Raw genomic sequence first — 43,110 nt, 5'->3', positions numbered from 1 at the left:
GGCTCCACACCTACAATCACCACCGCGGCCACACCGCCCTCGGCGGACAACCACCCGCCAGCCGCGTTCCCAACCTCTCAGGTCAGTACAGCTAGATCAGGCAGAGCAGCAGGCCCGAGGCCGCGACGCTAGATCAAGCAGAGCAGCAGGCCCGAGGCCGCGCCCACGACCAGTAGCGGGGCGAGGACGGCAACGCCGATGCCGGTCAGCAGGGCGGCGCGGATTCGGCGCAGGCGGGTGCGGGGGGACACCAGGCGTTCGGCGCGGGCGAGGACGTCGGCGCCGCTGGCGGCCAGCGCGCCCGCCGGGGCGACGCCCGAAAGCGCGAGCAGGCCCGACAGCAGGGGCTCTCGGCCGTGGCGGCGCACGGCGATATCGTCGGCGGACATCTCCAGCAGCCGCGCGACCTCGCGGGCGCCCACGGGGAACAGACTCACCCGGGCGAAGGTGGCGGCGAGACCGCGAGTCACGGTGAGCAGCAACGGATGTCGCCGCATCAGGTGCGCGTGCTCGTGCGCCAGGACCGCGGCCAGCTCCCGCCGCCGCAGCGCCGCGACCGCACCGCTGGTCACCACCACCACATTCGGCGAACCCGCCACACAGTAGGCCGCGCGTTCCGCCGAGTCGAGCAGCACCACATCGGCGTAGGAATGCCGGTGCATGCGAGTTCCGGTGAGCCGCAAGGCATCCGCGTGCTCCCGCGCCCGCAGCCGCATCCGCACCTGCGACCGGGCGAGCCGCCCGAACAGGATCACCGCGAGGACGGCCGGCACCGCGGTCACGAGGAGCAGCGCGAGCTGGGCGGCGAGCCCCTCGTGTCCGGTGACGATGACCTCCGCCTCGTGCAGCCCCGAGAGCACGAGCCGATCGGCGTGCAGCCAGGTGTGCGCGGCGTCCGCCACCGCGATCAGCACCGCGGTGCCCCACGAGCCGAGCACACTCGTCATCACCGAGAGCCACGCGGCGACACCGAGATTCGGGTGCACCCCGTGCCGGGTGAGCCGGGGCAGCACGCGGGGCGCGAGGAACGCCATCGCGACCGCGTAGCCGAAGAGTCCGACCGCGACGGTCACGCGCCCTCCGCCAGCCGCCGCAGCGCCGCGCGCAACCGCTCGGACTCCTCCGGGCCGATCTGCTCGACGAAGTGCGCGAGCACCAGTTCCGCACGGCCGCCGTCGTCGAGGGCCTCACGCATCAGCCGGGCGCTGTGCTGTTCGCGGGTCAGGGTCGGCCAGTAGCGGAACGCCTTGCCCTCGCGGCGGCGCTCGAGCCAGCCCTTGCGGAACAGGTTGTCCATCGTCGACATGACCGTGGTGTAGGCGATCTCCCGCTCACCCGCCAGCTCGTCGAACAACTCCCGAACCGTGGTGGGCTCGCCGTCTCGATTCCAGAGCCGGTCCATGACCACGGCCTCGAGCTCCCCGAATCCGCGTGTGCGCACTGCACCTCCTCGTCGTGCGGCCGCGCCGGGTGACGGACGACCCACGGGCCATACTATCTACGTAGCCAATCCGTAGGTCCGCTTCGTCCGGCTCCCTCCGACACTTGCGCGACACGAACCAGTCATCTACTGTCTACGTACGTAGATAGTACTTCGGCGTCGCGCGAGCTTCCGGCGCGGCGCGCCGACCGTCACGAGGTGCCCGCGCGATCGCGTCGCGGCCGCCGGGATCTCCCTCATCGGTCCTGGCCGGCCGTTCGGCGATTGGGGACAACAACGCCGCGCGCTCGACCGCGTCGCCCGTGACACGCACCGCCCCCGGATCGAGCGCCGGCACGCTCGGTTCGGGGGCGGTCGCCGTCTCAGGCGACGAACTGGTGATCGGTCCGGATGCGGCCGTCGTCGGCGAGGGTCAGCACCTCCAGTCCCGACCCGGCCACGCCGCCGTCGCCCCGGGCGCGCATCAGCCATCCGAGGGTGACCGCCCCGCCCGGCTGCCGACGCGCCTCACCGTCGAGTTCGAACGCGAATTCGCCTGGGGCCACGAACCTTTCGTAGGCCCGACCCACCCGCGCGTCGAGGGCGACATGGCCGTGCGCCTCGAGCGGCGGCGGGGCGACGGCCAGTTCGGCCGCGCTCTCCCGCACGCCCTGCGGCGGGTTGACCAGGACGTGCCGGGCGTCGGGCGACCACAGTTCCCGGATCAGGGCCCGGCGGCGTTCGGCGTCGGGTTCGTTCCACTGGGCGACGTAGCGATCGGCCAGCTGCTTCAGTTCCACATCGGTGAGATCCACGCTCATACCGTCGAGCCTGGCGAGCCGCGCGCCGATCCGCGATTCCCTCGAGGGTATGGCACGACCGCGCGGCGGCGGTCAGGATGGCGATATGACGACGGCAGTGGCACAACCCGGACCCTTCGCCCGGGAGTTGCGGCGCTGGCGGGGGCTGCGGCGCTGGAGTCAGCTCGATCTGGCGATCCGCGCGGACACGACCCAGCGCTATCTCAGCTATCTCGAACAGGGCCGCTCCCAGCCCGGCCGCGCGATGGTGGTGCGGCTGGCCGAATCGCTGGGTCTGACGCTCCGCGAGCGCAACGCCCTGCTGACCGCCGCCGGATACGCGCCCGCGTTCGACGAATCCGGCTGGGCGGCACCCGAATTGGGCCCGATACGCGACGCACTGCGCAGCGTCCTGCACGGGCACATGCCGTATCCGGCCCTGATCGTGGATCGGCACAGCGTCCTGATCGAGGCGAATCCCGCCATGGACGTGTTCTTCGACGGCTGCGCGCCCGAGTTGCTCCGGCCGCCGGTGAACGTCCGCCGCCTGGCCCTGCACCCGGACGGCCTGGGTCCGCGCGTACTCAACCTCCCCGAATGGGGACGCCACGTGACCGAAGGACTCCGCACCCGCCTCCGCGTCAGCCCCGATCCCGACCTCGAGGACTTCGTCGCCGAACTGGAGAGCTACCTCCCGCCGACCGACCCCGGCCCCGGCTACCTCGGCTTCGCCGTCCCACTCCGATTACGCTGCGACACCGGCGAACTACGTCTCATCACCACCCTCACCTCATTCGCCACCGCCACCGACATCTCCCTGTCCGAACTCCAACTCGAGGCCTTCCTGCCCGCCGACGAGGCCACCGCCCAGATCCTGCGCGAACGCTTCGGCTGAGCACCGTGTCCGCCACGGGACGGCGAGCGCGCTGACCTCAGCTGCTCCCCTTGTCCGCCCGGCGACGAGCGCACCGGCTCCGGCCGATCACCACGTCATCCCGGTGACGACCAGCGCGCTCACGTCGGCCGATCACTACGTCCGCCCGGCCGCGACCAGCGCACTCACGTCGGCCGATCACCACGTTCGCCCGGCCGCGAGCAGTGCGTCGTGCACGAGATCCACGTGGGCCGATGCGGGGGCTCCGGCGCGGCGGGCGAGGAAGGCGGTGTTGATTGGTGGATCCTCCGGGTCGAGCAGGGGTACCAGCGTTCCCGAATTCAGGTGTGCGGCAATGAGATAGCGGGGTAGCACGCTGATTCCGCCGCCCGCGGCCACCAGCGCGGCGACCGCCCGCAGGTCCGCGACCACCACCGCGGGCTCGGCGTCGAGCCGGATTCCGAACACGTGCCGCCAGTATCGGCGCAGGATGGGCAGGTCCGCGGCGTAGGACACCAGCGGCAGGTCGGCGGAATCGGTTCCCGCGCCGCGGATTTCGGCCGGATCGAGCCCGGCGGCCACGCTGGGCGCGGCGACGAGCAGGAACTCCTCGTCCATGAGTGGTTCGGCCCGCACGGTCCGCCCGCGCGGGCGCACGGTCGAGATGACCAGGTCGTACTGTCCGGCGCGCAAACCGGTCAGCAGATCCTCGGCCAGTCCGGTGGTGACGGTGAGCCGCACGCCCCGCGCGACCGGACCGGCCAGGGCCGGAAGCGCCAGCGCCCCCAGCATTTCCGCGGGCCCGGCCAGATGCACCGGCGGGCGCGGCGCGGGCTCGTCCGCGGCGCCGCCGGCGATCGCCTCCAGCGCGTCCATCGGCCCGGCCAGCCGCACGGCCAGTTCGTCGGCCGCCGAGGTCGGCGTTACCCCGCGCGGCAACCGCTCGAAAAGCTGTCGGCCCAAACGCTTTTCGAGTTCCTGGAGCTGGGTGGTCACCGTCGGCTGGGACAGCCCGACCAGCCGGGCGGCCGCGGTCACCGACCCCGCCCGATACACGGCCAGGAACGTGCGCAACTGCGTCAAATCGAGACCGCCCCCGGCCCCTCCCCTGCCACTCACCCCTCCGAGTGTAGAACGCTACTTGTGCACGAATACTCGTGGACGTATATTCGTTGACGAGCAAGGAGGTGACATGGCGAAACAACGCAAGGTCGGCAATCTGTTGGCCCTGTCCATCCTGGCCACCCTGTTCGAGCGCCCCATGCATCGCTACGAGATCGCGGCCCGGCTGCGCGAGCGCGGCAAAGAGGGCCAGCTGGACATCAAATGGGGTTCGCTGTACACGGTCGTGCAGAACCTCGAGAAGCACGGCTACCTCGAGACCGTCGGCACCGAGCGCGCGGGCTCCCGCCCCGAACGGACCATCTACCGCGTCACCGACGCCGGTCGCGCCGAGACCGAGGATTGGATCCGCGAACTGCTGGCCACCGTCGAACCCGAGCACAGCCGGTTCGTCGCCGGCATGTCGCACTGGATGATGATCCCGCCCGACGAGGTGATCGACCTGCTCGGCGAGCGTCTCGCGCGGTTGACCGCCCTGATCACGGCCGAACAGGCCGCACTCGACGAGCTCGCGCCCACACTGCCGCGGCTGTTCCTCGTCGAGGAGGAGTATCGGCTCACCATGCGCCGCGCCGAGGCGGAGTGGGTGCGCGCGCTGCGCGACGAACTGGTCTCGGGCACCTTCCCGAACCTGGAGTGGTGGCGGCGCATGCACGCGGAGAACATGGACCCCGCCGAAGTCGTGGAAATGGTCGAGAGAGGGGAGATCGCCGACCCGAATTAACGGACGACACAACGCAACCGGGCCCGGCGAGGTGCGGCAACACCTGCGCCGAGCCCGATCGAAACACCGTCCCGAACCGCATTCGTCGCGAACGAACCCGGACCGAGTTTGGCAACTACAGGATAACCGGGCTCCCCGCACGCGAATCGGATCGGGCAATTCACCCACTCCGAAAGGGAGATTCCCATGTCCATCCGGACCGCTCTGGTCATCGGCGGCGGCATCGCCGGACCCGTGACCGCCACCGCCCTGCACAAGGCCGGTATCGACGCCCGCGTGTACGAGGCGTACCCGGGCCCCGCCTACAACATCGGCAGCTCGCTCGGCTTCCAGCCCAACGGGCTGGCCGCGCTCGACGTCATCGGCGCGGGCGACGTCGTCCGCGAAATCGCCATGCCCATCCGGCATTCGGTGATGGCGTTCGGCGACCGGCGGGTCGAACTGCCCGCCGACCCCGACGCCCCCCTGCAACTGGTCCAGCGCAGCGATCTGCACCGCGTCCTGCACGATTTCGCGGTCGCGGCGGGCGTGCCGTTCGAATACGACAAGCGCCTGGTCGGCGTCGACGAGGGCCGCGACGGCGTCACGGCCCGTTTCGCCGACGGGTCCACCGCGACCGCCGACGTGCTCGTCGGGGCCGACGGGGTGAAGTCGTTCGTGCGCACGCTCATCGATCCGCACGCCCCCGACGCCGACTACACCGGCCTGCTCGGATTCGGCGCGATCATCGACAGCCCCGTCGCCGCCGACCCCGAGACCATGTACTTCACCTTCGGCAAGAACGCCTACTACCTGTACTCGCTCATGCCCGACGGGCGGATCGGCTGGGGCGGCAATCTGCCGAGCAAGCGGTACATGACCCTGCGGGAGGCCCGCGCGGTCCCGGCCGAGCAATGGCTGGCGACGCTGCTCGAGGTCTACGGCGACGACACCCCCGGCGGCGACCTCGTGCGCGCCATCCGTCCCGAGGACCTCGAGGTCATCGGCGGCCTGCACATCATGCCGCCCGTACCGAACTGGTACCGCGACCGTATGGTGCTGGTCGGCGACGCCGTGCACGCCCCCTCCAACAGCACCGGCCAGGGCGCGTCGCTGGCCATCGAGAGCGGCATCCAACTGGCCCGCTGCCTGCGCGACTTCGCCGACCCCGCAACGGCTTTCGCGGCCTACGAACGGCTCCGTCGCCCGCGCGTGGAGACGATCGCCGCCCGCGGCGCCAAGATCAACCACGCCAAGGCCCCGGGCCCCGTGATGCGCCGCATCATGCCCATGCTGATGCCCGTGGTGTTCCGCGCCGCCAAGGTGGGCGAAACCATGCGCCGCGAGACCGCGTACACCATCGACTGGGACGCCCGCGTGTGAGACCCGACGGCCCGGGCGCGCAAAGCGCCCGGGCCTGAGGCCGAATGCCCCTGGCGGACAGCGCGGGAGCGACGGAACGCCCGACTCCGGGGCCAGCCGCCCCGCCCGCAGTGCCTCGGTCGGACGGCTGGTGCGGGGCCGCCGGTCGCGCCGCTGGGGCGGGAACTTGTGAGGGCCGCAGGTCGAGCGGCGGGGCGGGAACGTGGTGGGGGCCGCAGGCCGGGCGGCCGGGGCGAGAACGTCGTGAGGGGCCGCAGACCGGGCGGCTGGGGCGGAGGGACGCGGGGTTCAGACCACGCGGGCGGGGAGGGCGTCGGGGCGGTCGGCCTCGTCGAGCAGTTTGGCGGCGATATTGGCTACGGCCTGGTCGAGGAGGGCTCGGTCGGCGGGGTCGGCGCAGTCCCAGTCGTCGAGGTAGCCGCACAGCCAGCGTCGCCATGCCTCCTGGAGGCGTTCGAGTTCGGCTAGGCCCGTTGGGGTGAGTTGCATTGTGTCGCCGTGGAATTCGACGTAGCCGTCCGCGGTGACCCGGTCGAACACCGGCTCCAGGACCTCCGGCGGCAGCCGGTGCGCACGGGCGATCGCAGCGAGCGTCGCGCTGCCGCGCACCCGGTTCAGCATTCGGACCTGGCCGATGGCCCAGGCCCGGTCGGGGGTCAGCGGGCTGTCGGCGGCGGCCAGGATGCGCGGGTCGGGCACCTCGTCGGTGCGCAGCCTACGCATCATGGCGGCCAGCGAATGTTCCAGGCGCACAACACGATCGGAGGAGTCCGGCATCGCGAAGCCGGAGCCCACGTCGGAGGCGTCGGCGCGCACGGTGTCGCGCAGCGGCACCTGTTTCAGGAACCAGGCCACCACGAATCCGAGCAGCGCCACCGGCACCGCCCAGCGGAACATGTAGGCGATGGTGTCGGCGTAGGCGTCGATGATCGGGACGGCCCGCTCGTACGGAAGCCGGTGCAGCAGTTGGGGACTCCCGGCCGCGGCGGGATCGACACTCGGATCGTTCGCCAACGCCTCGCGCAGATTCGGGGTGAGCCGATTGCTGTACAACGTGCCGAACACCGACGCCCCGAACGTGCTGCCCAGCGTCCGGAAGAACGTGACCCCCGAGGTCGCGGTGCCCAGATCGGCGTAGGGCACGGTGTTCTGCACGACGATCGTGAGCACCTGCATCGCCAGGCCGAGGCCCAGCCCCAGCACCAGCATGTAGGCCGATTCGGTCCAGAACCCGGTGGTGCGGTCCATGGTCGACATCAGGTACAGACCCAGCGCGGTCACCGCGATCCCGGCGATCGGGAAGACCTTGTACTTCCCGGTGCGCCCGACGATCTGCCCGGAGATGATCGAGGTGATGAACAGCCCCACCACCATAGGCAACGTGCGGAACCCGGAGGCCGTGGCCGACAGGCCGTTGACGTATTGCAGATAGGCCGGAAGGTAGGTCAGGGCGCCCATCATGGCGAAGCCGACGATGAAGCTCAGGATCGAGCACACGGTGAAGGCGTTGCTGCGGAACAGATGCATCGGCAGCATCGGCTCCTTCGCCCGGAACTCCACGAACACGAAGCACGCCAACAGGATTGCCGCCGCGGCGAACAGCCCGAGGATGGTGGCCGACCCCCAGGGGTACTCCTGCCCGCCCCACTCCAGCCCCAGCACCAGGCAGCTCACCCCGACGGCCACCAGCGCGATGCCCGCGTAGTCGATGACCGGCCGCACCGCGCTGCGGATGCTCGGAATCGCCCGCGCCGCAACGACGATCATGAGGATCGCCAGCGGCACGTTCACATAGAAGCACCAGCGCCAGCTGGCGTGATCGGTGAACAGCCCGCCCAGCGTGGGACCGATGACGGTGGTCACGCCGAAGACCGCGCCCAGCGCGCCCTGATACTTGCCGCGTTCGCGCAGCGGGATCACATCGGCGATGAGGGCCATCGCCGTCACCATGAGCCCACCCGCGCCCAGCCCCTGGACGGCCCGCGCGACGACGAGCAGGGTCATGCCGTTGGCCAGTCCGGCGATCATCGAACCGATGATGAAGATCAGGCCGCTGATCTGGAAGACCCGTTTGCGGCCGAACAGGTCGCCGAACTTGCCCGCCAGCGCGGTCGCGACGGCCTCCGCCAGCAGATACGAGGTCACCACCCAGGCCAGATGACCCGCGCCGCCGAGGTCGGCGACGATCGTGGGCAGCGCGGTCGACACGATGGTCTGATCCAGGGCGGCCATGAGCATGCCGAGCACGACCGTGATGAACACGACGTTGGCGCGGGCGTGGCTCACGGGGGCAGGCGAATCGGCGACTTCCGCGACACTGGCCATTAGCTCAGTATGTGCTGGGAGCGCCGGTTTCCTCGGTAAGACCGCCTGATGGCTTTTCATCCGAGGTTTTCGGAATAGCCGGTTCGGTGCCGAGGATCGTTTTCCGTTCGCCTCTATCGCGCGGAACTTACTTCGCAGTAAGGTTGGGCGCACAGACACTGTTCAGACTGTTCACAATGGTAGTGAGGTCCCGACCATGGCGTGGAAACCCAGCCGGATTGCCGATCAGACCGGGCGCACGTTCGTCGTCACCGGCGCCAACGGCGGCATCGGCAAGCACACCACCAGGCAATTGGCCGCTCACGGGGCCACGGTGGTCATGGCCTGCCGCAACACCGAGACCGCCCAGCGGGTGGCCGACGGCATCCAGGGCGATGTCCGGGTGGAGCGGCTCGATCTGGCCGACCTCGCCTCGATTCGCGAATTCGCCGGGCGCATGGGCGAATTCGATGTGCTGATCAACAACGCCGGGCTGATGTACATCCCGTTCTCCCGGACCAAGGACGGCTTCGAAATGCAGTGGGGGGTCAATCATCTCGGGCATTTCGCGCTGACCGGTCTGCTGCTGGACCGCATCGGCGACCGGGTGGTGACGCTGTCGAGCATCGGGCACAAGCAGATGCCGCCCACGCTGCACATCGACGACCTCAACTACGAGCATCGCCGGTATGTGCGCGGATTCGCCTACGCGCAGTCCAAGCTGTCGAATCTGATGTTCGCGCGGGAGTTGCAACGGCGGTTCGAGGAGAAGGGGTCGAGCAAGCGGTCCTACGCGGTGCATCCGGGGGTGTCGGCGACGGACCTGTTCGCGCGGACCGAGACGCCGCTGGACTACATCTCCAAGCCGATGGTCGCGATCGTCGGGCACTCCCCCGCCAAGGCGGCCGAGTCGAGCCTGTTCGCGGCGACCGAACCGGACGCGGATCCGAACGTGTATTGGGGGCCGACCTGGTTGTTCGGCTCGCAGGGTCCGGTCCGGCCCTCGCCGTCGTCGGCCTTGTCGAAGGATCGCGAGCTGTGGCGGCGGCTGTGGGCGGAGTCGGAGCGGTTGACCGGCGTCACGTACCAGTTCTAGGCGGGGCCTACCCTCTACGGTCGGTGTAGTAGACGGGTACCGTGGTAGGCGTGTCCGCTCCGCACCGCCGCCCGGCCCTGATCCTGTTGGTGATCGTGGCCGCGCTCGCCTGCCTCGGGTTGGGCTGGTGGCAGTGGGGCCGGTTCGAATCGGCGAGCGGCACCGCCCAGAACCTCGGCTACGCGTTGCAGTGGCCGCTGTTCGCGGGGTTCGTGGTCTTCGCCTACTTCCGCTTCGTGCGGCTCGAGCGCGAGACCGGCGACCCGGAGGCGGAGAAACCGGCGAAACCCGTTGCGCCGCTCGAGATTCCGCCCGGCATCCTGCCCGAGCGGCCGACCGCGGCGCGCCCGGACGATCCGGTGCTCGCCGAATACAACAAGTACCTGGCCGAACTGCACGCGCGCGATCTGCACGAGCAGACACGCGCCGCCGGGCTCGACGCCCGCGACACCGAGAGGAGCGCCGGTTGAGCGCCGACACCCCGACCGCCGCCACCGCCACCCGCGACACCGCCCGCATCCGCTCGGCCCTGACCCGCTACCGGGCGCTGGCCTACATCACCGGCGTCTGGCTCCTGGTCCTCTGCGGCGAAATGGTCTACAAGTACCTGATCCTCGACGACAGCGCCAAGGCCCCCCACTGGCTCTTCTACATCGGCCAGATCCACGGCATCTTCTACATGCTCTACCTGGTCTTCACCATCGACCTCGCCATCAAGACCCGCTGGACCCCCCTCACCACGGTCTACACCGCCCTCGCCGGCACCATCCCCTTCCTCTCCTTCGTCTGCGAGCACTACCGCACCCGCCAGGTCCGCACCACCTACAACCTCTGACCGGTCCGGGTCCCCAAGCACGGCAACCCGATCCGCACCCTTTATTCGAATCCGCACCCTCTGTAGTGCCCTGTAAGGGGTGCGGCTCCGAATAAAGGGTGCGGCTGAGTTGCCCCGGCCTGGGTACGCCGGGCCCTCTGAGATGGCTGGTCTTCTGAGGTGTGGCAACCCGATTCGCACCCCTTGTTTGGATCCGCACCCTTTGCAGGGGTCTGAAGGGGGTGCGGATTCGAATAAAGGGTGCGGCTGGGGTTCCCGGTCAGGGGGTGGTCAGGGATTGGAGGGCGGGGAGGAGGGCGCGGAGGGCTCTTGCTCGGTGGGAGTGGGTGTCTTTTTCGGCGGGGGTGAGTTCGGCGGCGGTGCGGGATTCGGTGTCGGGGAGGAAGAGGGGGTCGTAGCCGAAGCCGTTGTGGCCCTTGGGGGTTCGGAGGATGCGGCCGGGCCATTCGCCGAGGGCGATGGTTTCGGTGCCGTCGGCGACCAGGGCGCAGGCGGAGACGAAGCGGGCGGTGCGGCGCTCGTCGGGGACGTCGGCGAGTTGGGCGAGGAGGAGGGCGTTGTTGGCCTCGTCGTCGCCGTGGCGGCCGGACCAGCGGGCCGACAGGACTCCGGGCATGCCGTTGAGGGCGTCGACGGCGATACCGGAATCGTCTGCGACACAAGGCAATCCGGTGGCGGCGGCGCCGTCGCGGGCCTTGGCGAGGGCGTTCTCCTCGAAGGTCGCGCCGGTTTCGGGGGCCTCGTCGTAGGGCGGCACCTCGTCGAGGCCCACGATCTCGAGGCCCGCGATGCCCGCGTCGGCGAGGATGCGCCGCAACTCGTTCAGCTTCTTGGGGTTACGGCTGGCGACGAGGACGCGGCGCGTCATCACTTCCTCTTCTCGGCCGAGGGCAGCACGCCCGGATACGGCAGCGCCAGCGCCTCCTTCTGAATGACGAACAACCGCTCGCACCCGGCCAGCGCGGAGTCGAGCAACTTGTCCAGCGTCGAGCGCGGGAAGGTCGCGCCCTCGCCGGTGCCCTGGATCTCGACCAGCGTGCCGGTGTCGGTCGCGACCACGTTCATGTCGACCTCGGCCCGCGAATCCTCCTCGTAGGGCAGGTCCAGCCGCACCCGGCCGTCGACCACCCCGACGCTGACCGCCGCGATCATGCACGACAACGGCTGCGGATCCAGCAACTTCCCGGCCGCGCCCAGATAGGTGATCGCGTCCGAGAGCGCCACGTACGCCCCGGTGATCGCCGCGGTCCGGGTGCCGCCGTCGGCCTGCAGGACATCGCAGTCGATCGCGATGGTGTTCTCCCCGATGGTCGCCAGATCGATGCAGGCCCGCAGCGACCGTCCGACCAATCGGCTGATCTCCTGTGTGCGACCGCCGACCCGGCCCTTGACCGACTCGCGACCGCTGCGCGTGTGCGTGGCCGCGGGCAGCATCGCGTATTCGGCTGTGAGCCAGCCCAATCCGGATTCGCGCCGCCACGGCGGCACCCCGTCGGTCACGCTCGCGGTGCACATGACCCGCGTCTGCCCGAACTCCACCAGCACCGACCCCGCCGGGTGCGTGGTGAATCCACGCGTGATCCGTACCTCGCGGAGTTCGTCGTCCGCCCTGCCATCGGCTCGTCTAGACACAGCGTGCAGCCTAACGGGCAGCGGCCGATCCGAGGCCGAGGGGCTCGGCCGGGTGCTAGATCTCGATGACCTCGCCCGGCGACACCGCGTGCACCGGACCGCTGAATTCGGCCTTGGCCTCGGCGATGACGTCCTCGCGGGAGGTCCAGGGCGGGATGTGGGTGAGCAGGAGTTCGCCGACTCCCGCTCGGGCCGCGATCATTCCGGCCTCGGTGCCCGAAAGGTGAATGCCCGGTGGACGATTGGCGGGGTCGTGGGTCCACGACGCCTCCGAGAGGAGGATGTCCGCGCCCTGCGCGAGTTCGAAGACCGCGTCGCACAGCGCGGTGTCACCGGTGTAGACGAGCGTGCGACCCGCGGCCGTGGTGATCCGCAGCCCGTAGGACTCCGGCGGATGGAACATGCGGCGCGCGAGGACGGTATGCCCGGGGCCGAAGGTGATTTCGCGGCCCTCTTCCCAGCTCCGCATGTCGATCACGTCGGACCAGTCGTCGCATTCGCCGCCGATCTCGGCCGAGGCGTTGCCGATTCGCAGCGAGGCGTCCGAGGGGCCGTGCACGATCGCGCGCCCGCTCGGCGGGTTCGGATGATAGCGCCGCCACACCAGCAGGCCCGGCATGTCCAGGCAGTGGTCCGCGTGCAGATGGGTGAGGAAGATGTCGACCTCACCGGGATCGAGATAGCGCTGCAGAGCGCCCAATACGCCGGGACCGAAATCGATGACCGTGGGAGTGGTGTCCGGACCCGTCAACAGATAACCCGACGCTGGGGAATCCGGGCCGGACACACTGCCCGAACACCCGAGGACGGTGAGCCGCATTCCCCCATGCTGCCACGCTGCATTCTCAGTCAAGAGGGGATCCCCCAAATCGCCGGCCGGGCTCCGCAGTCACCCCGATCACGCGGGACGGCCGACACTATCCCCGCGACGATGACGACGTACATGGGAGGAGAGTACCCACGCGGCAATCACTCCACCCACCGCCCCGAAAAGATGCCCTTGCCAAGAGATTCCGGGTTGTCCGGGCAGCACGCCCCACAGGATCGAGCCGTACAGCAACCCCACGACCACACCGAGCAGTATCTGCCACGGCTGGCGGGTGAAGAAGCCGCGCGAGATCAGATAGGTCAGCCAGCCGAACACCAGCACCGAGGCGCCCAGATGGTTCGAGCCGGAGTCGCCGGTGAGCCACTGGCCCAATCCGCCCACGATCCAGATGACGGCCGTGGCGGCGAGCCCGCGGCCGATGCCCGTCAGCAGGGTGAGCAGGCCGAGGATCAGGATCGGCAGGGTGTTGCCGATCAGGTGCGGCCAGCCCGCGTGCAGCAGCGGGGCGAACGCGATGCCGTCGAGGCCGTCGAACGTCCGCGGGTGCACGCCGCCGTTGTCGAGCTTGTGGTGCACCAGGCTGTCGACGCCCTCGATCGCGTAGAGCAGCGCCACGAAACCGAGGGTCAGCGCGATTGCCCGCTGCCACAACAACTTCCGCGCCGCCGAATCCCGCTTCACCGGCGCCGTGCCGGTCTGCCCCCGCAGGGCCGCGATCCGATCGGGATCGAACGAGGAACCCATCCCGGCGGTCACCGCCATCACCTCCTGACGAGGGAGTACGGACCTCGCCTGGTATCGAGCGTACCGACAGCGCGCGCGATCAGGCCCAGAGCTGGCCCTCGAGCCGGTCCTCGGCCTCGTCGAGGGTGCCCTCGTAGGCGCCGGTGGACAGGTACTTCCAGCCGCCGTCGGCGACGACGAAGGCGATGTCCGCCCGCGTGCCCGCCTTCAGCGCCTTGGCCCCGACGCCGAGCGCGGCGTGCAGGATCGCGCCGGTGGAGATGCCCGCGAAAATGCCCTCCTCGCCGACCAGTTCGCGGGTGCGGCGCACGGCGTCGTACGGGCCGACGGAGAAGCGCGAGGTGAGTACGGATTCGTCGTACAGCTCGGGGACGAAGCCCTCCTCGAGGTTGCGCAATCCGTACACGAGTTCGCCGTAGCGCGGTTCGGCGGCGACGATATCGATCGCCGGGACGTTCTCGCGCAGGTAGCGGCCGGTGCCCATGAGCGTGCCCGTGGTGCCCAGGCCCGCGACGAAATGCGTGATCTCCGGCAGGTCGGCGAGGATCTCCGGGCCGGTGCCCTCGTAGTGGGCGAGCGCGTTGGCCGGATTGCCGTACTGGTAGAGCATGACCCAGTCGGGGTTCTCGGCGGCGATCTTCTTGGCCAGTGCCACGGCCTGATTGGAGCCGCCCGCGGCCGGGGAGTCGATGATCTCCGCGCCGAACATGGTCAGCAGCTGGCGGCGTTCGACCGAGGTGTTCTCCGGCATCACGCACACCAGCCGGTAGCCCTTCAGCTTGGCGGCCATGGCCAGGGAGATGCCGGTGTTGCCGCTGGTCGGCTCGAGGATCGTGCAGCCCGGGCGCAGCGTGCCGTCGGCCTCGGCCCGCTCGATCATGCGCAGGGCCGGGCGGTCCTTGATCGAGCCGGTCGGATTGTGGTCCTCGAGTTTCGCCCACAGCCGCACGTGGTCGTCGCCGTCCCATTTCGGGGACAGCCTGCGCAGGCCGACCAACGGCGTGTTGCCGAGGGTGTCGATCAGCGATTCGTACCGTGCCACGGAACTACCGCGCGCCCCCGGCCACGGCCGGGAGGATCGTCACGGTGCCACCCTCGGGCACCTCGGCCTCGAGGCCGCCCGAGAAGCGGACGTCCTCGTCGTTGACGTAGATGTTCACGTAGCGGTTGAGCTTCCCGTCCGACAGCAGTCGCTCCTTGAGGCCGGTGTAGTTGGCCTCGAGGTCATCGATGACCGCCGCGAGGGTCGCGCCGCTGGCCTCGACCCGCTTCTCCCCTCCGGTGTGCGTCCGCATGATGGTCGGGATCGACACGGTTACCGGCATTGCACGCTCCTTGCGATTGTTCCTGTTGTGGCACGCGGGCCTTGGGTTCCCGGGGTGCTGGGCGTTCCCGCTGCTGGGCCGTTCTGTCGTTCCGGCATGCTGGGCACTTCCTGTTCCCGGCACGCTGGGCACTTCCTGTTCCCAGCACGCTGGGCACTTCCTGTTCCCAGCACGCTGGGCACTTCTTGCTCCCGGCACGCTGGGCACTTCTTGCTCCCGGCACGCTGGGCACTTCTTGCTCCCGGCACGCTGGGCACTTCTTGTTCCCAGCACGTCGAGCACTTCTTGTTCCCAGCACGTTGAGCACTTTCTGTTCCCGGCACGCTTTTCGCCGGGATCACACGATCTTGACCGGTTCCTCGGTGACCTCGCCCTCGCGGATCCGAAAGCTGCGCAGTTCATGGTGTTCCGGGTCGCGGGTCGAGATCAGGACGTAGTGGGCGTTGGGTTCGGAGGCGTAGGAGATGTCGGTGCGGCTCGGGTACGCCTCGGTCGCGGTGTGCGAGTGGTAGATGACCACCGGCTCCTCGTCCCGCTCGTCCATCTCGCGCCACACCCGCAGCTGTTCCCCGGAATCGAAGCGATAGAACGTCGGCGATCGCTCGGCGTTGATCATGGCCACGAACCGCTCCGGCCGATCCGACCCCTCCGGCCCGGCGATCACCCCACAGGCCTCGTCCGGATGATCGGCCCGCGCATGCGCGACCATCGCATCCACGAGATCACCCCTGATCACCAGCACAACCGCATCCTTCCGTACACCCGACGCCCACGGCCCGGCCGAACGCTGTCGTCAACCCCCCACAATATTCGCCTATTCCCGACAACTCCCCCCAGGGTCCCCGCCCCCAGGCCCACCAACCCAGCCGCACCCTTTATTCGGATCCGCACCCTTTGCATAGCCCTGTAACGGGTGCGGATTCGAATAAGGGGTGCGGCTGGGTTGCCGAACGTGGGGGTCAGGGTGGGGGGAAAAGGTCTGTGTAGGTGGGGATTTGGGCTATGGAGTGGGCGGTGAGGATGGCGTCGAGGACGGCTCGTTCGGTGCAGAGGGCCGCGGCTGTGCAGAGTTCGTCGAGGAGGAGTAGGTCGGGTGGGAAGGCTGGGGGGAGGGCGGGGGCGGTGGGGGGTGGGGTTCGGGCGGTGGAGAGGGCGAAGAGGGTGTCGCCGTCCAGGGGGGAGTGGACGGGGCGGATGGCTCGGGCCAGGCCGTCGTGGGCGGTGGTGGCCAGGCGGCGGCAGGCGGCGGGGTCGAGGGGGGCATCGGTGGCTATGACGCCGATGGTGGTGTTGAGCAGGGTGGTCTTGACGGGGAGGGCGTTGGCTCGGGCCAGTTGGGCGGGGGTGGCAGGGCGGAGGTTGTGGTGGGCGGGGCCGTCGGTGCCGGTGCCCCAGGGGAGACCGGTTCGGGGGTCGAAGACCGAGCCGACGGGGTTGGCCACCACGAGGGCGCCGACCGTGGTGCCCGCCGCTGGGCCCTCGGTGAAAGTGATGCTGGCGGAACCGATTCCGCCTTTGAGGGAGCCCGCTCGCGCGCCGACTCCGGCGCCCGCGGTGCCGCGTTCGAAATCCACGGCGGCCGCGTCGGCGGCGCGGTAACCGAACTCGGCGGTCGGGCGGATGTCCCAGGAGCCGACGGGCAGGTCGAAGATGACCGCGCCGGGGACGATGGGCACCACCCGCCTGGGGTCGGCGGGATCCATGGGGATGCCCTCGCCGTGTTCCTCGAGCCAGCGCATGACGCCGTCGGCGGCGGCCAGCCCGTAGGCACTGCCGCCGGTGAGCAGCACCGCGTTCACCCGGCGCACCGTGTTGGCGGGGTCGAGCAGATCCGTCTCGCGGGTGCCGGGGCCGCCGCCGCGCACGTCCACCGCGGCCGTCGCCCCGCCGGGCACCCGGACCACCGTGCAACCGGTGGCCGCGCCGGAACCCAGCGTGACCTCCTCGTCGAGGACGTGATGGTGCCCGACGAGCACGCCGCTCACGTCGGTGATCGAATCACGTTGTCCGGCTTGACCATTCACGGCGCGAGCGCCTGCAACAGCGAATCCTGCATCCAGGTCAGCCAGTGGTACACGTCCAGATGCGGCGCGCGCGGATCGCCGGGCTCGAGCTGGTCGGGGGTGTCGGCCTCGATGCCGAGCGCGGTGCCCAGCGCGAGCCGCACATCGTTGAGCGCGGTCAGCCAGGCGTCGGCCTGCTCGGGGGTGATCATGATCTTGCCGCCCTCGGCGGGCAGCGTCTCCAGTACAACCGAACCGGCCGCCACCTTGGCCTCGATGATGTCCGGCTCGTGCAGGCTGCGCAGCGCGTTGTTGAGGCCCGCGCGTTCGGCGTCGGGTGAGCCGGGTTCGGCGCGATGGAAGTCCGGTAACAGCCGGGCCAGCCGGGGGTCGTCCGGCGGGTTGCTGTTGCCGGTGCGTAGCCCGGTCAGCGCGGCCAGATCGTCCTCGGGGGCCGAACGGGCTCGGTCGGTGAGCAGCCCGGTCACCGCGCCCACCAGCGAGCGCAGCACCTCGGCTTCCCGCGCGTCCATCTCCGACCGCAGCTTGAGCCCGCTCAGCGAGTTCTTCCTGCTCCACTTGCGCACGGGCACTACGGTAGTCGCCGACTCAGTCGTCGCGCTGCATGGTGGCCCAGAGCCCGGCGGCGTGTAACCGCTGCACGTCGTGCTCCATCCTGTCCCGCGACCCCGACGACACCACCGCCTTGCCCTCGTTGTGCACCTTGAGCATCAATTCGGTTGCCTTGGCTTTGCTGTAGCCGAACAACTTCTGGAAGATGTAGGTGACGTAGTGCATGAGATTGACCGGGTCGTCCCACACCACGGTCACCCAGGGCCGGTCCTCCGCCTCGAGGATCTCGGTGACCTCGATCGCTTCCGGGGTCGCCTGCGCCGCCGACAGTGTCACGCGGGCGCCGACCGGACCGGCGGCGACCCGGACAGCGTCTTCCATGCACAGACCCATAGCCTTCAGAGTACGACTCGGCCCCGAATACACAACACCCGCCGGATGTCGTTTTGCCGGACTCCGGCTGTCTACAGTGGCGACGTGACCACAACGGACGCCGGTGCCAGTACCGCGCTGCTGACCGATCAATACGAACTGACCATGCTCGCGGCCGCGCTCGCGGACGACTCGGCCCAGCGCCGCTGCACCTTCGAAGTGTTCGCTCGACGGTTGCCACACGGCAGGCGCTACGGCGTGGTCGCGGGAACCGGCCGATTGCTCGACGCCCTGGCCGACTTCCGGTTCGGCGCCGCCGAACTGGAGGTCGCCGCCCGCTTCCTCGACCCGCGCACCCTGGATTGGCTGCGCGAGTACCGCTTCGGCGGCGATATCGACGGCTACCGCGAGGGCGAACTCTACTTCCCGGGCTCGCCGATCCTGTCGGTGCGCGGCACCTTCGCCGAATGCGTCGTGCTCGAGACGCTGATCCTGTCCATCCTCAATCACGACAGCGCCGTCGCCGCCGCGGCGGCCCGCATGGTCAGCGCCGCCGCGGGACGCCGGACCATCGAGATGGGGTCGCGCCGCACCCACGAGCAGGCCGCCCCGGCCAGCGCGCGAGCCGCCTATCTGGCCGGGTTCGACGCCACCTCCAATCTGGAAGCGGTGCGGCGCTACGGGATTCCGGGCGCGGGCACCAGCGCGCACGCGTTCACCCTGCTGCACAGCAGTCGCGACGGTCAGCAGGAGGCCGCGGCGTTCCGTAGCCAGATCGAGGCGCTGGGCATCGGCACCACCCTGCTGGTCGACACCTTCGACATCACCCGGGGCGTGGCCACCGCGATCGAGGTGGCCGGACCCGAATTGGGCGGGGTCCGAATCGATTCCGGCGATCTGGGCGTGCTGGCCCGGCAGGTGCGCGATCAGCTCGACGGGCTCGGGGCCACCGGCACCCGCATCGTGGTGTCGGGGGATCTGGACGAGTACGCCATCGCGGCGCTGCGGGCCGAGCCGGTGGATGTGTACGGCGTGGGTACCTCCCTGGTGACGGGGTCGGGGGCGCCGACCGCGGGCATGGTCTACAAGCTGGTGGAGGTCGACGGTCTGCCGGTGGCCAAGCGCAGCAGCCACAAGGAGTCGCGCGGCGGCACCAAACGCGCTGTGCGCCTGGCCCGTTCGACCGGCACGATCGTCGAGGAGATCGTCTACCCGGCCGCCGGGGAACGCCCGCCCGCCAACGGTCACGACAGCCGCGACCTGCTGGTGCCGCTGGTCCGCAAGGGCGAGACCGTCGGCGACCTGCCCACCCTGGCCGACGGCCGCGCACTGGTGGCCGCCGGTCTGGTGAGCCTGCCGTGGGAGGGCCTCAAGCTCTCCGCCGGCGAGCCCGCGATCCCCACGACCTTCCTACAATGAGCGCGAAACCGGAGGTGTGAGTCATGAGCAGGGCCCTGATCGTGGTCGATGTCCAGAACGACTTCTGCGAGGGCGGTTCGCTGGCCGTCACGGGCGGCGCGGCCTTGGCCGGGCGGATCAGCGACTATCTCGGCGTCGCCGATTACGCGGCCATCGTCGCGACCCGCGACTGGCACATCGACCCCGGATCGCACTTCTCCGACCATCCGGATTACGTCGACAGCTGGCCGCCGCACTGCCGGGCCGGGACGCCGGGCGCGGACTTCCACCCGAATCTCGACACCGCGAACATCGAACAGGTCTTCTCCAAGGGCGCCTACTCCGCGGGCTACTCCGGCTTCGAGGGCAGCACCGAGGAGGACCTCTCGCTGGAGGAGTGGTTGCGCGACAAGGAGATCGACGCGGTCGACATCTGCGGCATCGCCACCGACCACTGCGTGCGCGCGACCGCGCTGGACGCGCGGTCGGCGGGATTCGACACCCGGCTGCTGCTGGGCCTCAGTGCGGGCGTCGCACCGGCGAGCATCGAGAAGGCGCTCGGCGAGATGCGCGCGGCCGGGGTCGAGATCGCGGATCAGCCGGAGTCCTGACCGTCCGGGGACAGGAACTCGGTGAGCGCCGCGCGCACCGAGGTGGGATCCTCGAGCATCGGCCAGTGCCCGACCGGGGGCGGCGCGTCCAGTACGACGAACCGCGCGCCGGGCAGCCGTTCGCGCAGCCGGGGCAGCAGGTGGCCGCCGCTGATGGGGTCGGCCGGGCCCCAGACGAACAGCGTTGGGCCGGAATAGCTTTCGAGCGCGCGTTGCCAGCGTTCGGCGTGTTCGCGGCGTTCGGCGTGATAGCGGTTGAGGCTCCACTGCACGCGGGTGCCGCCGTCGCCGGAGGTGGCGAGCCACATCTGGTGCAGGACGTCGTCGGACAGCGGGCGGCCCAGCGTTCGGCGGACCGTCATCCGGTAGGTGGGCTCGGACATCAACGGGCCCAACACCTTTCCGAGCGGGGAGAGCATCACCCGCTGGATGGGCATCGGGCGGTATAGATCCACGTACAGCCCGCCGTTGAACCAGGCCATCCGGGTGATCCGGCCGGGGTCGCGGGCCAGCAGCTCCTGGGCCACGCTCACCCCGTAATCGTGGGCCACCAGCGCCGTTTCGGTGATGTCGAGGTGTCGCCACAGCGCCTCGACCAGGTCGGCCTGTTCGGTCATCCGGTAGTCGTGACCGCGGGGCTTGGCGCTGGCGCCGAACCCCAGGAAGTCCAGAAACGTGACGCGACAACCCGATTCGACCAGCGCGGGCAGCACGAGCGCCCAGTCGTGCGACGACGTCGGATATCCGTGCAACACGGTGACCGGCCGCCCGTGCGCAGGGCCGTCCTGTCGGTAGAAGATCGAATGGCCGCCCAGCTCGACCCGGTCGCCACCGGCGACCCACTCGTCCAGCGATTTCATGACACTCCCCTTCCCTGCTCCTCGACTGCGGATCAACCTAGCGCAGACCACCGACACGAACGGCGATCCGAGTCGGGCCCTCGGCTGTCGGTGCGGGGCGCTACTCTGCCTGGGTGCCCGAACTCCCGCCCGTCCCCACCCTGTTGGCGACCGCCGTCGAGGCCCTCGGTGGCAAGGCGCGCAAGGGTCAGCAGACGATGGCGGCCGCGGTCGCGCATTCCATCGACACCAAGGAGCACCTCGCGGTCCAGGCCGGCACCGGCACCGGGAAATCGCTGGCCTATCTGGTGCCCAGCCTGCGGCACGCGGTGGAGACCGGCCGCACGGTCGTGGTGTCGACCGCGACGATCGCGCTGCAACGCCAGCTCGTCGACCGCGATCTGCCGCGCCTGTCCGAGGCGCTGGCGGGGGCGCTGGGCCGTCGGCCGCAGTTCGCGATCCTCAAGGGCCGCAACAACTATCTGTGCCTGAACAAGATCAACAGCGCGATTCCGGACGAACCCGCCGAGACCGAGTTGTTCGACGCGTTCGCGGTCTCGCGACTGGGCCGGGAGGTGCAGCGGCTCAACGAATGGGCCTCCGACACCGAGACCGGCGATCGGGACGAACTGGTGCCGGGCGTGACCGATCGCGCGTGGCGGCAGGTCAGCGTCTCCTCGCGGGAATGCCTGGGCAAGACGCGCTGCCCGTTCGGCACCGACTGCTTCGCCGAGCGCGCCCGCGCCGAATCGGGGCAGGCCGATGTCGTGGTCACCAATCACGCGCTGCTGGCCATCGACGCCATCAGCGGCGTGCAGGTGCTGCCCGAACACGATGTGGTCGTCATCGACGAGGCGCACGAACTGGTCGATCGGATCACCGGCGTCGCCACCGCCGAACTGTCCACCGCGGCCATCGGCGCGGCCGCCAAACGCTGCGCCAAACTCGTCGACGAACAGGAGATCGATCGGCTCGAGGCCGCGGCCGAGGCGTGGCACGATCTGCTCGACGAGCTGCCGCCCGGCCGCTGGGACGAACTGCCCGCCGGGGCGGGACCGGTGCTCGCGCTGATCCGCGACGCCGCGTGGAACGTGCGGACCGCGCTCGCGCCGCAGGGTTCCCAAGCGCCGCAAGGCGATCCGGAGGCCGCGGCCGCGCGCAACATGGCCCTCGCGGCCGTGGAGGAGGTGCACGACGCGGCGGTGCGCGCGCTGACCACCTTCGAGGAGTCCGATCCGGCCGCGCGCCGGGATGTCATCTGGTTGTCGAGCGAGGATGTGCGCGGGGTGGCGCGCCGCACGGTGCACATGGCCCCGCTGTCGGTGGGCGGGTTGTTGCGCAGTCGCCTGTTCGGCACGTCCACGGTGGTGCTGACCTCGGCGACGTTGCAGATCGGCGGGTCGTTCGACAGTCTGGCCGTCACCTGGGGGCTGCCGCCGCAATCGTCCAATCGGGTCGATCCGGCATTGGCGAACGGCGGTGAGGCGCCCTCGGATTCGGCGTCGTTGCGGTGGAACTCCCTCGACGTGGGTTCGCCGTTCGATCACGCCAAGTCCGGAATCCTGTATGTCGCACGGCATCTGCCCACGCCGGGCCGCGACGGCCTGGCGCCCGCCTATCTGGACGAGATCCATCGTTTGATCAGTGCCGCGGGCGGGCGCACGCTGGGGCTGTTCTCCTCGATGCGAGCGGCCAAGGCGGCCACCGAGATTCTGCGCGAACGGCTCGACACGCCGGTGCTGTGCCAGGGCGACGACGCGACCGGCACGCTGGTGAAGCGGTTTGCCGAGGATCCGGCGACCTCGCTGTTCGGCACGCTGTCGCTGTGGCAGGGCGTCGATGTCCCCGGACCGTCGCTGAGCCTGGTGATCCTGGACCGGATCCCGTTCCCCCGCCCCGACGATCCGCTGCTCGTCGCGCGGCAGAAGGCCGTGGAATCCCGTGGGGGCAACGGATTCCTGACCGTCGCCGCCAATCACGCGGCGCTGCTGCTCGCCCAGGGCACGGGCCGGTTGCTGCGCAGCGTCGACGACCGCGGCGTCGTGGCGATCCTGGATCCACGCCTGGTCACCGCCCGCTACGGCTCCTACCTCCGCGCCTCCCTGCCGCCCTACTGGGAAACCTCGGACCCGGAGGTCGTCCTCAAGGCCCTGCACCGCCTCACCGGCACCCCGGTCAACGCGTGACACCGCTCACAAACATGGTCCACACTTTCGGCCGGAAGTAAATTGGATGGCCGGTACCCCGGTGTCCCCCAATTCCCGCACCGGGTATCCGAGTCCCCGCGCCAAGCCCTGCACACGGCGCGGGGACACTGTGAACGGCCCCTCCGAAGACGTTGCGGCGCTGAGCTTTCCGTCTAGAACGCCCACTTGAACACGAGGGTGATCACTGCGGCGATCACGGCCAGGGCGATGGCTGCTATGCCCCAGGCGAGTCCGTGGCGGGCCCAGGGGCGGTTGTGGTCGAGGGAGAAGCGGCCTGGGCCGGTGAAGGCCAGGGCGGTGGCGGCTACGCCGAAGAGGAGGGCGCCCTCGTAGCCTTCCAGGCCGTGGTGCCAGGTCACGTTCATCGCGTTGATCATGGTGCCGAGGGCGATGGCGGCGGCCAGGGGGGTGAACAGGCCGAGTAGAAGTAGTGCGCCGCCGGTGAATTCGCACAGGCCCGCGAGGGTGCCGAAGACGCGGCCGGGGTTGTAGCCCATGTGGTCGAATCCGGTGGTGGTCTGGTGCCAGCCGGGGCCGTTGAACCAGCCGAACAGTTTCTGGCTGCCGTGGACGAACATCAGGCCGCCGAAGAAGATCCGCAGGACGAGCAGTCCGACGTCGAGGGCGAGCGGATCGGCGGCGCCGGTGGGTCGGCGCTCGGTGGGGGCGGTGAGATCGGCTGTCATGGTTGTCCTCCTTCGTCAGATCAGGACACGGTGCACGGCCGCGGCCGGTTCAGGGGCTCAGTCGGCGAGGAAGATGAAGTACGCCAGGAACACCAGCATCAGCACCCACATGATCGGGTGCACCTCGCGGATCCGGCGTCGGGCGATCATGACGATCGGGTAGAACAGCAACCCCATGGCGATGCCGTTGGCGATCGAGTAGGTCAGCGGCATCATCACGATGGTGATGAACGCCGGGACCGCGTATTCCAGTCGCTGCCAATCGATTTGGCCGAGCGCCCGGGACATCAGCACGCCCACCACGATGAGCGCGGGCGCGGTCACCGACGGCGCGTCGGCGACCACCGAGAACAGCGGGAAGAAGAACAGCGCGACCAGGAACCAGCCCGCGGTCGACAGGGCCGTCAACCCGGTTCGACCGCCCGCGCTCACCCCTGCGGTCGACTCCACGTAGGCCGTGGTGGTGGAGGTGCCGATGATCGCGCCCGCGGTGGTGCCGATGGAGTCGGCGGCCAGCGCCTGGGCCGCGCGCGGCAGTTTGCCGTCCGGCCCGAGCAGCCCGGCCTGATTGGCGATGCCGATCAAGGTGCCGGAGGCGTCGAAGAAGTCGACGAACAACATGGTGAGCACCACGATCGCCATCTGCCCGGTGAACGCGTGCGGCAGATTGACGATGGCCTCGCCGAACGTCCGGTCCAGCCCGTGCGGCATGGCCACCACCGAATGCGGCAGCTCGACCAGCCCGCTGACGATCCCGACGAGCGCGGTCGCCACGATCCCGTACAGCACCGCCCCGTGCCAGCCCAGCACCAGGAAGATCACGGTCACGAGCAGTCCGAACAACGCCAGCAGCGTGGTGCCCTTGGTGAAGTGGCCCAGATGCACGAAGGTCGACTCGCTCGAGACCACCAGTCCCGCGTTCTTGAGCCCGATGAACGCCACGAAGAACCCGATGCCCGCGCCCACCGCGAGCTTCATCTGCAACGGGATCGCGTCGATGATCTTCTCGCGGATCTTGGTGACCGCGAGCACGAAGAAGATCACGCCCGACAGCAGCGTGCCCGACAGCGCCTGCTGCCAGGGGATGCCCATGTCGAGCACGACGGTGTAGGCGAAGAACGCGTTGAGTCCCATACCGGGGGCCAGGGCCACGGGGTAGCGCGCCCACAGTCCCATCACCAGCGTGCCGAAGACCGCGGCCAGCGCGGTCGCGGTGAACACCGCCTGGGTGGGGATGCCCTTCGCGCCGAGCGGCCCGTGATCGCCGAGGACGGCCGGATTGACCGCCAGCACATACGACATCGCGAGGAAGGTGACCGTCCCGGCCATGATCTCGCGGCGATACGTCGAGCCGAGTTCGGTCACGCCGAAGTAGGCGTCGAGGCGACCCCGCGGTCGCGATGTGACCTCGATGTTCATCAGTGCTGTCTCCGCCCTCGCCCGGAATCGATCTGCCCATGGGCACCGTATCTCGCCGCCCCTCGCGCGCCGCGACACGGTCCGGCGAATCGGGCGCAATCCCCACCGCCTGGACACATCCGTAACCCGGTGTCACATGCAATCATTGGGCAATTTGCCGAAAGCGGTGCCTTCAATTCCAAGGTCCTTGACCAGATCTGTGAGCACCGTTACAAATACGTAATCCGCCGAACCGAGTCCTCGACCCGGCCGAAGTCAGAAGTGCAAGCAGTTGGTTACCGATGTCGTCGACGCGGTCGCAGATCTCCCGATCGCGCGTAGAGCAATGTGGGATCTGCTCATCGATCCCCAGACCTATCCACGGATGTTCCCCGGCATCGGCGCGTGCGAGCAGATCGACAGCGACGGTCCGCCCGTGCTGCGGTTCCGGGTGGGCGACGGCGCCGAGGTCCGCACCCTCGACGCCCGGCTCGTCGTCCATCAGGCGCCCGACAGCCTGGAGCTGCAACTGCCCGCGCAGGGCAGTTTCGCCTCGATCCGCCTGCGCGGCGACGGGGAGCGGACCCGGGTCGTGGTCACCTTCTTCGCCCCCGCGCGGGTGCATCCGCTGATCGAATCGCTGGGCAACGGCGACCTCGTGGAGTGGACCCGCGCGGGATTGCAACGCCTCGCCGACATCCCGGGCCGCGCGGCGACCTCGGTGGTGGTCAACGGCGAGGACTCCCCCGTGCGCCTCCAGGCCGAGGTGGCGCGGCAGATGATGGCCACCGGGGTGGTCCGCAGCTACCGGCCCGATCGCGGGGTGCGGCAGCTGGCGGGACTGGCCAAGTGGGGCTTCAATCTGGCGGGCGGCTACGCCGCGGCCGCGGCCTACGCCCCGGATCGGTTGGCGGTGATCGACGATCGCGCCGACCGCACCTTCGCCGAGGTGCACGCGCGCAGCCACGCGTTCGCCCGCGCGCTCGCGGGCCTGGGCATCCGGGCGGGCGACGCGATCGGGCTCCTCGCGCGCAATCACGCCGAGATGGTCGAGATCATGGTCGGGGCGGGCAAATTGGGGGCGGACGTGGTGCTGCTCAACACCGGCCTGCCCGCGGGCCGGATCGCGGAGATCGCCGACAAGCACGAGATCGCGGCGATCTTCGCCGATCCGGAGCTGGAGGAGCTGATCCGATACCTGCCGCCGGATCTGCCCCGGTTCGCCACGCGCGGCGACTCCGTGGATCCGTACCGGCCGACGGTCGACGAGCTGATCGACGGTGGCGGAACGGGTTTCACCAAACCGCGGCATCCGGGCCGGTTGATCGTGCTCACCTCGGGAACCAGCGGCCGGCCCAAGAGCGCCCGCCGCCCGCACCCCAAGGGCTTCGGCACGGTCGCGGCGCTGCTGTCGCGAATCCCGTTGCGGATGAACGAGACCATGCTCATCCCGGCCCCGCTGTTCCACACCTGGGGGCTGGCCGCGTTGCAGATCAGCACGCCCATCCGGGCGACGGTGGTGCTGCCGGAGCACTTCGACGCCGAGGACTGCCTGCGGTTGATCGCCGAGCACCGGATCACCTCGATGATCGTGGTGCCGGTGATGATCAATCGAATCCTGGACCTGCCCACCGCGATTCGGGCCCGCTACGACACCTCCAGCCTGCGGGTGGTGGCCAGCTGCGGCGCGCCGCTGGCCGGGGCGGCGGTGCTGCGGTTCATGGACACCTACGGCGATGTCCTCTACAACGTCTACGGCTCCACCGAGGTGTCCTGGGCGACCATCGCCGACCCGTCGGACCTGCGGGTCTCCCCCACCACCGCCGGGCGGCCGCCGCTGGGCACGAAAGTGGCGGTGCTGGGCCCGGATTCGCGGCCGGTGCCGATCGGGACGACCGGGCGCATCTTCGTCGGCAACCACATGCTGTTCGACGGGTACACCGACGCCGCCCCGCCGGGCGAGGCGGACGGCATGCTCGACACCGGCGACGTCGGCTATCTCGACGCGGCCGGGCGGCTGTTCGTGGCCGGGCGCGACGACGAGATGATCATCTCCGGCGGCGAGAACGTCTTCCCCCGCCCGGTGGAGGAGGCGCTGTCGCATCTGCCGCAGATCAGCGAGGTCGCGGTGGTCGGCGTGCCGGACCGCGAATTCGGCCAGCGCCTGGCCGCTTTCGTGGTCAAACGCGACGGGTCCGGGTTGGATCCGGATATGGTGCGCAACTACATCCGGCACCGGCTGGGCCGGTTCTCCGTGCCGCGCGATGTGACATTCCTGGACGCGCTGCCGCGCAACGCAACCGGGAAGATCGTGAAGCGCACGCTGATCCAGCCGGGGTGAGCGCGCGGGCTCCCGTCAGGGCGCGGGGGTCGCGATCAAGCCGAGTTCGGCGTCACCGGCGAGCAGCCGGTGGTGCGGCAGGACGCGCACCGTGTAGCCGACCGCGCCGGACAGCGGGACGGGTGTCGAGATCGTGAAAACCTCTGCGCCCGAATCGTTTCCGGCGTGCGTCATGGGCACGGTGGTGACCTCGGACAGGTCGTCGTCGGGCGAGACGCGGCCGAGGACGGCCTCCACGGCGACCTCGTCGGGCGACAGGCCGCCCAGGTCGATGCGGGCGCGCAGCGACAGGTCCGCGCCGATCACCGGGGTGTCGGGCAGGCCGGAGCTGTCCACCTGGAGCACCTTGACCTGCGGCCACGCCGATTCGACGCGGCGGCGGTAGTCGGCGAGTTCCCGTGCGCCCGTGAAGTTCTCGCTCGCGACCGCGGCGTAGGAGGCGGCGGCGGGGGTGTAGTACTCCACGGCGTAGTCGCGGACCATGCGCGAGGCCAGCACCTTCGGGCCGAGGGTTTGCAGGGTGTGGCGCACCATCTCCATCCAGCGCACCGGCATACCGTCGTGGTCGCGTTCGTAGAAGCGCGGCAGCACCGACCGTTCGAGCATCTCGTAGAGGGCGTTGGCCTCGAGGTCGTCGCGGCGGTGATCGTCGCGCACGCCGTCGGCGGTGGGGATGGCCCAGCCGTTCTCGCCGTCGTACATCTCGTCCCACCAGCCGTCGCGGATGGACAGGTTCAGCGAGCCGTTGAGCGCGGCCTTCATACCCGAGGTGCCGCACGCCTCGAGCGGGCGCAGCGGGTTGTTGAGCCAGACGTCGCATCCCCAGTACAGGTAGCGGGCCATGGACATGTCGTAGTCGGGCAGGAACACGATGCGGTGCCGCACGGCCGGATCGTCGGAGAACCGTACGACCTGCTGGATCAGGCCCTTGCCGCCGTCGTCGGCGGGATGGCTCTTGCCCGCGACGACCAGTTGCACGGGACGCTCCGGATCCAGCAGCAGCGCGCGCAGCCGGTCCGGATCGCGCAGCATGAGCGTGAGGCGTTTGTAGGTGGGCACGCGACGGGCGAAGCCGACGGTCAGCACGTTCGGGTCGAAAACGTCGTCCACCCAACCCAATTCGGCGGGCGCGGCGCCGCGCTCGAGCCAGGACGCGCGCAGGCGGCGGCGCACCTCCGCGATGAGCAGTCCGCGCAGGGTGTTGCGGGTGGTCCACAGCTCGCCGAGGTCGACGTCGCGCAGCCGTTCCCAGCCACGCGCCTCCTCGACCAGTTCGGGGCCGAGGACGTCGCGGGCCTTGTCGATCCATTCGCGCGCGGCCCAGGTGGGGGCGTGCACGCCGTTGGTGACCGAGCCGATCGGCACCTCCGCGCTGTCGAAACCGGGCCACAGCGGGGCGAACATCGCCCGGCTCACCTCGCCGTGCAGCTTCGACACGCCGTTGGCGCGCTGGGCCAGGCGCAGGCCGAGGTGGGCCATGTTGAACACGGCCGGGTCGGCCTCGCGGCCGAGGGCGAGAATCCGGTCCACCTCGACACCGGGCAGCATCGGGGATTCCCGCTCGCCGTGCTCGCCGCCGAAGTAGCGACGCACCAGCGCGGCGGAGAAGCGGTCGATCCCGGCGGGCACCGGGGTGTGGGTGGTGAACACGGTCGCGGCGCGCACGGCGGCCAGCGCGGCGTCGAAATCCATTCCGCCGGAGATGTATTCGCGGATACGCTCGATGCCGAGGAAACCGGCGTGGCCCTCGTTCATGTGGAACACGTCCGGATCGGGCAGCCCGTGGGCGTGGGTGTAGGCGCGCACCGCCCGCACCCCGCCGATTCCGGCGAGGATCTCCTGTTTGATGCGGTGATCCTGATCGCCGCCGTACAGCCGATCGGTGACCGCGCGCAGTTCGGGATCGTTGTCGGCGATATCGGAATCCAACAGCAGCAACGGGATTCGGCCCACCTGCGCGATCCACACCCGCGCCCGCAGCACCCGTCCCTCCGGCATCGGCACGTGCACCAGCACGGGTGCGCCCTCCTCGGTCAGCAGCCGCAACGGCAGCCCCTGCGGATCGAGGTCCGGGTAGTGCTCGGCCTGCCAGCCGTCGGCGGTCAGCGACTGGCGGAAGTAGCCCGACCGGTACAGCAGCCCGACCCCGATCAGCGGCAACCCGAGATCGGAGGCGGCCTTGAGATGATCACCGGCCAGGATGCCGAGGCCGCCCGAGTAGTTCGGCAGCACCTCGGTGACGCCGAACTCCATCGAGAAATAGGCGATACAGCGCGGCCCGCCGTCCTGCCGGGTGAACCACCGCGGCCGCGTCAGGTAGTCCCGCAGATCCGCCGCCTGGCGCTCGACCGCGCGCACGTACTCCGGATCGGCGGCCAACTCGTCGAGCCGGGCCGCGGGCACCTCCCCCAGCATCCGCACCGGATCGTGCCCGACCTCCACCCACCGCTCCCGATCCAGTTCGGCGAACAGGTCCTGGGTCGGCGCGTGCCAGGACCACCGCAGATTGGTGGCCAGTTCGGTCAACGCCGCCAACGACTCGGGCAGATGGGCACGGACGGTGAATCGACGGAGGGCCTTCACCGGTCAGACCCTACCGGTATGTCGGGGTCGGGACGCCGTCAGCGCAGGGTTCGGTCCAGCAGGGACAGCAGTTCGCGGTAGTGGCGTTCGGTGGCGGCCTCGTCGTAGACCGAGGTGTCGGATTGGGTGTAGCCGTGGGCCGCGCCCTCGTAGATCTCGGTGCGGTGCGGGATGTTCGCGGCGGTGAGGGTCTTGTCGATGGCCTCGATGTGCTCGGGCGGCATGGACTGGTCCTGGTCGGCGTGGCCGAAATAGACCTCGGCGCGGATCTTTTCGAGATCGTGGTGGGGACTGTCGGGGGCGTCGGTGACGATGTGTCCGGTGTGGAAGGCCGCGACCGCGGCGATGCGGTCGGGGAAGGCGGCGGCGGTGCGCAGGGCCTGACGGCCGCCCATGCAGTAGCCCGTGGTGCCGAAGGGCGCGGGCGCGGTGTGGTCGAAGGACGCGAGCCAGTCGAGGTAGGCGCCCGCGTCGCGGACGGTGGTCGGGCCGGTCAGTTCGACCATGAGCGGGCGGAGCTGGCCGAACAGGTCGGGCCGGGCGGTGAAATCGATGAAGTCCGGCAGCTCCACCACGGGCGCGCGGCCGTGCCGGTAGAAGAGGTTCGGCGCGAGGACCGTGTAGCCGTGGGCGGCGACGCGGTCGACGATGCCGCGGACCACCGGCCGCAGCCCGAAGGCGTCGGGGTAGAGCAGGACCCCGGGGTGTGCCGCGCCGTCGTCGGGGTACGCCACATAGGCGTCGGCCACACCGTCCGGCATCGGCACATCGACCGAAAGACCTTGCACAGCAGTCATGATTGATATCTCCTCGTCCGTCGCAGTCGTCGTTGCCACGCACCAGCGTTCCACGCCGTGGCCGGAGTCGTCGTGGTCGCGCGACGACCCGGCATCCGGCCGCTGCGTTCGTGGTCGTGGCGAAAATACCGGTACGGTGATCTCGTGACCGGTCGGATCGCCATCGATGACACGGCCCCGTCCATTCCCGGCGGGTATCCCGCGAAGGCGGTGGTGGGCGAGGTCTTCCCAGTTCGCAGCGTGGTCTGGCGGGAGGGACACGACGCGGTCTCCGCCAACCTCGCGATCCGGCCCCCGGGCAGCGCGCGGCTGCGGCGCATCCGGATGACCCCCGATATCGAACCCGACGTCTTCAACGCCACCTTCGTCCCCACCGAACCGGGGCTGTGGGCCTATCGGGTCGAGGGCTGGAGCGATCCGCTGGCAACCTGGCGGTCGGCCGTGGAGGCCAAACTCGCCGTCGGCCAGACCGCCGCCGACCTGGCCAACGACCTGGAGATCGGCGCGCGCCTGCTCGACCGGGCCGCCCAGAACGTGCCCAAACGGGAGTGGGAGCGCCTGCGCGCGGCGGCCGCGTCGCTGCGCGGCGACGCCCAGCTCCCCGCCCGGGTCGCCCCGGCCTTCAGCGCCGAGGTGAGCGAGATCCTGCGCGCCGCGCCGCTGCGCGAACTGGTGACCCGCGGTCCGCAACACTGCGTGCTGGTCGAACGTCCACGGGCCCTGTACGGGTCGTGGTACGAGTTCTTCCCGCGCTCCACCGGCGGCCGCGACGCCGATGGCAATCCGGTGCACGGCACCTTCGCCACCGCCGCCAAGGAGCTGCACCGCATCGCCGCCATGGGATTCGACGTGGTCTACCTGCCGCCGATCCATCCGATCGGGAAGGTGAATCGCAAGGGCCGCAACAACTCTCTGACCGCCGAGCCCGGCGACGTGGGCTCGCCGTGGGCGATCGGCTCCGACGAGGGCGGCCACGACGCCATCCACCCGCGCCTGGGCACCGAGGAGGACTTCGCCGAATTCGTCACCACCGCACGGGAACTCGGCCTCGAGGTGGCGCTCGATCTGGCGTTGCAGTGCGCGCCGGACCATCCGTGGGTGCGCACGCATCCGGAGTGGTTCACCACCCTGCCCGACGGCACCATCGCCTTCGCGGAGAATCCGCCGAAGAAATACCAGGACATCTACCCGCTCAACTTCGACAACGATCCCGACGGGCTCTACGCCGAGGTGCTGCGCGTGGTCAAGCACTGGATCGCGTTGGGCGTCAAGATCTTCCGCGTCGACAACCCGCACACCAAACCGGCCGACTTCTGGGAGTGGCTGATCGCGCGGCTGCGCGAGACCGATCCGGACGTGTTCTTCCTGTCCGAGGCGTTCACCCGCCCGGCCCGGCTCTACGGGCTCGCGCGGCGCGGATTCGCCCAGTCCTACACGTATTTCACCTGGCGCACCGGGAAACAGGAACTCACCGAGTTCGCCCTCGAACTGGCCGCCAAGGCCGACGAGGCGCGCCCGAATCTGTTCGTGAACACCCCCGACATCCTGCACGAGAGCCTCCAGCACGGCGGGCCCGGCATGTTCGCCATTCGCGCGGTGCTGGCGGCGACGCTCGGGCCGAGCTGGGGCGTGTACTCCGGCTTCGAGCTGTTCGAGCATCAGGCGGTGCGCCCCGGCAGCGAGGAGTACCTCGACTCGGAGAAGTACGAGCTGCGCCCGCGCCCGTTCGTCGAGGCCGCCGCGCGCGGAGAATCGTTGGAGCCGTGGCTGACTCGGCTCAACGAGATCCGCCGCGCCCACCCGGCGCTGCAACAGCTGCGCTGCATCGCCTTCCATCACGTCGACAACGACGCGCTGCTGGCGTACTCGAAGGTCGATCCGGTCACCGGGGACGCGGTGCTGGTCGTGGTGAACCTCGACCCGTACGCGGCCGAACAGGGCATGGTCTCGCTCGACATGCCCGCGATCGGTCGGGAATGGCACGACCATCCCGTCGTCGTCGACGAGGTCACGGGCGAGGAATACCATTGGGGCCAAACGAATTACGTGCGGCTCGATCCCGTGCACGCGGTCGCGCATATCCTGGCGCTGCCGCCGGTCTCGGCCGCGGCGCGGACGGAACTGGCCTACCGGAAGACGTTCTCGTGAACCGCCGCGATCTGCTGCTGCTGGTGTCGGGGACGCACGCGGACCCGCACACCGTGCTCGGGTCGCACCCGCATCCCGGCGGCACGGTCATCAGAACCCTTCGGCCGCACGCGGATTCGGTGAGCGCGCGGATCGGCGAGAAGGACTATCCGCTCGACCACGTCGAGCACGGGGTGTTCGAGACCGTGGTTCCGTTCGAGGAGCTGTGGGACTACCGGCTGGTCGTGTCCTATCCCGGCGGGCAGACCGTACTCGTCGCCGACGGATACCGATTCCTGCCCACGATCGGCGAACTGGATCTGCATCTGCTCGGCGAGGGCCGGCACGAACGGCTGTGGGAGGTGCTGGGCGCGCATCCGCGCACCTACACCACCCTCGACGGCGACGTGCCGGGCACCGCGTTCGCGGTGTGGGCGCCGAACGCGCGCGGGGTGACCGTGATCGGCGATTTCGACGGATGGAGCGGAAACAGCGCTCCCATGCGGAAATTGGGCGGATTCGGGGTGTGGGAACTGTTCGTTCCCGGCGTCGGGCCGGGCACGAAGTACAAGTTCCGGGTGCACGGCGCGGACGGGCGCACGGTCGACCACGCCGATCCCCTGGCGTTCGCGACCGAGCAGCCGCCCGCGACGGCGTCGGTGGTCACCGAGAGCTCCTACGAATGGGGCGACCGGGAGTGGCTGACCCGGCGCGCCGAGACCGACGCCACGCGGTCGGCGATGAGCGTCTACGAGGTGCACCTGGGGTCGTGGCGGCCGGGGCTCGGGTATCGGGAAGCCGCCGATCAGCTCGCGGAATACGTTCGGGCGCAAGGGTATACGCACGTCGAGCTGTTGCCGATCGCGGAACATCCGTTCGGCGGGTCGTGGGGATACCAGGTCACCTCCTACTACGCTCCGACGGCGCGGTTCGGGTCGCCGGACGACTTCCGGGCGTTCGTGGATCGGCTGCACCAGGCGGGCATCGGGGTGTTGCTGGACTGGGTTCCGGCGCATTTCCCGCGCGACGAGTGGGCGCTGGCGCGGTTCGACGGGACGGCGCTGTACGAGCATTCCGATCCGCGCCGCGGCGAGCAATTGGATTGGGGCACCTACGTTTTCGACTTCGGTCGGCACGAGGTGCGCAACTTCCTGGTGGCCAACGCGCTGTACTGGATCGAGGAGTTCCACATCGACGGCCTGCGGGTCGACGCCGTGGCTTCCATGCTGTACCTGGACTATTCGCGGCCCGAGGGCGGCTGGGAGCCGAATATCCATGGCGGGCGGGAGAATCTGGAGGCGGTGTCGTTCCTCCAGGAGATGAACGCGACCGTCCACAAGCATCAACCCGGCGTGGTGACCGTCGCGGAGGAGTCCACCAGCTGGCCCGGGGTCACCCGCGCGACCGACGTCGGCGGGCTCGGGTTCACCATGAAATGGAATATGGGCTGGATGCACGACACGCTCGGCTACCTCGGCCGGGACCAGATCCATCGCAGCTGGCACCACAACGAGATCACGTTCTCGATGGTGTACGCGTGGAGCGAGAATTTCGTCCTGCCCATCAGTCACGACGAGGTCGTGCACGGCAAGGGCACGCTGTGGACGCGCATGCCCGGCGACGACTGGGCCAAGGCGTGCGGGGTGCGGGCGCTGCTCGCCTACATGTGGGCGCATCCGGGTAAGCAGCTGTTGTTCATGGGGCAGGATTTCGGGCAGTACCGGGAGTGGTCGCACGATCGCGGGCTCGACTGGGGTGAGCTGGAAAATCCACTGCACGACGGGATTCGGGTGCTGGTGGGGGATCTGAACCGGGTGTATCGCGACTCGCCCGCGTTGTGGAGTCAGGACACCTCGCCGGGCGGGTACGCGTGGATCGAGGCCGACGATCGGAACAACAATGTCATCGCGTTCCTGCGGCACGGGTCCGACGGGTCGACGGTGGCGTGCGTGTTCAACTTCTCCGGTTCGCAGCATCGCGACTACCGTGTCGGGCTGCCCGCGGGCGGACGTTGGCGGGAGATCCTCAATACCGACGCAGCGCACTACGGGGGCAGCGGGATCGGCAATCTGGGCGCGGTGACCGCCGAGGAGCGGCCGTGGCACGGGCGGCCGTACTCGGCGGCGGTGACGCTCGCGCCCAACAGCGCGGTATGGCTTGCGCCCGAATAGGTTTCAGAACCGCCAGGGGTCGGCGAGTTCGGGGACGAGGCAGCCGTAGGTCTTCTCGATCGAGATCTGTTGTCCGCGTAGGGTTCCCTCGGCGCGCAGGGTCACGGGGTAGTAGCGGAAGCAGCGGACCTCTTGGTTCTCCTCGGGGAGGGTGAGGTCGGCGGTCGCGAGTGCCGCGCAGGCGGCCTCGGCGGCCGGGTGGTTGCCGCCGGTGGGGGCGCAGGTCAGGGTGACCGTGCGGGACGGTTGGTCCGGGTCGGTGCGGGTGAAGGTGAGCTGGGTGTCGGGCCGGTCGGCGGCCGCGCTGCCCGCGGCGACGAACAGGGCCGTGAGGATGGTCGCGGCCGCGGCCAGGTGTCCGATGGGTGTGAGTGATCGCATGTTCCCCTCCTTCGGCCCATGGTAATGGACTGTCGAATGAGCTACGAACGTTCTACTATCGACTGTAGTACTTCGAGGCGGGGAGACGTGATGACCGACAACGACAAGTCCGGGACCGCGGGGCGGATGGCTCCGTCGCCGGTAGGGCGATTGATCGCGGCGATATCGGAGTTCGCCAACAGTCGCGGGGTCTACCTCGGGCGGCGTTCCACGCGACTGCATGTGGCGATATACCGGCGATTCGGCGGCCGCGTCGGCGGGCGCATTCCGGGATTTCCGAACGCGCGGATTCTGCTGCTCGACCACGTCGGTGCGCGATCCGGGATTCGCCGGACCTCGCCGGTGATGTATCACGAGGACGGCGACACCATCGCGATCGTGGCGTCGAAGGCGGGGCAACCGTCACATCCCGCGTGGTTCCACAACTTGTGGGCTCATCCGGAGACCACGATCCAGATCGGTGCGGAGACGCGCCGCGTGTGCGCGCGAGTGGCGACCGGAGCGGAGCGCGACGCCTGGTGGCCCCGTTGCTCGTCGGGCTATCCGGGTTACGACTTCTTCCGGCGTCTCGCGCATCCCCGCGAGATACCGATCGTGCTTCTCACGCCGTGTTCGGGCGGGTGACTCCCGGCGCCGGCACCTGCGGGATGCCGATACCCACGCCTCGCGCTGGGCGTGGGATCGGCTCTCCCACAACGTGTTTCAGTACAGCGCGGTGGCCAGGCGGCGCCGGGCCGCGACCACGATCGGGTCGGCGGTGTCGAACAGTTCGAACAGTTCCACCAGGCGGGTGCGGACGCGGTTGCGGTCGTCGCCCGCGGTGCGCTTGATCAGGGCGATCAGGCGGTCGAAGGCGGCGTCGGGTTGCTGGTTGAACAGTTCGAGGTCGGCGGCGGCGAAGGCGGCCTCGATATCGGTGGGGTCGGCGTCGGCACGGGCGACGGCGTCGGCCGGGAGGTTCTGGGCGCGGGTGTAGAAGCGGAGCTGGCGCAGGGCGGCCTTGGCGTCCTGGTTGGCCGGTTCCTCGGCGAGGATGCGCTCGTAGGCGGCCTCGGCGCCCGCGATGTCGCCGCGCTCGATGGCCTCCTCGGCGGCCACGAAGCGCGGATCGGCGGGTTGTTCGGCCGCGCCCTCGGCCTCACCGCCGACGCCGGGCAGGCGGCCGCGCACGGCGTCGACCACCGCGGCCAGCCACTGGCGGACCTGGGCTTCGGGCTGGGCGCCTTGGAAGTCGGCGAGCGGCTGGCCCGCGGCGACCGCGACGACGGTCGGGATGCCCTGCACCCCGAACGCCTGCGCGATGCGCATATTGGGCTCGGCCTCGACGGTGGCCAGATCCCAGGTGCCGTCGCTCTCGCCGAGCAGCTTCTCGAGCAGCTTCACCAATTCGACGCTGCCCGGGCTGCGCTGCGAGTACAGGGCGACGACCACCGGCACCTCGAGCGAGCGCCGCAACACCTTGGCCTCGAAATCGGCCTCGGTGACCGCGTGACCGCTCAGAACGTCCCCGGCGGCCGGCTGTTTCAGAGCGGACAGATCCACCGCACCGGACATGGCAGCGGCAACGGCGGGAGAAGGACGACGTGCAGCAGGTCGAGTCACGAGTTCCAGTTTGTCACGAACCGGCAGGCGCGGGCGCCGGGGCCGGGCCCAGCTCACCCAATTGCCCGGTGCGGGCCGCCCAGCGCTCGAACCAGTACGAGCTGAACGGCACGATGGCCGAGGCGAGCCCGATCAGTAGCGTCTTGGCGGGCCACCCGTACTCGCGGAACGCCAGCAGCAGGTTCAGCGCGAACATGATGAACACGAAGCCGTGCAGCAGGCCGAACACCATCACCGGCCAGGTGATCGGGTCCGGCAGCCGCTTCAACACCGATCCGGTCAGCAGCAGCGCCCACGAGATCGCCTCGAGGATCCCGAACAGCCGCACGCGCTTCCCGGCCGTGCTCAGGTCGAAGATTTCACCCATGGGCACCATTCTGCCGCACGTCTACGACAGGCCGTAGTCGTGTGGGCCAAACCACAGCCGCACCTCTTGTTCGGATCTGCACCCCCTACAGGGCCCTGCGGCGGGTGCGGATCCGAACAAAGGGTGCGGCTGGGGTTGCCACAGCCTCGTAGTCGTCGTCTTATGGGCGCCTGCGACGAGGGCGCGGTTGCGCTGTGGCTGACGCAGCCGCGCCCCTTCTCGGAGCGTGCGACAAGTGCGCGGCCGACGCAGCCGCACCCCTTATTCGCAGGGTTGGTCGGGTGTAGCAGGCACAGCCGCACCCCTTATTCGCAGCCGCACCCCTTATCGGGCCCCACAGCGGGTGCGGATTCGAATAAGGGGTGCGGCTGGGTTGCTGGGTGCTTGGGGGTTAGACCTTCAGGATGAGGGCGTCGCCTTGGCCGCCGCCGCCGCAGAGGGCCGCGGCGCCGGTGCCGCCGCCGCGGCGCTTCAGTTCGAGGGCGAGGTGGAGGACGATGCGGGCACCGGACATGCCGAGGGGGTGGCCGATGGCGATGGCGCCGCCGTTGACGTTGACCTTGGCGGGGTCGATGCCGAGTTTGCGGGTGGAGGCGATGCCTACCGCGGCGAAGGCCTCGTTGATCTCGACGACGTCCAGGTCCGCGGGCGAGATGCCTTGGCGGGCACAGGCTTTCGCGATGGCGTTGGCGGGCTGGTCCTGGAGGGTGGAGTCGGGGCCCGCGACGGTGGCGGCGGCGCCGATCTCGGCGATCCAGGTCAGGCCCAGCTCCTCGGCCTTGGCCTTGCTCATCACCACGACCGCGGCGGCGCCGTCGGAGATCTGGGAGGCCGAACCGGCGGTGACCGTGCCGTCCTTGCGGAAGGCGGGGCGCAGCTTGCCGAGGGACTCGACGGTGGTGTCGGCGCGGATGCCCTCGTCCTGGCCCACCACGATCGGATCCCCCTTGCGCTGCGGCACCGAGACGGGGACGACCTCGTCGTCGAACACGCCGTTCTTCCAGGCGGCCGCGGCCTTCTGATGCGACGCGGCGGCGAAGGCGTCCTGGTCCTCGCGGCTGATGCGGTCGCGGTCGTTGCGCGATTCGGTCAGCGCGCCCATCGCCTGATCGGTGAAGATGTCGTGCAGGCCGTCGAAGGCCATGTGGTCGCGCAGGCTGACGTCGCCGTACTTGAAACCCTCGCGGCTCTTCTCCAGCAGGTGCGGGGCCTGGGTCATCGACTCCTGGCCGCCCGCGACGACGATCTCGTACTCCCCGGCGCGAATCAGCTGGTCCGCCAACGCGATCGCGTTGATGCCGGACAGGCAGACCTTGTTCACGGTGACCGCGGGGACGTCCATCGGAATGCCCCCGGCGACGGCGGCCTGGCGCGCGGGGATCTGGCCCGCGCCCGCGGTCAGCACCTGGCCCATGATCACGTACTCGACCTGTTCCGGCGCGACCCCGGCCTTCTCCAGCGCGGCCCGGATGGCGAACCCACCCAGCTCGGCGCCGGTGAAGTCCTTCAATCCACCCAGCAGCCTGCCGACCGGGGTACGCGCGCCGGAGACGATGACGGAGGTGGTGGTCACGATGAACCTCGTTTCTCGAATTCGCGTCGACGGGTCTTACGCCGCCTCGTACTCCACGGTAACCGGTGCGCTCACCCCACGACCATGCAGGTGCGCGCTACCGTTCGAAGGGTGAGCACCACCGAAAAGTCCGAATTCATTCCCGCCGACTACGTGATCGCGGTCGACCATGTCGGCATCGCCGTCCCCGACCTCGACACCGCCGTCACCTGGTACTCCGAACACCTCGGCATGGTCGAGACCCATCGCGAGGTGAACGAGGGGCAGGGCGTGCACGAGGCGATGCTGTCGCTGCCCGGCGCCGGTGACGACTCGACTGCTCTGCAGTTGCTGGCACCGCTCAACGCCGATTCGACCATTGCCAAGTTCATCGACCGCAATGGCCCGGGTCTGCAGCAACTGGCCTATCGGGTCACCGATATCGATGCCGTGGCAACCTTTCTGCGTGGCCGCGGGCTCCGTTTGCTGTACGAGGGTCCCCGGCCCGGCACGGCGGGCTCGCGAATCAACTTCGTGCACCCCAAGGATGCTGGAGGTGTGCTCATCGAGTTGGTCGAGCCTGCCGCGAATCCTACTCACTAGTACCGCAATCCGACCGGGGAAACTTGTCGTAACGACATTCGCGGTCGGGTCACCATGGCTGGTCGACAGGCTGTAGTTTGTGGGGCATGTCGTCCACTGAGCCCGATCGCAATCGCTTCGTCGCGTTGCCCTTTACGGTGGTCCGGAAGGGTTATGACCGTGACGAAGTACGCAATTATTTCGACCGTTTCGATGCCGAACTGAGGGTCACCGCCACCGACCGCGACGCTGCGGCGGCTCAGGCCCGGAACCTGGCCGCCCAGCTGGAAGACGCCCGCGACGAAATCGACGAGCTCCGTAAGGAAGTCGATCGTCTGTCGGTGCCGCCGACCACCGCGGAGGGCATGAGCGATCGCATCTCCCGCATGCTGCGGCTCGCCTCCGACGAGGCCTCCGAGGTCCGCGCGCAGGCGCAGGCCGAGGCCGCGGAGATGATCTCCATCGCCGAGCAGCAGGCCACCGAGATGCGCGGCAAGTACGAGTCGCTGCTCTCGGAGACCAAGGAGAAGCGCGAGGCGCTCGAGGTCGAGTTCGAGCAGACCCTCGCCAACGCCCGCACCGAGGCGACCAAGATCGTCGAGGCCGCGCAGGCCGAGGCCGACCGGATCACGAAGGAAGCCGAGGCCAAGCGCAAGGCCGCGCAGCAGGACTTCGAGGTCACCATGGCCGAGCGTCGCACCAAGCTGACCCGCGCGATGGAGGAGCTCGAGGCCACCAGCCGCGCCGAGGCCGCCCAGCGCATCAAGGACGCGACCGACGAGTCCAACCGTCTGGTCACCTCCGCCACCCAGCAGGCCGATCGCAAGATCGCCCACGCCAAGGAGCTGGCCGAGGAGATGCGCGTGCTGCGCGGTCGAGTTCTGGCCCAGCTCTTGGGAATTCGCGGCCAGCTCGATTCGGTGCCCGCCATGCTCGCCGCGGTCAACCGCGAATCCGAGCTGCTCGACGGCGCCCCCGAACAGCGCTCGCTGTCCGGCAAGCAGTCCGGCCCCAACCGCCAGAAGGCGATCCCCGACGCGAAGGCCGAGGCCGACGAGGAGGAGCTCGACGCCGAAGAGCGCGAGAACGCCGAGATCTCGAGCTAGTACGCCGAACCGACCGGGCGACAACACCGACCGTTCGAAGGCCGCCCCCGAATTTTCGGGGGCGGCCTTCCTTATGTGTGGGGCTGGTTGCGCGCTTCACAGGGTCATTGGCCCGATTCCACCCTTCGCAGGCCCTTCAGAACGTGTGGGTCCCCGGGCGGAGCAACCCTAGTCGCACCCTTTATTTGGATCCGCACCCCTTGTAGGGCTCTGAAGGGGGTGCGGATTCGGATAAGGGGTGCGGGTGGGGTTAGGACCAGCGGCGGGTTATGCGTCTGGTGTGGCGGCCTTTCCAGCAGCCGGTGTGCCAGTGGCGGCGGTCTTCTTCGCCGTTGTGGGCTCGCCAGGCGACCAGGTGGGGGGTGCCTGGGGGGATTTCGTGGTCGCAGCCGGGGCAGCGGTAGGTTTTGGTGGCTCGGGTGCCGGGGATGGTGCGGACTATGTAGTCGTCGCCGTCGGGGCCCGGTTCGGTGCGGCCGAAGACGTCGCCCAGGGGGCGCGGGTCCCGGGAGGACCGCGCCGGTTGGGTGGGGCGCGGTTTCCGGCGGGGCATTGCTATCCAGGTTAGAACAGGCGGAATTCGGCGCTCTCCGTGCCCCGTAGGGCGTCGTAATCGAGAGTGAGGCAACGGATTCCGCGGTCGGTGGCGAGGGTGCGGGCCTGGGGTTTGATCTGCTGGGCGGCGAAGACTCCGGTGACGGGGGCCAGCAGGGGGTCGCGGTTGAGCAGTTCCAGGTAGCGGGTGAGCTGTTCGACGCCGTCGATCTCGCCGCGGCGTTTGATCTCCACGGCCACCGTCGCGCCCGTGGCGTCGCGGCAGAGAATGTCGACCGGTCCGATCGCGGTCATGTATTCGCGGCGAATGAGGCTGTATCCCTCGCCGAGGGTGTGAATGTGCTCGGCGAGCAATTCCTGGAGGTGCGCTTCGACGCCGTCTTTCACGAGGCCGGGATCGATGCCGAGATCATGAGAGGAATCGTGTTCGATCTCCTCGACCGTGATTCGGAGTTCTTCCCCGGCCTTGTTCGTCACCACCCACAGTTTGGTTGCGGGCGAATCGGATTCGCGTTCCTCCAGCCAGCACGGCGGGCTCATCCAATTCAGCGGTTTGTAGGAACCGCCGTCGGAGTGCACGAGCACCGAACCGTCCGCCTTCATCATCAGCAGCCGGCGGGCCATGGGGAGGTGAGCGGTGAGCCGACCCACGTAGTCGACCTGACAGCGAGCTATCACGAGGCGCACCCCAGGCACTCTAGGGCAGTAGTGGGTCCGTACCGAATCCAGCCCACGAGCGGACGGCCACGGGGGCGGGGCGGGGCAGGAATTCAGCCCACTAGGAGGAGGTAGCCGAGGACGGAGGCTATGACGAGCATGACGGTCTCGTACCAGGAGAGTTTGGGGAGGGTGGGGTGGTGGGAGCGGAGGGCCCAGAAGCCGGCGGCGAGGCCGATCACTACGGCCAGGAGGTGGCCGACGTTGGTGAAGGTGCGGCCCATGACGACGCCCGCGACGGCGACGGCGAGCCAGGTGATGGCCCAGGTGGGGCGCCAGCGGGACGGGAGGAGGGCGTAGAAGGCGCCGATGAGAGCCATTGCGCCGTAACTGATTCCGACGTCCTCGGCGCGGGTGATGTCGATCGGGAGCCAGCCCGCTTCGACGGCGACCCACAGGCCCAGGGCCACCAGCAGGGTGGCGCCGATGTGGCCCGCGAGGAAGATGCGGATCACCTGCCAGGCGCCGAAGCGGAGTTCGGCGAGGGCGAGCAGGGAGACGAGCAGGGGGATGATGAGCAGGGCGCCGCTGTTGTCGCCGATGACGAAGGCGCTGGAGAACAGGGTGCCGAAGTGGCCGCGCAGCAGGTTGTGCAGGTTGGTGCTGACGTGCAGGACGATCTTCGATTGGGTGGTGTCGTCGATGACGGACAGCCACGCCGTGACCGCGACGAGGGCCGCGGCGTACACGTAGGTGACGGGCAGCAAGAAGCGCCGCCAGCGGGGGCGGTTGGTCGCGGTGGCACCGCTCGATGCTTCCGGCGCCGGTGCGGTCAGCACCACCATGGCATCCCCTTCCGAACTCCTGCCGGCGGTCGATCCGCCGGGCCTACCTTTCAATCATCCCGATCGGGTCTGCGTCCACGCTTCCCGTCGCTCGAGACTTCGCTGTGAAACGTGACACGCTGGTGTCGGAGTGAATGCCCCGCCGCGTCGGCGACAAACCTGGCGCACGGAAGTCGTTGCGGCACAGGGTGATCGGGTCCGGATATGCGAGAAGGGGCCCATTGCTGGGCCCCTTCTCGGGAATATTGTTCCGGCGGTGTCCTACTCTCCCACACCCTGTCGAGTGCAGT

At 69.4% G+C, this 43,110-nt stretch carries 42 protein-coding genes; 15 read left to right on the top strand and 27 right to left on the bottom strand.

All coding sequences use genetic code 11. The annotated features are described in order from the left end of the window. Nucleotides 1–128: 128 nt before the first annotated feature. From ACFYTQ_RS37260 to ACFYTQ_RS37250, 3 genes are all read right to left on the bottom strand, one after another. Nucleotides 129–1,073 carry a M56 family metallopeptidase gene (locus tag ACFYTQ_RS37260; RefSeq protein ID WP_387371096.1) on the bottom strand — a complete coding sequence of 315 codons (945 nt, stop codon included), beginning with the start codon at nucleotides 1,071–1,073 and terminating at the stop codon, nucleotides 129–131. Further along, on the bottom strand, nucleotides 1,070–1,441 hold the full coding sequence (locus tag ACFYTQ_RS37255; protein WP_387371094.1) for a BlaI/MecI/CopY family transcriptional regulator: 372 nt from the start codon (nucleotides 1,439–1,441) through the stop codon (nucleotides 1,070–1,072). The genes ACFYTQ_RS37260 and ACFYTQ_RS37255 overlap by 4 nt, the downstream gene beginning before the upstream one ends. A 362-nt stretch (nucleotides 1,442–1,803) precedes the next feature. Then, complete coding sequence (locus ACFYTQ_RS37250) at nucleotides 1,804–2,241, bottom strand: hypothetical protein (RefSeq protein ID WP_387371092.1); 438 nt, start codon at nucleotides 2,239–2,241, stop codon at nucleotides 1,804–1,806. Nucleotides 2,242–2,326: 85 nt separating this feature from the next. Here ACFYTQ_RS37250 and ACFYTQ_RS37245 point away from each other — a divergent pair, with 85 nt between their 5' ends. Next, the gene (locus ACFYTQ_RS37245) at nucleotides 2,327–3,115 is read left to right on the top strand and encodes a helix-turn-helix domain-containing protein (protein ID WP_387371090.1); all 789 of its coding nucleotides are present in this window, start codon (nucleotides 2,327–2,329) and stop codon (nucleotides 3,113–3,115) included. Nucleotides 3,116–3,292: 177 nt separating this feature from the next. Here the strand turns inward: ACFYTQ_RS37245 and ACFYTQ_RS37240 are convergent, their stop codons facing one another. Then, nucleotides 3,293–4,213 (bottom strand): LysR family transcriptional regulator, encoded by a 921-nt coding sequence (locus tag ACFYTQ_RS37240; protein WP_387371088.1) that lies wholly within the window; start codon nucleotides 4,211–4,213, stop codon nucleotides 3,293–3,295. 73 nt (nucleotides 4,214–4,286) lie between these two features. Here ACFYTQ_RS37240 and ACFYTQ_RS37235 point away from each other — a divergent pair, with 73 nt between their 5' ends. Both ACFYTQ_RS37235 and ACFYTQ_RS37230 read left to right on the top strand, forming a co-directional pair. Beyond that, entirely contained in the window at nucleotides 4,287–4,940 is a 654-nt protein-coding gene (locus ACFYTQ_RS37235) for a PadR family transcriptional regulator (RefSeq protein WP_387371086.1), read from the top strand. A gap of 186 nt (nucleotides 4,941–5,126) precedes the next feature. Further along, on the top strand, nucleotides 5,127–6,302 hold the full coding sequence (locus ACFYTQ_RS37230; RefSeq protein ID WP_387371084.1) for an FAD-dependent oxidoreductase: 1,176 nt from the start codon (nucleotides 5,127–5,129) through the stop codon (nucleotides 6,300–6,302). A gap of 288 nt (nucleotides 6,303–6,590) precedes the next feature. On the opposite strand, the gene ACFYTQ_RS37225 is transcribed toward ACFYTQ_RS37230, so the two are convergent. Further along, a complete protein-coding gene (locus ACFYTQ_RS37225; protein ID WP_387371082.1) occupies nucleotides 6,591–8,627 on the bottom strand; it encodes a DHA2 family efflux MFS transporter permease subunit in 2,037 nt (678 codons plus the stop codon). A gap of 196 nt (nucleotides 8,628–8,823) precedes the next feature. Here ACFYTQ_RS37225 and ACFYTQ_RS37220 point away from each other — a divergent pair, with 196 nt between their 5' ends. From ACFYTQ_RS37220 to ACFYTQ_RS37210, 3 genes are read left to right on the top strand one after another with little or no spacing between them, the layout of a single operon-like run. Continuing rightward, nucleotides 8,824–9,702, top strand: a complete 879-nt coding sequence (locus tag ACFYTQ_RS37220; RefSeq protein ID WP_387371080.1) for an oxidoreductase — start codon at nucleotides 8,824–8,826, stop codon at nucleotides 9,700–9,702. 50 nt (nucleotides 9,703–9,752) lie between these two features. After that, entirely contained in the window at nucleotides 9,753–10,172 is a 420-nt protein-coding gene (locus tag ACFYTQ_RS37215) for a transcriptional regulator (RefSeq protein ID WP_387371078.1), read from the top strand. Next, entirely contained in the window at nucleotides 10,169–10,537 is a 369-nt protein-coding gene (locus ACFYTQ_RS37210) for a DUF3817 domain-containing protein (RefSeq protein WP_387371076.1), read from the top strand. Before ACFYTQ_RS37215 ends, ACFYTQ_RS37210 begins: the two co-directional genes overlap by 4 nt. Before the next feature lie 259 nt (nucleotides 10,538–10,796). On the opposite strand, the gene rdgB is transcribed toward ACFYTQ_RS37210, so the two are convergent. The 10 genes from rdgB to clpS form a co-directional block, all read right to left on the bottom strand. Next, a complete protein-coding gene (gene rdgB / locus ACFYTQ_RS37205; RefSeq protein WP_387371074.1) occupies nucleotides 10,797–11,405 on the bottom strand; it encodes an RdgB/HAM1 family non-canonical purine NTP pyrophosphatase in 609 nt (202 codons plus the stop codon). Continuing rightward, the gene (rph, locus tag ACFYTQ_RS37200) at nucleotides 11,405–12,169 is read right to left on the bottom strand and encodes a ribonuclease PH (protein ID WP_387371072.1); all 765 of its coding nucleotides are present in this window, start codon (nucleotides 12,167–12,169) and stop codon (nucleotides 11,405–11,407) included. The genes rdgB and rph overlap by 1 nt, the downstream gene beginning before the upstream one ends. Nucleotides 12,170–12,224: 55 nt before the next feature. Beyond that, a complete protein-coding gene (locus ACFYTQ_RS37195; protein ID WP_387371070.1) occupies nucleotides 12,225–12,989 on the bottom strand; it encodes a cyclic nucleotide-degrading phosphodiesterase in 765 nt (254 codons plus the stop codon). A gap of 78 nt (nucleotides 12,990–13,067) precedes the next feature. After that, nucleotides 13,068–13,742, bottom strand: a complete 675-nt coding sequence (locus tag ACFYTQ_RS37190; protein WP_387371102.1) for a rhomboid family intramembrane serine protease — start codon at nucleotides 13,740–13,742, stop codon at nucleotides 13,068–13,070. Nucleotides 13,743–13,821: 79 nt separating this feature from the next. Further along, nucleotides 13,822–14,784: a PLP-dependent cysteine synthase family protein gene (locus ACFYTQ_RS37185; RefSeq protein ID WP_387371068.1), complete on the bottom strand. Its 963-nt coding sequence runs from the start codon at nucleotides 14,782–14,784 to the stop codon at nucleotides 13,822–13,824. 4 nt (nucleotides 14,785–14,788) lie between these two features. After that, a complete protein-coding gene (locus ACFYTQ_RS37180; RefSeq protein WP_387371066.1) occupies nucleotides 14,789–15,067 on the bottom strand; it encodes a MoaD/ThiS family protein in 279 nt (92 codons plus the stop codon). Between the two features lie 337 nt (nucleotides 15,068–15,404). Next, on the bottom strand, nucleotides 15,405–15,809 hold the full coding sequence (locus ACFYTQ_RS37175; protein ID WP_387371064.1) for a Mov34/MPN/PAD-1 family protein: 405 nt from the start codon (nucleotides 15,807–15,809) through the stop codon (nucleotides 15,405–15,407). A 217-nt stretch (nucleotides 15,810–16,026) separates the two neighbouring features. After that, nucleotides 16,027–17,091 carry a P1 family peptidase gene (locus tag ACFYTQ_RS37170; protein WP_387371062.1) on the bottom strand — a complete coding sequence of 355 codons (1,065 nt, stop codon included), beginning with the start codon at nucleotides 17,089–17,091 and terminating at the stop codon, nucleotides 16,027–16,029. Next, nucleotides 17,088–17,657: a DUF2017 domain-containing protein gene (locus ACFYTQ_RS37165; RefSeq protein WP_387371060.1), complete on the bottom strand. Its 570-nt coding sequence runs from the start codon at nucleotides 17,655–17,657 to the stop codon at nucleotides 17,088–17,090. Before ACFYTQ_RS37165 ends, ACFYTQ_RS37170 begins: the two co-directional genes overlap by 4 nt. A gap of 22 nt (nucleotides 17,658–17,679) precedes the next feature. Beyond that, nucleotides 17,680–18,024 carry an ATP-dependent Clp protease adapter ClpS gene (gene clpS / locus ACFYTQ_RS37160; protein ID WP_387371058.1) on the bottom strand — a complete coding sequence of 115 codons (345 nt, stop codon included), beginning with the start codon at nucleotides 18,022–18,024 and terminating at the stop codon, nucleotides 17,680–17,682. A gap of 57 nt (nucleotides 18,025–18,081) precedes the next feature. On the opposite strand from clpS, the gene ACFYTQ_RS37155 reads away from it, so the two are divergent. Both ACFYTQ_RS37155 and ACFYTQ_RS37150 read left to right on the top strand, forming a co-directional pair. Beyond that, on the top strand, nucleotides 18,082–19,434 hold the full coding sequence (locus ACFYTQ_RS37155) for a nicotinate phosphoribosyltransferase (protein WP_387371056.1): 1,353 nt from the start codon (nucleotides 18,082–18,084) through the stop codon (nucleotides 19,432–19,434). A gap of 23 nt (nucleotides 19,435–19,457) precedes the next feature. Next, nucleotides 19,458–20,024, top strand: a complete 567-nt coding sequence (locus ACFYTQ_RS37150) for a nicotinamidase (RefSeq protein ID WP_387371054.1) — start codon at nucleotides 19,458–19,460, stop codon at nucleotides 20,022–20,024. On the opposite strand, the gene ACFYTQ_RS37145 is transcribed toward ACFYTQ_RS37150, so the two are convergent. After that, nucleotides 20,009–20,884 carry an alpha/beta fold hydrolase gene (locus ACFYTQ_RS37145; protein WP_387371052.1) on the bottom strand — a complete coding sequence of 292 codons (876 nt, stop codon included), beginning with the start codon at nucleotides 20,882–20,884 and terminating at the stop codon, nucleotides 20,009–20,011. The two genes, ACFYTQ_RS37150 and ACFYTQ_RS37145, sit on opposite strands and share 16 nt — an antisense overlap. Before the next feature lie 113 nt (nucleotides 20,885–20,997). Between ACFYTQ_RS37145 and ACFYTQ_RS37140 the strand changes: the two genes are divergently transcribed. Then, complete coding sequence (locus ACFYTQ_RS37140; protein WP_387371050.1) at nucleotides 20,998–23,049, top strand: ATP-dependent DNA helicase; 2,052 nt, start codon at nucleotides 20,998–21,000, stop codon at nucleotides 23,047–23,049. A gap of 173 nt (nucleotides 23,050–23,222) precedes the next feature. Here ACFYTQ_RS37140 and ACFYTQ_RS37135 read toward each other — a convergent pair whose 3' ends face one another. Both ACFYTQ_RS37135 and ACFYTQ_RS37130 read right to left on the bottom strand, forming a co-directional pair. Then, on the bottom strand, nucleotides 23,223–23,756 hold the full coding sequence (locus ACFYTQ_RS37135) for a DoxX family protein (protein WP_387371048.1): 534 nt from the start codon (nucleotides 23,754–23,756) through the stop codon (nucleotides 23,223–23,225). Between the two features lie 57 nt (nucleotides 23,757–23,813). Continuing rightward, nucleotides 23,814–25,175: an NCS2 family permease gene (locus tag ACFYTQ_RS37130; RefSeq protein ID WP_387371046.1), complete on the bottom strand. Its 1,362-nt coding sequence runs from the start codon at nucleotides 25,173–25,175 to the stop codon at nucleotides 23,814–23,816. A 271-nt stretch (nucleotides 25,176–25,446) separates the two neighbouring features. Here ACFYTQ_RS37130 and ACFYTQ_RS37125 point away from each other — a divergent pair, with 271 nt between their 5' ends. After that, nucleotides 25,447–27,495, top strand: coding sequence for an AMP-binding protein (locus ACFYTQ_RS37125; RefSeq protein WP_387371044.1), 2,049 nt, complete (start codon nucleotides 25,447–25,449; stop codon nucleotides 27,493–27,495). Between the two features lie 15 nt (nucleotides 27,496–27,510). Here ACFYTQ_RS37125 and glgP read toward each other — a convergent pair whose 3' ends face one another. Beyond that, on the bottom strand, nucleotides 27,511–30,078 hold the full coding sequence (gene glgP / locus ACFYTQ_RS37120; RefSeq protein ID WP_387371042.1) for an alpha-glucan family phosphorylase: 2,568 nt from the start codon (nucleotides 30,076–30,078) through the stop codon (nucleotides 27,511–27,513). A gap of 38 nt (nucleotides 30,079–30,116) precedes the next feature. Next, nucleotides 30,117–30,875, bottom strand: a complete 759-nt coding sequence (locus ACFYTQ_RS37115; protein WP_387371040.1) for a dienelactone hydrolase family protein — start codon at nucleotides 30,873–30,875, stop codon at nucleotides 30,117–30,119. Between the two features lie 144 nt (nucleotides 30,876–31,019). On the opposite strand from ACFYTQ_RS37115, the gene ACFYTQ_RS37110 reads away from it, so the two are divergent. After that, nucleotides 31,020–33,023: an alpha-1,4-glucan--maltose-1-phosphate maltosyltransferase gene (locus ACFYTQ_RS37110; RefSeq protein ID WP_387371038.1), complete on the top strand. Its 2,004-nt coding sequence runs from the start codon at nucleotides 31,020–31,022 to the stop codon at nucleotides 33,021–33,023. Further along, nucleotides 33,020–35,173: a 1,4-alpha-glucan branching protein GlgB gene (gene glgB, locus ACFYTQ_RS37105; protein ID WP_387371036.1), complete on the top strand. Its 2,154-nt coding sequence runs from the start codon at nucleotides 33,020–33,022 to the stop codon at nucleotides 35,171–35,173. The genes ACFYTQ_RS37110 and glgB overlap by 4 nt, the downstream gene beginning before the upstream one ends. Before the next feature lie 3 nt (nucleotides 35,174–35,176). Here glgB and ACFYTQ_RS37100 read toward each other — a convergent pair whose 3' ends face one another. Continuing rightward, a complete protein-coding gene (locus ACFYTQ_RS37100) occupies nucleotides 35,177–35,554 on the bottom strand; it encodes an SSI family serine proteinase inhibitor (protein WP_387371034.1) in 378 nt (125 codons plus the stop codon). Between the two features lie 90 nt (nucleotides 35,555–35,644). Between ACFYTQ_RS37100 and ACFYTQ_RS37095 the strand changes: the two genes are divergently transcribed. Further along, nucleotides 35,645–36,178, top strand: a complete 534-nt coding sequence (locus ACFYTQ_RS37095) for a nitroreductase/quinone reductase family protein (protein ID WP_387371032.1) — start codon at nucleotides 35,645–35,647, stop codon at nucleotides 36,176–36,178. 78 nt (nucleotides 36,179–36,256) lie between these two features. Here ACFYTQ_RS37095 and ACFYTQ_RS37090 read toward each other — a convergent pair whose 3' ends face one another. The 3 genes from ACFYTQ_RS37090 to ACFYTQ_RS37080 all read right to left on the bottom strand — a co-directional run bounded on the left by ACFYTQ_RS37090 (nucleotide 36,257) and on the right by ACFYTQ_RS37080 (nucleotide 39,096). After that, complete coding sequence (locus ACFYTQ_RS37090) at nucleotides 36,257–37,108, bottom strand: tetratricopeptide repeat protein (protein WP_387371100.1); 852 nt, start codon at nucleotides 37,106–37,108, stop codon at nucleotides 36,257–36,259. 61 nt (nucleotides 37,109–37,169) lie between these two features. Beyond that, complete coding sequence (locus ACFYTQ_RS37085) at nucleotides 37,170–37,523, bottom strand: DUF3817 domain-containing protein (RefSeq protein WP_387371030.1); 354 nt, start codon at nucleotides 37,521–37,523, stop codon at nucleotides 37,170–37,172. Nucleotides 37,524–37,914: 391 nt separating this feature from the next. Then, nucleotides 37,915–39,096: an acetyl-CoA C-acetyltransferase gene (locus tag ACFYTQ_RS37080; protein ID WP_387371028.1), complete on the bottom strand. Its 1,182-nt coding sequence runs from the start codon at nucleotides 39,094–39,096 to the stop codon at nucleotides 37,915–37,917. A 111-nt stretch (nucleotides 39,097–39,207) separates the two neighbouring features. Between ACFYTQ_RS37080 and mce the strand changes: the two genes are divergently transcribed. Continuing rightward, on the top strand, nucleotides 39,208–39,678 hold the full coding sequence (mce, locus tag ACFYTQ_RS37075; RefSeq protein WP_387371026.1) for a methylmalonyl-CoA epimerase: 471 nt from the start codon (nucleotides 39,208–39,210) through the stop codon (nucleotides 39,676–39,678). Nucleotides 39,679–39,764: 86 nt separating this feature from the next. Continuing rightward, the gene (locus ACFYTQ_RS37070; RefSeq protein WP_387371098.1) at nucleotides 39,765–40,763 is read left to right on the top strand and encodes a hypothetical protein; all 999 of its coding nucleotides are present in this window, start codon (nucleotides 39,765–39,767) and stop codon (nucleotides 40,761–40,763) included. A 250-nt stretch (nucleotides 40,764–41,013) separates the two neighbouring features. Here the strand turns inward: ACFYTQ_RS37070 and ACFYTQ_RS37065 are convergent, their stop codons facing one another. From ACFYTQ_RS37065 to ACFYTQ_RS37055, 3 genes are all read right to left on the bottom strand, one after another. Next, nucleotides 41,014–41,316, bottom strand: coding sequence for an ATP/GTP-binding protein (locus ACFYTQ_RS37065; protein WP_387371024.1), 303 nt, complete (start codon nucleotides 41,314–41,316; stop codon nucleotides 41,014–41,016). 11 nt (nucleotides 41,317–41,327) lie between these two features. Then, nucleotides 41,328–42,005 carry an endonuclease NucS gene (gene nucS, locus ACFYTQ_RS37060; RefSeq protein WP_387371022.1) on the bottom strand — a complete coding sequence of 226 codons (678 nt, stop codon included), beginning with the start codon at nucleotides 42,003–42,005 and terminating at the stop codon, nucleotides 41,328–41,330. Nucleotides 42,006–42,088: 83 nt separating this feature from the next. Next, nucleotides 42,089–42,820 carry a rhomboid-like protein gene (locus ACFYTQ_RS37055; RefSeq protein ID WP_387371020.1) on the bottom strand — a complete coding sequence of 244 codons (732 nt, stop codon included), beginning with the start codon at nucleotides 42,818–42,820 and terminating at the stop codon, nucleotides 42,089–42,091. Nucleotides 42,821–43,110: the final 290 nt, after the last annotated feature.

The organism is Nocardia sp. NPDC004068 (assembly GCF_042874315.1).
Taxonomy (GTDB): Bacteria; Actinomycetota; Actinomycetes; order Mycobacteriales; family Mycobacteriaceae; genus Nocardia.
This window is presented reverse-complemented; position numbering and strand designations above follow the sequence as displayed.

What these genes read in the sequence shown, in the direction of transcription:
- ACFYTQ_RS37190 (WP_387371102.1), bottom strand. Translation starts at nt 13,742, where the DNA reads ATGGGTTCCTCGTTCGATCCCGATCGGATCGCGGCCCTGCGGGGGCAG.
- ACFYTQ_RS37245 (WP_387371090.1), top strand. Translation starts at nt 2,327, where the DNA reads ATGACGACGGCAGTGGCACAACCCGGACCCTTCGCCCGGGAGTTGCGG.
- ACFYTQ_RS37100 (WP_387371034.1), bottom strand. Translation starts at nt 35,554, where the DNA reads ATGCGATCACTCACACCCATCGGACACCTGGCCGCGGCCGCGACCATC.
- ACFYTQ_RS37195 (WP_387371070.1), bottom strand. Translation starts at nt 12,989, where the DNA reads ATGCGGCTCACCGTCCTCGGGTGTTCGGGCAGTGTGTCCGGCCCGGAT.
- ACFYTQ_RS37235 (WP_387371086.1), top strand. Translation starts at nt 4,287, where the DNA reads ATGGCGAAACAACGCAAGGTCGGCAATCTGTTGGCCCTGTCCATCCTG.
- ACFYTQ_RS37135 (WP_387371048.1), bottom strand. Translation starts at nt 23,756, where the DNA reads ATGACAGCCGATCTCACCGCCCCCACCGAGCGCCGACCCACCGGCGCC.
- clpS (WP_387371058.1), bottom strand. Translation starts at nt 18,024, where the DNA reads ATGGAAGACGCTGTCCGGGTCGCCGCCGGTCCGGTCGGCGCCCGCGTG.
- ACFYTQ_RS37225 (WP_387371082.1), bottom strand. Translation starts at nt 8,627, where the DNA reads ATGGCCAGTGTCGCGGAAGTCGCCGATTCGCCTGCCCCCGTGAGCCAC.
- ACFYTQ_RS37150 (WP_387371054.1), top strand. Translation starts at nt 19,458, where the DNA reads ATGAGCAGGGCCCTGATCGTGGTCGATGTCCAGAACGACTTCTGCGAG.
- ACFYTQ_RS37180 (WP_387371066.1), bottom strand. Translation starts at nt 15,067, where the DNA reads ATGCCGGTAACCGTGTCGATCCCGACCATCATGCGGACGCACACCGGA.
- ACFYTQ_RS37115 (WP_387371040.1), bottom strand. Translation starts at nt 30,875, where the DNA reads ATGACTGCTGTGCAAGGTCTTTCGGTCGATGTGCCGATGCCGGACGGT.
- rdgB (WP_387371074.1), bottom strand. Translation starts at nt 11,405, where the DNA reads ATGACGCGCCGCGTCCTCGTCGCCAGCCGTAACCCCAAGAAGCTGAAC.
- ACFYTQ_RS37130 (WP_387371046.1), bottom strand. Translation starts at nt 25,175, where the DNA reads ATGAACATCGAGGTCACATCGCGACCGCGGGGTCGCCTCGACGCCTAC.
- ACFYTQ_RS37220 (WP_387371080.1), top strand. Translation starts at nt 8,824, where the DNA reads ATGGCGTGGAAACCCAGCCGGATTGCCGATCAGACCGGGCGCACGTTC.
- ACFYTQ_RS37055 (WP_387371020.1), bottom strand. Translation starts at nt 42,820, where the DNA reads ATGGTGGTGCTGACCGCACCGGCGCCGGAAGCATCGAGCGGTGCCACC.
- ACFYTQ_RS37095 (WP_387371032.1), top strand. Translation starts at nt 35,645, where the DNA reads ATGACCGACAACGACAAGTCCGGGACCGCGGGGCGGATGGCTCCGTCG.
- ACFYTQ_RS37155 (WP_387371056.1), top strand. Translation starts at nt 18,082, where the DNA reads ATGTCGTTTTGCCGGACTCCGGCTGTCTACAGTGGCGACGTGACCACA.
- ACFYTQ_RS37070 (WP_387371098.1), top strand. Translation starts at nt 39,765, where the DNA reads ATGTCGTCCACTGAGCCCGATCGCAATCGCTTCGTCGCGTTGCCCTTT.
- ACFYTQ_RS37250 (WP_387371092.1), bottom strand. Translation starts at nt 2,241, where the DNA reads ATGAGCGTGGATCTCACCGATGTGGAACTGAAGCAGCTGGCCGATCGC.
- ACFYTQ_RS37065 (WP_387371024.1), bottom strand. Translation starts at nt 41,316, where the DNA reads ATGCCCCGCCGGAAACCGCGCCCCACCCAACCGGCGCGGTCCTCCCGG.
- ACFYTQ_RS37090 (WP_387371100.1), bottom strand. Translation starts at nt 37,108, where the DNA reads ATGTCCGGTGCGGTGGATCTGTCCGCTCTGAAACAGCCGGCCGCCGGG.
- ACFYTQ_RS37230 (WP_387371084.1), top strand. Translation starts at nt 5,127, where the DNA reads ATGTCCATCCGGACCGCTCTGGTCATCGGCGGCGGCATCGCCGGACCC.
- ACFYTQ_RS37145 (WP_387371052.1), bottom strand. Translation starts at nt 20,884, where the DNA reads ATGAAATCGCTGGACGAGTGGGTCGCCGGTGGCGACCGGGTCGAGCTG.
- ACFYTQ_RS37085 (WP_387371030.1), bottom strand. Translation starts at nt 37,523, where the DNA reads ATGGGTGAAATCTTCGACCTGAGCACGGCCGGGAAGCGCGTGCGGCTG.